This is a genomic window from Micromonospora pisi, from assembly GCF_003633685.1.
GTDB classification, from domain to species: domain Bacteria; phylum Actinomycetota; class Actinomycetes; order Mycobacteriales; family Micromonosporaceae; genus Micromonospora_G; species Micromonospora_G pisi.
Window position 1 is genome coordinate 4,083,616 of record NZ_RBKT01000001.1, and the last position, 56,863, is coordinate 4,140,478.

Genomic DNA, 56,863 nt, shown 5'->3' on the forward strand with positions numbered 1-56,863 from the left:
CTGCCCCGGCTCGCCCGGCTCGACGCCCCGCTGCTCGTGGTCGTCGGCGGCTCCACCGGGGCCGGCAAGTCGACCCTGGTCAACAGCCTGGTCCAGGCCCGGGTCAGCGCGACCGGTGTGCTCCGGCCGACCACCCGGGCACCGGTGCTGGTCTGCCACCCGAGCGACCTGGCCTGGTTCCGCCAGGGCGAACTGCTCCCCGGCCTCACCCGGACCGGTGACGCGAGCGACGACCCCGGCACCCTGCAACTGATCGCCGCCCCGGCCCTCGCACCCGGCCTGGCCTTCCTCGACGCACCGGACATCGACTCCGTGGTCGACGCGAACCGGGCACTCGCCACCCAACTTCTCGCCGCAGCCGACCTGTGGCTCTTCGTGACGACCGCCGCCCGTTACGCCGACGCCGTCCCATGGGAACTGCTCCGTACCGCCCGGCTGCGGGGCACGGTCATCGCCCTGGTCCTGGACCGGGTGCCACGCGAAGCCGCCGACGAGATCGCCGACCACCTCGCGGAGATGCTCGCCGCACAGGAGCTCGGCGCGGCGCCACTCTTCGTACTGCCGGAGACCCCGGTCGACGGGCAGGGCCTGCTGCCGGAGCGGTACACGGAGCCACTGCGCTCCTGGTTCGGACGGCTCGCCGCCGACGCCGACGCCCGGTCCGCGGTGGTCCGCCAGACCCTCGACGGCGCGCTGACCGCGCTACGGACCGCGGTCGACCGGCTGGCCGTCGCCGCCGACGACCAGGCGGCCACCGCCGAAGACCTCGGCGAACGGGCCAGCGCCGCCTACCGGGGCGGCCGGCGTACGGTCGAGCACGGGCTCCAGGACGGACGCCTGCTCCGCGGTGAGGTGCTCAACCGCTGGCAGGAGTTCGTCGGGACCGGAGAGCTGTTCCGCACCCTGGAGGCGCGGGTCGGGCAACTGCGCGACCGGATAGTCGCCGCGGTGACCGGACGCCCGGCCCCCGGCCGGCAACTGCAGAACGCCATCGAATCGCAGCTCGTCCAACTGCTGCGCGGGGTCGCCGCCGAGGCGGCCGAGGCGGCGTACCTGGGCTGGCAGACCCATCCGTCCGGGGCCGCCCTGCTCACCCCGGAGCTGGCCCGTCCCGGTGCCGACCTCACCGAACGGGCCGAACGGCTGATCCGGGACTGGCAGCGGGGCGTACTCGACCTCGTCCGCACCGAGGCCGGCGGCAAACGGTTCGTCGCCCGGACCGCCGCGTACGCGGTGAACGCGATGGGGCTCGCGGTGATGGTCGCGGTCTTCGCCTCGACCGCGTTCATCCCCACCGGCCTGGAGGTGGCGACCGCTGGCGGCACCACCGTCGCCGCCCAGAAGGTGCTCGAAGCGATCTTCGGCGACCAGGCGATCCGTACCCTCGCCACCCGCGCCCGGCAGGACCTGCTGGTCCTCGTCGACCGGCTGCTCGACGAGGAGCTGGAGCGTTACCTGGCCCAGCTCGCCACGGTCGAGGTCGGCGCCGAGCCCGGCATCCGGCTACGGGAGGCGGGCAACGCGGTCGAACAGGCCCGCGCCGCCACCGCCCTCACCACCACCGGCAACCCGACAGCCCCGGAGGGCGCGCGGTGAGCAACCTTGCCGGCAAGGTACGCGACGCGCTGCACAGCGGCCGGCTGGTCGACGCGGACCGGCTGCTGAACCGTCTGGAAGCGGTGGAACGGTTCCGGCGAGCGGTCGACGGCCTGCTGCCCGAAAGCCGTCTCGGCGCCGCGCACACGCTGGTCGAACGGGCGGAGGCCCGGCTCGCCCTCTCCCGGGACCACACCGTCGTCGCCCTCGCCGGGGCCACCGGCAGCGGCAAGTCGAGCCTCTTCAACGCGCTCGCCCGCTGGGAGATGTCCCCGGTCGGGGTCCGGCGGCCGACCACCGGCGTCACCCACGCCTGTGTCTGGGGACCACTGGCCGAGGCGTCCAAGCTGCTCGACTGGGTCGGCGTCCTGCCCCGCCACCGGTTCGTCCGGGAGAGCGCTCTGGACGGCGACGACGAACTTGCCCTGCACGGGCTGATCCTGCTCGACCTGCCCGACTTCGACTCGGTGCAGCGGACCCACCGATCGGAGGTGGACCGGCTGCTCGGCCTGGTCGACCTGGTGGTCTGGGTGGTCGACCCGCAGAAGTACGCCGACCGGGTGGTGCACGCCAGCTACCTGCGCGACTTCGACCGGCACCAGGACGTCACCGTGGTGGTGCTGAACCAGGCCGACCGGCTCCCCCCGGCCGAGGTGCCCCGGGTCGTCGCCGACCTGCGCCGGATCCTCGCCACCGACCAACTCGACCAGGTGCCGGTGCTGGCCACCTCGACCCTGAACCAGGCCGGCATCGCCGACCTGCGGGCCACGCTGGAACGTAGCGTCAGCGAGCGGCAGGCCGCGCTGAGCCGGCTCTCCGCTGACGTGGACGTGGTCGTCGGCGACCTGGCCGCGCTGGTGGGCCCACCGGCCGGGGAGAACGACATCGACCGGCGGACCACCCGGCGGCTCACCGAGACGCTCGCCGGGTCGGCCGGGGTGCCGGCGGTGGCGGAGGCGACCCGGTCGGCGTACGTGCACCGGGCGTCCACGGCGACCGGTTGGCCGGTGGTACGCGGCTGGCGGAAACTGCGTCCGGACCCGCTCCGACGGCTGCACCTGCCCGGTGCCGGCGGCACCCCACGCGACGAACAGGATCGGCCGAACCCGGTCCCGGTCACCTCACTGCCCGATCCGACCGCCGCCCAGCGGGCCGCTGTCGGCCTGGCCGTACGGGCCATCTCCGAGCAGGCCGGCTCCGCGCTCCCCGACCCGTGGACGGCGGCGGTCGCCGCTGCCGCCCGGTCCCGCCTCGGCGACCTACCGGACGCGCTCGACCGCGCGGTGGCCAGCACGGACCTCGGCCTGGACCGGCGTCCGCTCTGGTGGCGGCTGGTCGGCGGAGTGCAGTGGCTGGCCATCCTGGCCGCGCTGGGCGGTCTCGGCTGGCTGATCCTCGGCTACGCCCTGCGGGCACTCGGCCTGCCGGCGCTGGACTACCCGGCCGTCGGGTCGGCACCGGTGCCGACCCTGATGCTGCTCGGCGGGCTGCTGCTCGGTCTGGTCGTCGCGCTACTGGTCAAGCCGATCATCGGCTGGGCGGCGCGGCGGGCCGGTGGCCGGGCGGAGGAGCGGCTGCACACCGCCGTCAGCGAGGTCGGCCGGGAGCTTGTCGTCACCCCCGTACGTGAGGTGTTGCGCCGGTACGCCCAGGCCCGCGAGGCATTGGCCCTGGCCACCACCGGTCGTTGACCGGGGCCGGGCAGCGTCACGGGCCCATCCGGCCGGCGGGGCGGCTGCCGCTGACCCGCCGGGCGGTCCCGCTGGTACGGGCCGGGCTGATCCTGCTCGGTCTGCTGCACCTCTCCTGGGGTTTGCCGGCCGTACTCGCACCGCGCTGGTTCTTCGACCACTTCCCCGGCCTCGGGCAGGCATGGACCGCCGCGTACCCGCCGTACAACGCTCACCTGATGACCGACGTCGGGGCGACGTTCCTGACCCTGGGCGGGCTGCTGCTCACCGCCGCCTGGCTCGCCGACCGGCGGGTGACCCGGGTGGTGCTCGGCGGGGTCCTGTTCTTCTCCACCGTGCACCTGATCTTCCATCTGGCCCACCACGGGGCGCTGACCGGCGGCGGACTGGTCGCGAGCCTTGTTTCGCTCGCTCTGGGCGTACTCGCGCCGAGCGCGCTGCTGATGCTCACCAGGTGGCCTCGGGCGTAGGGTCGAACCCATGGCGACGCCTCAAACCCCCTACGACGCGGTGCTGCAGGCTGCCCGCGACGTAACCAAGCTGGACTGCGCGCTCGACGCCGAAATGCTCGGCACGGCACTTCTGGGCAGCATCTACGCGATCGCCGACGAGGACCGCAGCGGTGCCGTACGCGAATTCGTGGGCGGTTTCCTGGCCGCGACCTCGCGCCGCCGCACCGCCGCCGCGATCACCATCCGAAACGTCTTCGCCACCCTGGTCCCGGACGCCGAGGGCGCCGCCTCGGTCAAGCGGGGCGCCATCGCGCCGCCGTGGTCGGAGCAGTTGGGCCGGGTGCGGCTCACGGGCAGCTACGCCTACGGCGACGTGTACGGCGACCAGACCTCCTATCTGGCCACCTTCGCGTACGACGACGGCGAGGCGGGCGGGCCGGAGCACGCGGTGGTGGCCCTGGTCGACCACAACATCGGCATCGCCAAGGACGTTTTCGTCGGCGGACCGGCCGAGCGGATTCTCGGTCAGGTGCGCGAGATGTGCACCGAGGACGAACTCACCTGGTTCCGCGAGGAGGACCCACGCCGGCTGCGTCAGGAGGTGGCGCGCTATCTGGAGGTCACCGACGGACTCGGGGACCTGCCGGCGGAGGGCTCGCTCGCCACCGACCGGGCCCTGGTCGGCGCCCGGTTGGCACTGTTGCCGGCGGCTGCCCTTGCGGCGGTGCCGGACGAGCCCGAGCCGCTCTCGGCGGAGCAGCGCACCGCGCTCGTACGGGCCTTCCTCGACTCGCCGGAGGCGGCCCGGTTCGGGCTGCCGGACGTACCCGAAGCCGACCTGGCCTCCCTGCACTTCTGCCTCAGCCTGGTGCTGGACCACTCGGCGACCTTCCCGGACGCCGACCCGATGCGCTGGAGTCCGGCGGTGGCCGGTCTCTTCCTGCTCGACTGGGTGCACCGCCGCGCGGTGCTGGACATGGACGACGCGGCGATGCTTCCGCGCGCGGTACGCGCCTGGGCCGCGTACGCGTCCCGCCAGCGCGGCCTTCCGCCGTCGGCCGCGGTCCAGACCGACCAGGCGATCGAGGAGATGGTGCCGGAGTTCGTCCGGCTCTACAGCACCGGTGAGCGGCGCAGCCCGGCGACGGCCGCGGTGGCACAGTTGCTCGCCGACGGGATCGACCCGGAGGACCCGGACGCGTTGGACGCCTGGATCGAGGCGAACCGGCAGCGGTTGGGCGAGGAGCCGGCCTGACCGTCGCTCCGGTGATGGATGTGGGTACGGGGGCGGCTTACGGGCCGCCCCCGTACCAGCGCGAAGGTGTCTGACTCTCGCCGTATACCGCCGCCTCAGCCAGCTCGGGGTGGGGCGATGGCCGCCGTACGGGCGGACGGGATGGGGGCGGAGCGGGGCGCCGGAACGAGTCCCACGGTGGGGTCCGGTACCGGCGACGGGGTGGGGGTGGGCAGTGCCGGCCCCGTCGGTGGCGGCGCCACGCTCTCCGTCGGTTCGGCGGACGCGGTCGGTTCGGCCGTACCGCTGGCGGTCGGTTCCGGGGTGATGCTCTCGGTCGGTTCGGGGGCGGGGGAGACACTCGCCGTGGGGACGGGTGTCGCGGTCGGGCTGGCCGTCGGGTCGGGACCCGGAGTGGTCGTCGGGTCCGGACTCGGACTGTCGGTCGGGTCCGGGGTCGGGCCGACGGTGGGGTCGGGCGTGCCGGGCGTGGTGGGCCCGGGGGTGGTGGGCCCGGGGGTGGGGTTCGAAGCGGTCGGCTCGGGGTCGGGGCCGGGCGCGGTCGGCTCGGGGGTCGGGGTGGGGCTCGGCACCGGTGGGCGGGTCGGTGGTGGCGCAGGCTGCGGCGGGTGGCCGGGCTCGGGGCGGGCCGGTCGGTTGGGGCTGGGACCGCGCGGCCCCGGACCGGCGGGGTCCGGTGGATGCCGTTGCACCGACGGGGTGAGCCAGACCTCGGCGCCCGGTGGTACGTCCGCCGGGAGTGCGGTCGGTGGCAACGGCACGAGGACGATCGGCCCTTGCGACGGCGGGGCGATGAACGGTGTGGTGCCCGAGGGCGTGTTCCCGCCGACGGTGGCCGATCCGGCACTGATCGCGGCGATGATCGGCATGGACGAGGTGCCGGCGAGGAGTGTGACGATGAACAGGTAGCGCCGGGTGGGTCCGGCGAGTCCTTCCGCCCGGTGGGCACCGGCCCGGCGCCGGGCCGGGCTGGCGCCGGACCGCCGGTGACGTGGCGGCAGCGAAGGTACGGGATCGGTGCCGTGACGTGACACGGTCGACCTCCTCGTCCTGACTCCGGCCCTGGTGGACGGAGGCCTGACGCCGACACCGGCAACATCGAGGTCATGCGACATCGCCGGCGCCGACGTACGGCGGCGTCAACCGGGCGGGGCGGCCGGGAAAGTTCTCCCTACCGCATCGGTAGCACCGCCACATACAGTGACGTAGTAACGCTTTATTGGCTAGCCCCCTACAGCGTGTCAATTCACGATGTTTCGCGGCGACCCTCCCGATAGTCATAAATGGGACAGGGCTTCACGATCCCGGCACCTGTCGATCACTGGTCAAGGCCGACCTGTGGGCGCGCTCACCACCTCTGCAAATATGGACCTGACGGCAACGCAGCCAAGGTCTCCGCGCACCCCTGCGGCAGGCGCGGCTCGGCGCCGGCAACTCCCGAACCTGGTTCGGCCAGAATCCGGTTCACGCCGCGCGGCAACCCCCACCGGGGCTAGGCGTGGCGGCCACACCCGGACCGGCAGGAGCCGGGCGGGCGCACGAGCTGCGCGGTCGGGAAACCCCCGAGGCCGACGCACACACGACAGGGAGAGACGGATGGCGAGAGGCGACGGCGGGGCCACGACCCGCGGCAAGCGGGCCGCACCCAGGACACAGAAGCGGGGGACGACCGGTACGGGCGATCCGAACCTCGTACAGCTGCTCACCCCCGAGGGCGAGCGGATCGACTCGGCGACCGGTCCGGACGGGACCGAGTACCGGGTGGACTTCACCGACGAGGAGTACCGCGGGCTCTACCGCGACCTCGTCCTGGTACGCAAGCTGGACGCCGAGGCGACCGCGCTGCAACGACAGGGCGAACTCGGCATCTGGGCCAGCCTGCTCGGCCAGGAGGCCGCCCAGGTCGGTTCGGGCCGGGCACTGCGAACGCAGGACATGGCCTTCCCCACCTACCGTGAGCACGGCGTGCTCTACTGCCGGGGAATCGACCCGATCATGCCGCTGGGCCTGTTCCGCGGCGTGGACCAGGGCGGCTGGGACCCGAACGAGTTCAAGTTCAACATGTACACGATCGTCATCGGGGCGCAGACCCTGCACGCGACCGGCTACGCCATGGGCATCACCATGGACGGCAGGATCGGCGGCGACGAGGGCGAAGCGGTCATCGCGTACTTCGGCGACGGCGCGACCTCCCAGGGGGACGTGAACGAGGCCTTTGTCTGGGCCGGGGTGTTCAACTCGCCGATCGTCTTCTTCTGCCAGAACAACCAGTACGCGATCTCCGAGCCGCTCGAGCGCCAGACCCGGGTCCCGCTCTACCAGCGCGCCGCCGGGTTCGGGTTCCCGGGCGTACGGGTCGACGGCAACGACGTGCTGGCCTCGTACGCGGTGACCCGTCACGCGCTGGACAACGCTCGCAACGGACAGGGCCCGACGCTGATCGAGGCGTACACGTACCGGATGGGGGCGCACACCACCACCGACGACCCGACCCGTTACCGGATCGCCAGCGAGGTCGAGGCGTGGCGGGCCAAGGACCCACTGGCCCGGGTGAAGGCGTTCCTCGAGAAGCAGCAGATCGGTGACGAGTCGTTCTTCGCCGAGATCGACGAGCAGGCCAAGCAGGAGGCCCTGCACCTGCGCGAGCGGGTGCTGGCGATGCCGGACCCGCAACCGTCGACGATCTTCGACCACGTCTACGCCCACGGCTCTCCGCTGGTCGACGCGGAACGTGAGCAGGCAGCCCGGTACCTGGAGTCGTTCGAAGGGAGTGCGCACTGATGGCCACCGAAACCCTCACCCTGGGCAAGGCACTCAACCTCGGCCTGCGGCGCGCACTGGAGCAGGACCCCAAGGTCATCATCATGGGCGAGGACGTCGGCAAGCTCGGCGGCGTCTTCCGGATCACCGACGGGTTGCAGAAGGACTTCGGCGAGAACCGGATCATCGACACCCCGCTCGCCGAGTCCGGCATCATCGGCACCGCGATCGGGCTGGCCATCCGGGGCTACCGGCCGATCTGCGAAATCCAGTTCGACGGCTTCGTCTACCCGGCGTACGACCAGATCGTGTCGCAGGTGGCGAAGATGCACTACCGGTCGCAGGGCAAGGTGAAGCTGCCGATCGTGATCCGCATCCCGTTCGGCGGCGGCATCGGCGCGGTGGAGCACCACTCCGAGTCGCCGGAGGCGTACTTCTCGCACACCGCCGGTCTCAAGGTCGTCAGCTGCGCCTCCCCCCAGGACGCGTACGCGATGATCCAGCAGGCGGTGACGTCGGACGACCCGATCGTCTTCCTGGAGCCGAAGCGGCGCTACTACGAGAAGGGCCCGGTCGAGATCGACGCCCCGCTCGCCGACGCGTACCCGCTGCACGCCACCCGGCTGGTCCGGGCCGGGCGGGACGCGACCGTGCTGGCGTACGGGCCGATGGTCCGGACCGCGCTGGACGCGGCGACGGCCGCCGAGGAGGACGGGCGGGACCTGGAGGTCTTCGACCTGCGTTCGCTCTCCCCGCTGGACCTGCGCCCCGTCTACGACTCGGTACGCCGCACCGGCCGTTGCGTGGTGGTGCACGAGGCACCGGGCAACCTGGGCCTCGGCGCCGAACTGGCAGCCCGGATCACCGAGGAGTGCTTCTACTCGCTGGAAGCGCCGGTGCTGCGGGTGACCGGTTACGACACCCCGTACCCGGCTGCCCGGGTCGAGGAGGAGTACCTGCCGAACCTCGACCGGGTGCTCGACGGCGTCGACCGCACCTTCGGATGGTGAGCTAATGCCACGAATCGAACAGTTCAACCTGCCCGACCTGGGCGAGGGCCTGACCGAGGGCGAGATCCTCAAGTGGCTGGTCTCGGTCGGCGACACGATCGAACTGAACCAGCCGATCGTCGAGGTCGAGACCGCCAAGGCGGCGGTGGAGATCCCGGCGAAGTGGGGTGGCGTCGTACACGCCATCTTCGAGGCCGAGGGTGCCGTGGTCGAGGTCGGCGCCCCGATCATCCAGATCGACACCCAGCCGGGCGCTGGTCCGATCGGACCGGACGACGTGGCCAGCGGCGGCCTGCCCACCCCGTCGGCGGAGTCGCTGGCCGCGGTGCAGATCGCCCCGGCCGAGGGAGCGGTCGAGCCCGGCCTGATCGGTGGACCGGCCCCGGGTGGCCGTACCGCCGTCCTGGTCGGTTACGGACCGAAGACCACCACCGCCAAGCGCCGCCCCCGTAAGTCGACCGGCGCACCCACCGAGCCGGCAGCCCCGGCCCCGGTCGCGGCGGCCCCGGCGACCCCGGTCGTCGCGGCTGCGGCCGTGACGGCCCCGGCACAGCGGGTGCAGACGCCACCGGCGCGCCCGGCCGCGGCGCTGACCGGGGGCGGGCCGGTGCTGGCCAAGCCGCCGGTACGCAAGCTCGCCCGGGACCTGGGCGTGGACCTGCAGACCCTCACCGGCTCCGGACCGCTCGGCTCGATCACCCGGGACGACGTACAACTTGCGGCGGCCGGCGCCACGGCGACGGCCGAACCGGTCGTGACCACGGCCGGCTCCTCCGCCGCGGCCTTCGGGCCCGACCGGGAGCAGCGGATCCCGGTCAAGGGGGTGCGGAAGCTGACCGCGGCGAACATGGTCGCGTCGGCGTTCACCGCGCCGCACGTCACCGAGTTCCTGACCGTCGACGTGACCCGCTCGATGAAGGCGATCGAGCGGCTACGGACCGTGCCGGAGTGGCGGGAGGTGCGGATCTCCCCGCTGCTGCTGGTCGCGAAGGCGGTGCTGTTGGCGGTTCGCCGCCACCCGATGGTCAACTCGACCTGGGCCGGCGACGAGATCGTGGTCAAGGAGTACGTGAACCTCGGCATCGCGGCGGCGACCGAGCGCGGGCTGATCGTGCCGAACATCAAGGACGCCGGCCGACTCTCGTTGCGGGAGCTGGCGGACGCGATGACCGGGCTGGTCCAGACCGCCAAGGTGGGCCGTACGGCACCGGCGGACATGTCCGGCGGCACCTTCACGATCACCAACGTCGGGGTCTTCGGGATCGACACGGGTACGCCGATCCTGCCGCCCGGTGAGTCGGCGATCCTCGCCCTCGGGACCATCCGGGAGACGCCCTGGGTGCACAAGGGCAAGGTCAAGGTACGCCAGGTGACCACGCTGGGCCTCTCCTTCGACCACCGGATCATCGATGGTGAGCTGGGGTCGAAGTTCCTGCGGGACATCGGCGCGTTCCTGGCCGACCCGGAGGCGACCCTGCTCGCCTGGACCTGATCACCGCCTGATCTGGGCCTGGCGGGCGGCTGAGCCGACCGCCGGAGCGCGAAGTTGACTGGCCGGTGTGCTCGGGGTTAACCCCGGGTACACCGGCCACATCATTTGATCGACATGATTCGTCTGTCTAGAGCTTCCCTAGCCTTCGATTGTTCGGCCAGTGTCACAGCTCACCTAACAATCGTTGGCGGCGCGTGTTTCGGTGCGGTTAAATAGACCTCGTAAGCGGCAGTGCCGCCGAGCCTTAGGGGGGCTAACGCCATGACCATGATCGACAAATTCCGCAGTCGTCGGGACGCAGCACGCCGCGCACGCGCAATCGAGCGCGCGCTCCGTTCCGCCAACTCGCCGGCCGTCCGCGACGAGATCCTCACGATCGCGCAGCGCTACTACGGCTGACACCCACAGACCTTCTCCTCCTTCCTCAAGATCGATGACCCGCCCGTTCACCCGGGCGGGTCATCGGCGTTTCACAGCCAGTCATCGGGTCGCGCGGTACCGAGACCGGGATTCCTCCCCGAGCACGACGACCGGTACGGTTGGGCTCGGTCGTCAGCAGACCGAGCCGGACCGGGAGTTTGAGGAGATCTCGACTCGACGACCGTTCGGCGCCCGGGTCTCGACGGCTGGCGCTGCCCGGGCGTCACCGGCCCAGACCGGTTACCGTGCGGGAAGCTTGCACGGCCGATCCGGCCGGCGACGCCGGCCCCACGCCGGGACGTCCGGACGGCATCGGCACGGCCGACATGTCATGGAGGAGACGCGCGCATGACGTCCGAGGACCTGCGGCAACCCGGCCAGGAGCCGGACCAGGCTGCGCCGGGGCCAGCTGGACCAGCGCCGCAGGGCAGCCACGAAACACACCCCCCGCAGCGATACCCGGCTACCCCTGGATACGACAACAGCTGGGCACCGCCGCCCGCACCGACCGGAGCACCCTCCGCGACCGCCTCCTGGGGCACGGAACCCGGGGCGGGTCAGCCCGAACCGGGCAACCCCTGGGGCGCGCCGGGCAACCCGCCCGCCGGCCAGGCCGATTCCGGCGCCGGGTGGGGTGGGCCGGTCAGCGCGTCCGCGAGCGTACGGCCGGCGCCGACCCCGCCGCCGCTGCCGCCCGAGGTCGCCGGCGCACAGCCGTGGGGCGCCGCCGAGGCGTGGGGCGTGTCCGAGTCGGCCCCGCCGGCCGAGCAACCCGCCACCGGCGGCAACCCGAGCGGCACCTACGGCGCGCCCGCCGGGTCCGCCCCGGGTGGGCTGCCGCAGCGGGACCGTGCAGGGTTCGGCGCCGACGGTTTCCCGGGTGACGGGTTCCCGCCCGAGCAGGGCAGCGAGAACCGGCCGGGCTGGGCCGAGTCGTCCCAGCCGGCACCTCAGTCCACTTCGGCCCCGGCCGCGACGCCGATCTACCAGCCGGCACCGGGTCCCGGCATCTCACCCTCGGGGGCGGTGCCGCTGCCGCCGCAGGAGGCGCGGGTCCCCGGCGCGAGCCTGGCCGCGTCCCCGCCGTCCGACTACACCTCCCCCACCGAGTACGCCGCGTCCAGCGGCTGGGCCCCGCCCAGCAGCCGTCCGGCACCGGCTGGATTCCCCCCGGCGTCGGACTTCCCGCCGCCCACGGACTGGGCCGCCCCGTCCGGCTTCCCGCCAGCGGACGACTTCCCGGCCACGCCGGCACAGCCGTCGACCCCGGAGCCCGCCCCGTCGTCGAACCCCGGTTTCCCGGGCCAGTCGGCCAGCGGCGGCTTCCCCGGCCAGTCCGCCAGCGGCGGCTTCCCGGTCCGCACGGAGGTTCCCGACTACTCGGACGCCCCCGCGCAGATCGACTTCCCGCCGTCCCCGGGCTACCCCCGGCAGCTCAACTACGACCAGCCCGCCTACGCCAGCAGCCCGGCTCCGGCCAGCAACCCCTTCCCGACGTCGGGTGGCGGCTACGGCGGCTCGGACCTGTCCGGCGAAGCGGATCGCGGCAACGGTACGGAGCACGGCGGCCCCGACTACGGCCAGCGCCCGGATGACTCGAATGTCAGCCCGAGCCCGGCGCAGTCCTGGGGACCGGAGAGCTACGGCGCACCCGCCCCGGCCGAGTCCGTGGCCGCACAGGCAGCCGCCCCGGTGGTGCCGCAGCCGCGTACGTCGACCGAGTCGGCGGTAGCCGGCCGGGTCAGCATGCCCCGCCCCGAACAGCCGGAACAGGGCGTACCGGACGAACAGGTGGCGCAGCGGGCGAGCGCCACCGTTTCGGCCAGTGCCACCGCCAGTGCCTCCGTACCGCTCGCCAGTCGGGTCATGCCCCCGACGGACCAGGCCGTCCGGTCGTCGGCCATGCCGGTGCCGCAACCGAGGGTGTACGGCCGACCGGTCGACGTCGACGCGTCGGAGCAGTCCGAGTCGGACTCGCAGGCCCCGGCTGCCGAGCCCGCCGCTCAGCGCGGTGCCACCTACGGCACTCCCGCCGCCTACCAGGAGCAGAGCGGCTTCCCGGAACAGAGCGGCTTCCCGGAGCAGAGTGGCTTCCCGGAGCAGCAGGAGTACGCCGAACCGGCACCCCGCCGTGGCCCCACCACGTACGGCGGACCAGCGGCCCAGCCCGTCGGCGACGAGGCGGCCGACCGTCCGGTCTCCCCGGCGAGCGCCCCACCGGCCACCGGCGCCGCCCGGGTGAGCCCACCTGCGGCGTCTTCCGGCTTCGAGGGCTTCGACGCCCCGCAGACCAGCTTCGACGCCCCGCAGCAGTCCGGCTTCGCCCCACAGCAGTCCGGCTTCGCCGGGCCGTCGACCGGTTTCCCCCCGCAGCAGTCCGGCTTCGACGCCCCGCAGACGAGCTTCGACGCGCAACCATCGGCGTTCGACGCGCCGCCGTCCGGCTTCGACCCGGCACCATCCGCATACGGGGCCGCTCCTGCCGGGTTCGCTCCGGCAGCGGGTGGATTCGAGCCGCCGCCGACCAGTTACGACAACCCGACCCGGGGGTTCGACGCCCAGCCGGCCGGCTCCGGCCAGCCGTACCCCGGCACGGGCGGCGCCGCTCCCTTCGGTGACCTGCTCGGCGAGACGCCCGGCGCGATGCCGGGCAGCCCTGCCGGGCCCTCCAGCCCCGCCCCGTACGGGCAGCCGAACCAGGGCGGCGCCACCCAGTACGGCCAACCGGCCGCGTTCGGCAACTCCGGCATGGGCGGATTCGGTGGCCCGACCGGCGTGGTTCCAGCGGTTCCGGCACCGGCACTCCCCCCGATGCCCGCCACCACCAGCACCGCTTCCTGGCCCACCGCCGGGTCGTCGGGCGAGGCGTCCCAGAACCGGTTCGACGCGTTCAAGCCGGACGCCGAGCAGAAGACCGAGCAGCCACCGACGCCACAGGTACGCAACGGTCGCGTACTGATCATGGTGTTGGCGGCTGCGGTGCTCCTGCTCGCCATCCCACTGGGCACCCTCTGGGTGATCGGCCGGGGCGGGAGCGAGCCCCCGTTCAACCCGGCGATCGGGGAGTGCGTCAAGCAGTCCGGGGGTGGGGCCGTCGGTGTGGCCTGCACCGAGCCGGGAGCGTTCAGCGTGGTGTCGAAGGTGGCCACCGAGCCCGAGTGCGCTGACCAGTCCCTACCGAAGGTCATCATCCCGGCCGAGGACGGCAAGAAGCAGGTGCTCTGCCTGCGGCCCGCCAGCGGCGGCTGAGTTTCCGATCATCACGGACGAACGGGTGGCCTTCCGGAACGCGGAGGGCCACCCGTTCGCTGTCACTCTGGTGTGAGGTCCGCTACTGCGGCGGGCACACGTTGCCCCCGCCACAGATCGAGGGTCGCGGTTGGCCCGTACCGAGCGGATCCGGCCTGGGAGCGCCGCCGTTTTCGGGACCGCCGGGCTGCCGGCGCCGAGCGTTGCGGCAGGATGGTGACCATGGCTGAGATACGTACGTCCCGGGTCCGCGCCCCCGAGTTGCGGGGTCGCGGATGGCTCAACACCGGGGACAAGTCCTACTCGATCAAGGACTTCCGCGGTCGGATCGTCCTTCTCGACTTCTGGACCTTCTGCTGTATCAACTGCCTGCACGTCCTCGACGAACTGCGCCCGCTGGAGGAGAAGTACGGCGACGTACTCGTGGTCGTCGGAGTGCACTCGCCGAAGTTCGAGCACGAGCGGGACGCGGACGCCCTCGCCGCCGCCGTCGAGCGGTACGGCGTGCACCACCCGGTGCTCGACGACCCCGAACTGCACACCTGGCAGCAGTACGCGGCCAAGGCGTGGCCCACCCTCTCGGTGGTGGATCCCGAGGGTTACGTGGTCGCGATGATGGCTGGCGAGGGGCACGCCGAAGGGCTCGAACGGCTGATCGACGAGCTGATCGCCACCCACGAGGCGAAGGGCACCCTGCACCGGGGCGACGGCCCGTACGTGCCGCCAGCGGAACCCGCGACCGCGCTGCGCTTCCCCGGCAAGGCCGTGGTGCTCGAATCCGGCAATCTTCTCGTCTCCGACTCGGCCCGCCACTCGATCGTCGAGCTGGCCGCCGACGGCGAGACGCTCCTGCGCCGCATCGGCTCGGGCGACCGGGGTCGGCGCGACGGCGACCCCGCCGACGCCCGCTTCTCCGAACCGCAGGGACTCTGCGTGCTGCCACCGCACGTGGCCGAGACCGCCGGTTACGACCTGGTGGTCGCGGACACGGTCAACCACCTGCTGCGCGGCGTACGACTGGCGACCGGCGAGGTACGCACCATCGCCGGCAGTGGCCGCCAGTGGCGCTCGACCGTCGACGACCACGCGCACGACGCGCTCTCCGTCGACCTCTCCTCCCCCTGGGACCTCGCCTGGTACGACGACAAGATCGTCATCGCCATGGCCGGCATCCACCAGCTCTGGTGGTTCGACCCGATCAAGCGGACCACCGGCATGTACGCCGGCACCACCGTCGAGGCGCTCAAGGACGGGCCGATCGCCGAGGTCTGGATGGCGCAGCCCTCGGGGCTGTCGGTCTCGGCCGACGGGCGGCGGCTCTGGATCGCGGACAGCGAGACCAGCGCCCTGCGCTACATCGAGGACGGGGTGATGCACACCTCGGTCGGGCAGGGACTCTTCGACTTCGGTCACGTTGACGGTCCCGCCGACCAGGCACTGTTGCAGCACCCACTGGGAGTGTGCGCGCTACCGGACGGATCGGTGCTGATCGCCGACACGTACAACGGCGCCGTACGCCGGTTCGACCCGGCGACCGGACAGGTGAGCACGGTCGCGGACGAGTTGGCGGAACCGAGCGACCTGGTGCTCACCGCCGACGGCGACGTACTCGTGGTCGAATCGGCGGCACATCGGCTGACCCGACTGGCCCCCGGCGCGCTCTCGGCGGCGGGTGCGACCACGGTCACCGGGGAACGGCACCGGACCGAGCGCCCCCCGACCGACCTGGCCGGCGGTACGGTCACCCTGGACGTCATCTTCACGCCCGCCCCGGGGCAGAAGCTGGACGAGTCGTTCGGTCCGTCGACCCGGGTGGTGGTCTCGGCCTCCCCGCCGGAACTGCTGCTCGACGGCGCCGGGGTGAGCACCGACCTGTCCCGGGAACTCGTGCTCAACCCGGAGGTGCCGGCCGGGGTGCTCCAGATCACCGCTCAGGCGGCGACCTGCGACGCCGAGGCGGAACACGCGGCGTGTCACCTGACCCGGCAGGACTGGGGCGTACCGCTGCGGATCACCGCCGACGGCGCGACCCGCCTCCCCCTCATCCTCCGCGGCCTCGACTGACAACCGCCACCGGTGAAAGGAAGGGCCCCTTGTTAACGCCTCGGGTTCTGGGGATCGTTGCAACGCCTGAGTGTTTCAGGGGTTGCAGTGTTCGAGAGCCGTTCGGATCGTCGGTCGCAGGGTCGTAAGCAACTCCGTGCCGAACGTCAGGCATATTTGGATCTTGTGGCGCGGGGTGTGGGTACGAGTGAGGCGTGTCGCCTGGTGGGGGTCAACCGGAGGACCGGTCACCGCTGGCGGTATGGCAGGGAAAGCCAGACGAAGGCCGGGTGGCAGAGCGATCGAGGCTCCGCCGTCCGGCCTTCGTCTGGGTCGGCCCGCTACTTGTCGCAGGACGAGAGGATCGTGATCGCGGACCGGCTTCGTGAGGGTGCGTCGCAGGCGGCGATCGCGGTGGAGTTGGGGCGTCCGGCCTGCACGATCAGCCGGGAGATACGCCGTAATCGTCATCCGGGTAGTGGTGTTTACCGGCCCTACGCCGCGCAGGAGCGTGCTGACAGTCGGCGTCCACGTCCGAAGCCCGGCAAGATCGCCGCCCACCCCGAGCTACGCGCCCTGGTGCAGGGAAGGCTGGATCTCAGACACAGTCCCGAGCAGATCAGCCGTCGGCTCCGCAGGGACTTCCCCGAGCGAAGCGAGTTGCACGTGTCTCACGAGACGATTTACCAGGCGCTCTACGTCCAGGGCCGTGGCGAGTTACGCCGAGAACTCACCGCGGCCCTGCGGACCGGACGCGCCGTGCGCCGACCCCGCCGGCAGCCAGGGCAACGTCAGACCCGCTTCGTCGCACCGATGCTCATGATCAGTGACCGGCCGGCCGAGGTCGAGGACCGGGCCGTGCCCGGACACTGGGAAGGCGACCTGATCATCGGCAAGGACAGTGCCTCCGCGATCGGCACCCTCGTCGAACGCGCCACCCGCTACGTCCTGCTCGTGCACCTGGGCCACGACCGGACCGCCGACCACGTCCGCGACGGCCTACTCGCCACGATGAACACCCTGCCCACCCACCTGAAACGCTCCCTGACCTGGGACCAGGGCGGCGAGATGGCACTACACCACGAGTTCACCATGGCCACCGACATGCCGGTCTACTTCTGTGACCCGCACTCACCCTGGCAACGCGGCTCGAACGAGAACACCAACGGACTACTCCGCCAGTACTTCCCCAAAGGCACCGACCTGTCCACCCACAGCCCGGAACACCTCGCCGCCGTCGCCGCCGAACTCAACGGCCGACCACGCAAAACGCTCGGCTGGGACACCCCAGCCGAGCGTCTCGCTAAGCTCCTAGCCGTCACCGGCTAGCCATCGTGTTGCAACGACCCCTGGAATCCGCCCGCTATGCGTTAACAAGGGGCCCTTCCTTTCACGCGAACGGAGTGAGAGTGACCCCGGCGGCGAGGAGGGCGGCCCGCACCTGGCGGGCCATCGTGACCGCGCCCGGGGTGTCGCCGTGCAGGCAGATCGACTCCACCGGGCACGGTACGACGGTGCCGTCCACCGCCACCACGGCCTTTTCCACAGCCATCCGTACGGCCCGTTCGACCACCTGGGCGGCGGCGGTGACCAGGGCGCCGGAGGCGGTACGCGGAACCAGCGTCCCGTCCGCCTGGTACCCCCGGTCGGCGAAGCCCTCGGCGACCGGGCGGAGCCCGGCTTCGCGGGCCAGCTCGGCGAGCATGGAACCGGGCAGGCAGAGTACGGGCAGCGTGGCGTCGTACTCGGAGACGGCGGCGACCACAGCGGCCGCCTGGGTGTGGTCGACCGTGGCGACGTTGTAGAGCGCCCCGTGCGGTTTTACGTACCGCAGCCTGGTGCCGGCGACCCGGCAGAACGCGTCGAGCGCGCCGAGCTGGTAGATCACCTCGTCGCGGAGTTCGGCGAAGGCGTAGTCGATCCGCCGCCGGCCGAAGCCGGCGAGGTCCCGGTAGCCGACCTGGGCGCCGACGGCGACGCCCCGTTCGGCGGCGGCGAGACAGACCCGGCGCATGGTGGCGGGGTCACCGGCATGGCCGCCGCAGGCGACGTTTGCCGAGGTCACCACGTCGAGCAGGGCCTCGTCGTCGCCGAGTTGCCAGATTGCGAACCCCTCACCGAGGTCGGCGTTCAGGTCCACCGAGGAGGCTGACCGGGTGGCGGGCGCCGGGGAGGAGGTCGACCTACGGTCGGGCGATCGGTCCAGCAACGGGTCCATGGAATCGCACGATAGTCCCGGGACGGGCCTGGGCGAGTGGCAGCACGTCGTCGAGGACGGCGATCACCGGGTAGCCGCCGGTGGTCGGATGGTCGGCCAGGAAGATCAACGGCTGTCCATCGGCGGGCACCTGCACCGCGCCGAGGACCACGCCCTCGCTGGGTAGTTCGCCGGGGACCGCGCGGGGCAGGGCCGCCCCGGCGAGGCGGGCGCCGACCCGGTTGCTCATCGAACCGATCGTGTACGCCGTGCCGAGCAGTGCGCGTACCGCCTCGGGAGTGAACCAGTCCTGCCGGGGCCCGAGCCGCACCCGCAGGTCGAGTTCGGCCGGTGGCGGCACGTCGGGCAGGAAGTCCACCGGTGCCGGACCGGCGGTGACCGGTCCGACGGGCAGGGTGTCGCCGTCTGTGAGGGGCGCCGGTCCGAGCCCGGAGAGGGTGTCGGTGGCGCGGCTGCCGAGCACCGGCTCGACCGTGATCCCGCCGGCGATCGCGAGGTAGCTGCGTACGCCCTGACGGGCCGGCCCGAGTTCGACGACCGCGCCGGCCGGTACGGCAACCGGCCCGCCGGTGTCCACCGCTCGACCGCCCACCCGCAGTACGGCCGGGGCGCCGGTCACCGCGACCGTGCCGGCCCGGTGCAGCCGTACGGTGCAGCCGGTCATCGTGGTCTCCAGCGCGGCGGCGGGCTCGGGGTTGCCGACCAGTCGGTTCGCGAGTCGCAGCGCGTACGGGTCCATCGCCCCTGAGCGGGGTACGCCGAGGTGTGCCCAGCCTGGTCGGCCGAGATCCTGCACGGTCGTGAGGCCGCCCGCCCGCAGCACCTCGATCCACTGCGCCTCGTCCCGTCGCGCCGACTCGCGCGGCCCGCTCACGCTGGCACCAGCCGGACTCGGGTGCCGGGTACGAGCCGGGCGGGCGGGTCGCGGTGTACGTCGAAGAGCCGCATCCCGGTCCGGCCGACCAGCCGCCAACCGCCTGGTGACGCGCTCGGGTAGATCCCGGCGTACGGCCCGGCGAGGGCGACCGCCCCGGCCGGTACGCGGGGCCTGGGACTGGGCAGCCGGGGCACCGCCCAGCCGTCGGGGAATCCGTCCAGGTAGGCGAATCCGGGGGCGAAGCCACAGAAGGCGACCCGCAGTTCGGTGCCGCTGATCCGGGCCACCGCCGTGTCGACGTCAACCTGCCAGAGTTCCGCCACGGCGGACAGGTCCTCGCCGTCGTACACGGTGGGTACCTCCAGGTAGTCGCCGTCCCGGGAGTCGGCGGCCGGTCGCGGTGTCCAGCCGGCCACCAGTTCGGCCGCCTCGCCCGCGTCGGGTACGCCGTCGACCAGCACCGTACGGGCGGCCGGCACGATGTCGACGGCGACCAGTTCGCCGGCCTCCCGCCGCCGCCACAGTTCGGCCCGCCAGGTCTCCACCTCGGCGCTGTCCGCGCATTCGAGGAGCAGTGCGCGGGCGCCGACCGGTCGGATCCACATCCGGCTATTTTGCCCGAGGGGTACGGCCGGCGGGGACCAGCGACTCGGAAGTGACCCGATCCACTACTCATAGGTAACCTACGCTGTCGTAGCCTGGTGCGGTGACCACCTCGGCCTCGCCCCGGATCAAACCGGTCGACATCGGCAAGCCCCGAATGCGGGGTTGGCTGCACACCTACGCGTTCTTCGTCGCGCTCGCCTGCGGCGTCGTACTCTGCTGGCTCGCCGCCACCCGCCCCGGGTGGGCACCGCTGGTGAGCTGCGCCATCTACAGCGTCACCGTCTGTGGGCTCTTCGGCACCAGCGCGCTCTACCACCGTCGTGTGTGGACGGAACGCGGTTTCCAGGTCATGCGACGACTCGACCATTCGATGATCTTCGTCTTCATCGCCGGCACGTACACGCCCTTCTGCGTACTGCTGCTGCCGACCCGGAGCGCGACCATCCTGCTCTCGATCGTCTGGGCGGGTGCGCTGGCCGGGGTGGCGGTCAAGCTGGTCTGGCCGCACGCGCCACGCTGGGTCTCCGCCCCGCTCTACCTCGGCCTCGGCTGGGTCGCCGTGGCGGTGCTGCCCGACATCCTGCGGTACGGCGGAGTCACCGCGCTGGTGCTGATGCTCGCGGGCGGGGTGGCGTACAGCGTGGGTGCCGTCTTCTACGCGCTCCGCCGACCGAATCCGTGGCCCACCGTCTTCGGTCACCACGAGTTCTTCCATGCCTGCACGCTGATCGCGGCGATCTGCCACCACGTCGCGATCTACTTCGCCCTCTTCGCCTGACCGTCCCGTTCCGGGTTCGACAGGTTGCGGCGACCCGGTTCGCCGGCCCACATGAGTAACCGGCACGGACCGCGTGGGGGACGGTCCGCGCCGGCTACGAGGGGTGGCTCTGGGCCGGATCCTGCCGATCCGACCCAGGGCCCAAAACTCAGACAGGATGTCCCGGGCGCCGCACCTCGCGGTACTCCTCGACCACCTGGTCTTCGCGCACCGTCGGAACGACCCGGGTGTCCTGGACCGGGGTTGAGACAACCGTACGTCGCCGGCCGCGCCAGAGCCAGGCGGTCATGACCAGTCCGACCACGCCGGCGAGCATCAGGACCCAGCCGACAACGCTGAGATCGAGCCAACCGAGCTCGACGTCCACCGCGAACGCGAAGATTGCGCCCATCGCGATGAGGAAGATACTTCCACCGATACCCACTTTGTCGCCCTCCTTGGCTATCCGCTGCATTGGTCAGCCGCCGCGGCCACTTTGTGAGGTTGCGGCACAGAAGGACTTACCCACGCGCTTCATCGCCCAATCAGAACTTCCGCGCACTTCCGGCCCGCCTAAGGAGACGCCGGGCCGAAGGGCCGCCTGAGGAGACGCCGGGCCGAAGGGCCGCCTGAGGAGACGCCGGGCCGAAGGGCCGTGAACCAGCACAGCTATAAAGGTCATGACGACGACGAGCGGAGCGAGGAGACGCCGGGCCGAAGGGCCGTAAACCAGCACAGCTATAAAGGTCATGACGACGACGAGCGGAGCGAGGAGACGTCATGACCAAGCGTGTGGTGCTGTTGCGGCACGCCAAGGCGGAACGGCCGGCCCGGATCGCGGACTTCGAGCGTCCGCTCACCGCCCGGGGGTACGCGGACGCGGGTGCGGCGGGGGCCTGGCTCGCAAACGCGGGTCACCTGCCGTCGGCGGTGATCTGCTCCCCGGCGAAGCGGACCCGCCAGACATGGCACGGAGTGGCCCTGGGCATGGCCGAGACCCCGGTCGGTAGGGCCGGGGTCGAGGTCCAGGTGGGCGGCGGCCCGGTGGTGAGTTACGAGCCCGGGGTGTACGACGGTGACGCGTCCGAGCTGCTCGACCTGATCCGAAGGGTCGACCCGGAAATGGGCGTGGTGCTGCTGATCGGCCACAATCCGAGCATTTCCGGCCTTTCACAGCTCCTGGACCCGGTACACGCCGATCCGGACGGGCTGCGTACCAGCGGGATCGCCGTGCACCGGCTCTCGGCCGAGAGGTGGACGGAAATCGGACCGGGTCGGGCACCGCTCGACGGGGCACACACCGCCCGAAGCTGACGACCGGACGCCCCGGGGCGGGCAACCACCCTCCGAACAGGTGAGGTGGGGCGCCGGGACGGTTGCCAGGGTCAGGAGGGCGGGGCCTGCGGAGGTGGCGGATCCGGTGGCGGTGGCATCATCGCCGTCGGATGCGACAGCCGGTTCTCCTCCACGATCAGGGTACGAGCCTTCTTTTTGCTGGTTTGCCAGTACCAGAGTGTGGTCAACAGGACGGCCAGGCCGGCGAGCATGAACACCCAGCCGACCGCGCGTAGGTCCAGCCACCAGATGTTCGCCCTGATGGCGAACGTCATGATGGCTCCCAGTGCGATCAGAAATATGCCGCTACCGACGCCCATGTGCGCTGCACTCCCCCTGTGCGATGCTCCTGGGCTAACCTGACAAATCCCAACAAACTACTGGTCGTACCGCCTCCACAATAACGCGCTGGCCGACGAGCAGTCTTGCTCGTCGGCCAGCGTCCGCGCCGGTGCCACCCCTACCGGGTGAGGGCTACCACCCTGTTCAGAACGCCTCTTCCGGCAGGTCCATCACGTCAAGGTTGGTCGATTCGATGATGCGCCGGTCGGCACCGATCCGGGGCAGCACCTCGTGCGCGAAGAACCGGGCCGCGGCGACCTTGCCGGTGTAGAAGGACCTGTCCGCCTCCGACACCTCGCCGCCGAGGGCCCGCAGGGCCACTTCCGCCTGCCGCTGAAGCAGCCACCCGACGACCAGGTCGCCGACGGCCAGCAGCAACCTGCGGCTGTTGAGCCCGGCCTTGTAGAGCGCCCGGGGCTCACCCGCCTGTGCCTCACCCAGCCAACCGGTCATCGTGGCGAGGATCGTCTGCACCTCGGTGAGGGCCCGCCCCAGCGCCAGCCGCTCCTCCTTGAGCTGACCGTTGCCGCCCTCGGCGGTGATGAACTCCTGAATCTCGGAGGCCACCACCATCAGCGCCCGACCGTTGTCCCTCACGATCTTCCGGAAGAAGAGGTCGAGACTCTGGATCGCGGTGGTGCCCTCGTACAGGGTGTCGATCTTCGCGTCTCGGACGTACTGCTCCAGCGGGTAGTCCTGGAGGAAGCCCGAGCCTCCGAAGGTCTGCAGCGACTCGTGTCCGAGCAGTTCGTACGCCCGCTCCGAACCACAGCCCTTGACCAGTGGGAGCAGCAGGTCGTTGACCCGCTTCGCCTGCTTCACGCCGGCCTCGTCACCGGCGGTCTCGGCGAGCTTCACCTTGTCCTGCCAGCTGGCGGTGTAGCAGACCAGGGCGCGCAGCCCCTCCGCGTACGACTTCTGGAGCAGCAGCGAGCGACGGACGTCCGGGTGGTGGGTGATGGTGACCCGGGGGGCGTTGCGATCGGTGGCGAGCAGGTCGGCACCCTGAGCCCGGTTCTTGGCGTACTCCAGCGCGTTGAGGTAGCCGGTGGAGAGGGTGGCGATCGCCTTGGTGCCGACCATCATCCGGGCGTACTCGATGATCAGGAACATCTGCCGGATGCCGTCGTGCACGTCGCCCAGGAGCCAGCCCTTGGCCGGTACGCCGTGCTCGCCGAAGGTCAGCTCGCAGGTGTTGGAGACCTTGATCCCCATCTTGTGCTCGACGTTGGTGGCGAAGACGCCGTTACGCTCGCCGAGCTCACCGGTCTCCTCGTCGAAATGGAACTTCGGCACGACAAAGAGGGAGAGGCCCTTGGTACCCGGACCGCCGACACCCTCGACGCCGACCGGCCGGGCCAGCACATAGTGGACGATGTTGTCGGTGAGGTCGTGCTCGCCGGAGGTGATGAAGCGCTTGACCCCCTCCAGGTGCCACGAGCCGTCCGGCTGCGGGATCGCCCGGGTCCGGCCGGCGCCGACGTCGGAGCCGGCGTCGGGTTCGGTCAGCACCATCGAGGAGCCCCACTGCTTCTCGATGAAGAGCTTGGCCCAGCCGCGCTGCCGCTCGTTGCCCTCGACATAGAGGGTGTGCGCGAAGGAGGGGCCGGAGGCGTACATCCAGATCGGCGCGTTCGCACCGAGGATCAGCTCGGCCAGCGACCACCAGAGCGCCCGGGGCGCGTTGCTGCCGTCAAGCTCGGCCGGGAGGTCCATCCGCCAGAACTCGGAGTCCATCAGGGACTGGTAGGACTTCTTGAAGGCGGCGGGGAGCGGCGCCGTGTGGGTGGCCGGTTCGAAGACCGGCGGGTTGCGGTCGCCCTCGACGTAGCTCGCGGCGAGATCCTCGCGAGCCAGTCGGCCGACCTCGGCGAGGATGCTGCGGGCCGTGTCGACGTCGAAATCGGTGTACGGCTCCTGGCCGAATGCCTTATCCGCACCGAAGACCTCGAAGAGGTTGAACTCCAGATCCCGGATGTTGCTCTTGTAGTGGGTCATGTGCACGGCCCCGCTTCCGAACGTGTTACCGACCAGTAACCCCGACTGTATTACCCACGGGTAGGCCCGACAAGTTAATCGCAGAAGTGACGGCGGACACATTGCCGACAGAGCGCACCGAACCACGCCACGACCCGCCCGGCGGCCGGCGACCAGCCCGGCTCAGCCGTCGGAGGCGCCGACTTCCCAACTCGGTACGGGCACGGTGGTTACCGGACGGGGGCCGGAGTACTCCATCAGCACCAGGGCGATGTCGTCGTCCAGCCGGCCGTGCACCCACTCGACCAGCGCGGTCTCCAACGAGGCCAGCCCGTCCGCGACCGTGCCGTGCCCGAGCAACTGCCAGGCCCGGTCCTCGGTCGGGAAGAACTCGCCCTCCCGCCGCGCCTCGCCGAGCCCATCGGTGAAAAGCAGCAGCCGGTCGCCCGGTTCGAGCCGCTCGACCCGGGGCCGGACCACCGGCATGAAGCCCAGCGGCGGGGCCGGCGACGGCGGCTCCAGCGGGATCACCTCCCCCCGCCGCAGCAGCAGCGGAGCAGGGTGACCACAGTTGACGATGGTGAGGGTGCCGCCCCGCTCCTCGACCAGCGCGGCGGTGACGAAGTCCTCGTCACCGACGCTGCGGGCCACCGCCCGGTCCAGGTCGGCGACGATCGCCCGCAGGTCGGCGCGCTCGTACGCGACGTGCCGGTAGGAACCGAGCACGATGCTGGCGAGCCGGACCGCGTCCAGCCCCTTGCCGCGTACGTCACCGATCAGCATCCGTACGCCGTAGGGCGTGTCGATCACCTCGTACAGGTCACCGCCGATCTCGGCGGCGGCGGTCGAGGAGATGTAGCGGGCTGCGACGGCGAGCGAGCCGACCTGCGGCCCGAGCGGACGGAGTACGGCCTGCTGCGCCACGGCCGCCAGCTTCGACAACTCGGCGATCTGCTCGGCCTGCCGCTGACGGACCGCCGCCACCGCCGCCGCGACCCCGATGAAGAGCGCCACCCCGCCGACGTTGACCACGTTGCCCAGCTCGACGTTCTTGGCGCTCAGGGTGAACGCCGCCCCGATGCCCGTCGCCGCCGCACCCACCCCGAGCACCACCCGCCAGGAGGCGAACGCGGCGGCGAGGAACGGTGCCGCGACAAGCAGTCCGATATGGTCGGCCCGGCTACCGTCGGCCAGTTCGATCGCGGAGACGAGTGCGAGCAGCACAAGGGCCGCGCCGAGACCGGCGCGGGAACCAGAACTCAGCGGGCGGCGGCCCGTCGGCAAAAATTGCATGGGTACGCGGAACAGCATGCCTGATCGACGGGCACTGTTGAACGAAGTTGACCCCTCGTCTGAGTGGGTTCTGTCCACCTGGCCGGTGCCGCGCCGGGGTGCCAGCATTACGCACCGATCAGGGTGCTGGTCAGCACCGTGCGCGGCCGCGCCCGGCCCGCTTCCTCGCCGCCCGCTCCGGTCACCCGAGAATCTCGTACCGCACGGTGATCGCACCGAGGTCGGTGGAGGCGATCGCCGCGAACGCGGCCCGGGACAGGTCGAGGCAGCGGCCGTCGACGTACGGGCCACGGTCGTTGATCCGTACCACCACCGACTTGCCGTTGGCCGGGTTGATCACCCGTACCCGGGTGTTGAAGGCGAGCGTCAGGTGCGCGGCGGTGAGCGAGTCCGGGTCGAAGTTCTCCCCGTTCGCGGTCAACTGTCCCTGGTCGTAGAAGGAGGCTCCGCAGCTGCCGGTGCCGACCACGGGCGTCGTCGCGGGCTTCGGCTTCTTGGTCACACTCGGCTTCGGGCTGGCTGCCCGGGTGTTGCCGCGCGAGGCGCGGGCCGGGGTCCGGGTGGCCTGCGGGCTGACCGAGGGCGACGCGCTGACCGAGGGGGCCAGCGTGGGCAGCTCGGTGGCCGGGCTGCTCGGCGCCAGGGTCGGTACGGCAGCGTCGGCGACCGGGGCGGTGGACGTCGCGGGACTGCTGGCGAGGTGGATGCCCCCGATGGTGCCGCCGACGGCGAGCGCCACGCCCAGCGCGACGCTGGCGGTGAGGCCGGCCGGCGACTTGAATGTACGAACCAGGGGGTGCTTCTCCGTCACCGACCTGTCCTTCCCGTAGACGACAAGATGAAGGTCGGAAGGTAGCGAGAGGAGCACTTCGGAAGTCAACGTGATCATGCTCTTTTGCCCGCATTTGCGGTGAAACGTGTAACCGATCGGCCGACCTGCCCTGGGCCGGTCGTGCCCCTACCGCAGGATGGCGCAAATGCCCGCTGAGCTGAGCAAACGGCTGGCCGACCAGTTCCGCTGGATCGATCCCGGACCCGCCAGCACCCACCTGGTCAGCGACATGTCCGGCTGGTGGCGCGATCCGGAAATACTCGCAGAAATCGGGCCAGCGCTCGCCGCTCTGTTCCGACCCGAGCACCCCACCCTCGTGATCGCCCCCGAGGTGACCGGGCTGATGCTCGGCCCACTGGTGGCGACCGCGCTCGGCGTCGGCTTCCTACCCGCCTACAAGAACACCGGCGACCGGCGGATCGCCGAGCCGACCACCTGGGCCACCACCCCGACGGATTACCGTGGTCGGCGGCTCGCCCTCGGCGTACGCGACCGGCACCTCGGCCCGGAGGACCGGGTCCTGGTCGTCGACGACTGGGTGGCCAGCGGCGCCCAGGTACGGGCCCTCTACCAGGTGGTCACCGCCCGGGGCGGCACCCCGCTCGGCACCGCCGCCATCGTCGCCGACTGCCCCCTGGATCTCGCCCGCGAACTGCGCGTACGGAGCCTGCTCGACGGACGTGACCTCGGACCGTAACCAGCGCTTCCGGAACGTCGACCACGCACTTGACTTCAACTATGGTTGAACTTCGACTCTTGAACGCATGACGATCGACACGCTCGATGAGGCGTACCGCCGGCTGCACCGCACCGGACCGGAGTTCGAGGGCTGGCTCAGCAACCACGGCCCGATGGCCGTCGAGGCGCTCGTGCACCACGGCCACGACGCGGGAGTGCACCGCTGGCTCGACTCCTATCTGGACCGGCTCGACGAGCTACCGCGCGGCGTCAACCCGATCGACGACTGGCGGGCCGCGCTCGGCGACCCGAAACGCACCGGCGACTGGCTCGCCTACTTCGCCCGTACGGTGGCCGAGACGCCCTGGCGTACCGTGCTCGCCACCTGGTGGCCCCGGTTGCTGCCGGGCATCGCGGCCAGCGCCACCCACGGCGTCATCCGGGTCGGCCACGCGGTACGCGCGCTGCGCGACCACACCACACCGGATCGGGTCACCGAACTCGGCCAGGCGCTCGCCTACTGGGCCGCCCGCTGGCAACCCGTGCCCGGCGCCGGAGCGGCGGCGGGGACCAGTGGCGTCGCCGACGCGTCGGACCGACTGCCCCGGGTCCCGTGCCAGGACGGCGGCATCCGGGACCGGCTGACCCAACTTTCCGACGTACCGGGCTGGCCGACGGCACTCGCCGGACTGCGCCCGCCGACCGGACCGGACGACGCGCCACGACTGCTCGCCGAGGTGGTGCACCGGGCCAGCCTGGACTTCCTGCGCTTCGGCCACGCCAACCCGGTGATGCTGGTGCACACGGTGACCGCACCAACCGCGGTGCTGCGTACGCTGCCGGAACTGGCGCCGGAACTGTGGCTGCCGAGCCTGGACGCGGCCTGGTCCGCGACAGCCGCGGTCACCGCCGCGTACGCGCCGGCGGGTGGCGCGACGCCGCCACCGATCACCGTCGACTCGGCCGAGGAGGCGTTCGACCGGGCCAGCCGCAACGGCGACGAACACGTGGTCAAGCTCGCCGACGCGGTGGTCGACGTCTACGCGGGTACGGGCGACCGGAGTGCTCTCGCCGCCGCCGTCTACGCCGCCCAACTCATCTGAGTCCGGGAGCGTATCGGCGGCAGCCGGGGGAGGACCGGCCTAACGCAACTGGGGCAGCAGTTCGGTCGCCACCTCTTCGAGCACGGCCTCGTCCCCGGCGTACCAACTCGACTCACGGGGCCAGTGAGTGATCACGTCGGTGAAGCCGAGTTCCGCCGCCCGGCCGACCGCGTCGGCGAAGAACCCGGCGCTGGAGAGGGAGAAGACCGGTGCGGCGTCCAGCGACAGGTAGCGGTCCAGGGTGGACGGGTCGCGGCCGGCGGCTTCCAACGTACGGTCGAGCTGACCGCTGAGTTCGACGACCGTACGCCACCAGGCCGCCATGTCGTCCCCGCCGAGTCCGGTGGTGACCCAGCCCTGACCGAACCGCGCGACCAGCCTCATCGCACGCGGCCCGTTCGCGGCGACGACAAACGGCACCCGAGGCGTCTGTACGCAGCCCGGGTTGTTCCGCGTGTCGACCGAGGTGAACCACTCGCCCCGCCAGTCGACCCGGTCCTGGCGCAGGATCAGGTCGAGCAGTTCGGTGAACTCGCTGAACCGGTCCACCCGCTGCCGGGGCGGCAACGTCTCGCCGCCGAGCACCGCCGAGTCGAACCCGATCCCGCCGGAGCCCAGACCGAGCAGCACCCGCCCGTCGGAGATGTCGTCCAGCGCGGTCACCTCGCGGGCGAAGTGCACCGGGTGCCGGAAGTTCGGGGAGGCGACCAGGGTGCCGAGCTTGATCCGCTCGGTGACCATCGCCGCCGCGGTGAGCGTCGGAACGGAGTCGAACCACGGTCCGTCCACCAGGTCACGCCAGCCAAGATGGTCGTACGTCCAGGCGTGGTCGAAACCCCACGCCTCGGCCTGGCGCCACCGGCGCTTCGACTCGGACCACCGCTGGTCCTGGAGGATGACGATACCCACGCGCATGATCGGAAGCCTACGGCCTCGCTCCGACCAGGGCGGCCCAGCGCTGGCGACCCCCGGGGTGGCCCCCACCACCGACGGGTACCTACATCACCTCAGATCGGATGACACGGGGTGAAGCACGCGCATAGCGGGCGGATCGGTGCCCGGACCGGTAGCGTCGGTCGGGTGATCGCCCACGACCGGCGCCCGCGCCATCCGCAGCCCGCCGAGGTTCCAGTAAACGCCTCCCCGACCGGCGACCCCGCACCCCGGGACGGAGACCCGACACCCCGGCCCCGGGTACGACGGGACAACACCGAGCGGTACCAGTGGGAGAAGGACCGGGTGCTGCTCGACGAGGCGGGGCGGCGGGAAACCGGCGGCACCGAGCACGACACCGGACTGGAAACCGCCGACCTGCGCTTCCACAGCGAGTACGACCGGATCGCGGCCGACGAGGACCTGGCCGCCGCCCTCGGTCTGCGTACCGGCACGCCGCTGCTGCGCCGGATCTACTGGACCAGCTCACGCCAGCGCGGCGCCGCACTCTCGGTCTCGCACTCCTACCTGCCGTACGAACTCGCCGCGACGAATCCGGCGCTGCTCGACCCCGCCAACGAACCCTGGCCCGGCGGTACGCAACACCAGCTCTTCACCCTCGGCATCGAACTGGACCGGATCGTCGACGAGGTACGCGCCCGACCCCCGTCCCGCGACGAGGCCGACCTGCTCGACCTCGCCCCCGGTGATCCGGTCCTGGCCGTACGCAAAACCTCGATCGACACCGACGGCAGGGTGGTCGAGGTCGCCGACGTGGTCTTCGCCGGTGACCGGACGGAACTCGCCTACTCGACCCCGTTGGAAAGGTGGCAGCGGTGACCCGGGTCGTCTCGGTCATCACCCCGGTGCACTGGCCCAGCCTCGGCTACCTCGCCGGGGCGTACGAGTCTCTGGTCGGGCAGGAGATGCCGGACGGGTGGGACTGGCAGTGGCTGGTCCAGGAGGACGGGCAGGACGCGCTCCTGGTCGACCAGCTCCCCGAGATGGATCCCCGGATCAGCCCCGGTAGCGGCCGACCCGGCGGGCCGGGCGTCGCCCGTACCCTCGCCCTGTCCCGGGCCGAGGGAGAACTGATCAAGGTGCTCGACGCCGACGACCAGCTCACACCCGGCGCGCTCGCCCGGGACATCGCGGTGTTGACCGGTGAACCGGGTGTCGGCTGGACCACCGCCGGGGCGCTCGACCTGCTCCCCGACGGCTCCACCGAGCAGTGGCCGCAGAACCCGCCCGAAGGGCTGATCAACCCGGGTGACGTGCTCGCCTTCTGGCAGGCGAACGACTACGGGCTGCCGGTGCACCCGGCGACCCTCTGCATCCGTACGGAACTCCTGCTCGCCCTCGGTGGCTGGATGGCGCTACCCGCCTCCGAGGACACCGGCCTGCTGCTCGCCGCGAACACCATCAGCCCCGGTTGGTTCATCGCCGAACCCGGCCTGCTCTACCGGAAGTGGCCCGGCCAGATGACCAGCCAGGCGACCCACCGTGAACCGGCCGAGCACACCGCCCGGATGCGGGTCGTCGAGGCCCGCGCCCACGCCATCCGCGACCTGCTCACCTGACCCGCGCGCCTGCACGCGGGCTCGTCAGCGGAACTCGTGTACGACCTCGATCGGGCCGACGATGTGGCGGTTGAACTCGTCCAACTCCTCGGCGGGCACCCAGTTCGAGGATGCTCTCACCACCGACCCGCCGTACGGGATAGCGGGTCAGGAACTCCGCGTCGACGTGGAACCGGGTGACGTACCCGACGCCTGAACTCGGGACGTTCCAGTCCCGGGCGATCATGATCGCGTACTCCTCGTTCAGGACCGGGTAGAAGATCGGCTGATCCGGCAGGCGCGGTGGCCACGAGCACCAACCCGATTCCCGTACGAGATCAAGCTCTTCCGGTCCGGTCGGACGCCACAACTCCGTCGTCGTCCCGAGGGCGTCGCTCTCCACCATGGACGTTTCCTCCACCTACGGCAGTTGCACCCGAGGGACGATCAGTCGATCGGGTCGCCTCGCTTGTCACGCTTTCGCTTGGTCACGTCCTGAACCAGTCCCGCCGCACCGATCGCGAGGACGAAGGCCATCACCACCAGCCTCAGGAGCCACCAGCCTCCGGCACTGATGGCCCGGGCGCCACCGATTACCGAAGCCGCGATGAGGATCAGTGCCGGGGTGACGCCAGACGGATCACGCCGATGATGCCGGAAACCGGCTGTCAGCTACCCGCGGTGGCTCCACGCAGCGATCCTCGCAGTCGTCCCCATGGGCCTCGTCGAGGCTGACAGGGCGTGAGTCGTGGGTGAAATCCCTTTACTGTTGCGGCGTGGAAATCTTGTCGTTCGATGTCTCGGCAGGGCAACCAGCAGAGGCATACGGCAGCGTCGGCGTTACGGCTCAAGCACTGTTTCGTGGAGAGGCAGTCGCTGTCACTGTGCTGCACGTGGCAGCGGGTGGTGAGGTCGGCCGTCATCCCGCGCCGGTGGACCAGCTCCTGGTGATCACGGCAGGACATGGTGTCGTGCAGGCCGGTAGTGGTGATTGGGAAAACGTTGGTGCCGGGCAGGCGGTGGTGTGGCTCGCCGGTGAGGAGCACACCACCAGAGCGGTTGCCGACATCACTGCTGTGGTGATCGAGATGGCGGCGGCGTTGTAGCGTTCGCCTTCAACGCCGATCGCTCGTGGATGGCCCGACCAGGCCACGGGTTGGAACATTGAAGGCCCCGGTTGGGACTCATGTCCTGACCAGGGCCTTTCGCGTGGAGCGGGTGACGGGAATCGAACCCGCACTGTCAGCTTGGGAATTGGACCAAGACTGGTCCTGGTACGGCGATTCGCCTGGTCAACATGGTCCCCGGTGGCCTGGTTCGGCCTGGAGTTACACCGGCTTATGGCCCGTGGGTGGCCCGGTACGCCGCTCGCGTACGTATGCCCCGCTACCGCGACCGCTGCCCGTCGGTAGGGCCACTCTCGACCTGAACGACCTCGGACGCCGGGATCTTTGCCACCAGTATTTCCACGCGGCCGGGCTTCGGCGAGGGCCAGGACGTCACCGTCACCTCCGACAGCTCCTCCGGTGACGCGTCGACCAGAATGCCGAACAGGTAATGCCCGTCCTGCACGCTATAGGCGTCGGCCCATAGCTCCATCTGATTCCCCGTTTTCAGGTCGACAAGCCATCGCGAGGGTGGTCCGGCGGCGTACTCCACGGCGATAGACGCTACGCGCCGCGAGTTGGTCGGCTGGCCGCGGTGAGGACCCGGTGGCAAGCCAGTCCGGGGTTTGGACTGGCGCGGCAGGCGGAAGCCCGGACCACGACGACGGCCAGCCCCGCCGGCTTCCGTACCGGTCTGGCTGGGTACGGAGCTACGAGAACCTGCCTGGCCCACCGAGCTGTACATCGAGGTCGCGGAGCAAGGTACCGAGCCGGGAACTGGCTCCGGCGGGCATCGGAAGGATCGGGCGGCCGGCGGCCAAGTGCTCGCCTAGGTCGTAGAGGGCGTCACGAAGATTCTCGGCAGTTGCTCGGTCAAGCGTCAGTTCGATGGGGTCAGCCACGCTGCGACCGTAGCGGCCGAGCCAGTCGGCGGGCGCGGCCGTTCCGGCGGCTCTCGGCGGCTTACCGCCCCGGCGCCGAAGGCGTCCGGGGCGGATCTCGCCGGGCGGCACACCGTGCCCGCGCCGCGCGGAGCGCGGGCGCCTTGATTCAATACAGATCTATTCGGCAACGACTGCAACCGAACAACCGTCATTCACCACCAGGCGCATCTCGTTTCCGCCACTTGATTAGCTCAAACACTTCAGGAATACCGCACACCTCAGCATGCAACTTATTGAGAGCGTGGGCGAAATTCGGCCCGTTCACGGAAGCCCAACTGACCCCGTACTTTCCAAGCTCTTCGAGGTGCAGCTTGTACGAAGCCGACACCCTGGATATTAGATTCAAGGAGACAAGTCCGCGCAGCGTTGCCGCGTAAATTCGATTTTCTCCAACAACCAATCTGTCCAGCATTTCCCAGTAAATCATCGGATTATTTTGCGCGCCACGATGGAACGCCCGAAGGATTCGACGTAGAGCAAACAGAACTTGAAAGACCGATTTAGGGTCAAGAATATCACTAGAAGAAGGCAATACATCCGTACGCAAGTACTGCTTCCACTGATGCCAAGCACTACTCCAGTGCACCCACAGGGCTTCCGAAGCATACGCCTTCACAACGATCTTAGGATCATGCTTAGCCTCGTTTGCAACCAAAATGACGCTGGCGACCCCTTGGCGGCTATCAGGGGAAACAGCCAACCGTTTCCCTCCGAATTCTATAGTCTCCGCCACCACAAACACGCGCGGACCGACTTCGACCTCGTCACCTCTTGCCGCAAGAACAACTCCATGGTGGGAAATGATTACACAACGAGAGACAGGTGAGAAGATTTCCAGAACACCACTGATATTGGTCAACTTGAAAGCAAGAGTCGAGTTGGCTAGCCCCGTTTCAGGGTCCTCTTCCACGAGAGTCAGCGAAGTTAGATCCCCAACACAAGAAATATATGCCATGGGATCCCCGGTCGCACCTGCAACGTGGGACTTCATCGCGTCATTGACATGTTCCTCGGCTATCCAAGCGATCGGATCCCCGACATTTTCGCGGGCACGATCTAACGGAATCTCGCGAGATAGGGCATGAACGAAATGCGCGAAAAATGGCCCCGGCGGAGGGCATGCCGCTAGTAGTTCCGGTCGAGCCATCCCTTGTATCTCACGCAAGGGAGCAGTCGCAATAAACGCTCGAACGTAATCACTAAATACGGTATTGGCGAACATACGATGACGCAGGAAGGGGTGATCAGGAAGAAACGTCAGAATGCGTTCATCATACTTTTCCCGATCGGCCGACGATAGGCCAGCTGGAGGTATGATGTCTACTTCACTCGCGGTAACATACTCGAGTAGCCTAATGATTTGCTCATCCCTCTTGTAGAGAGATACCAGATAACCACTTGGCCCTACCAATAGCTCGGCTAGTTGCGCCTGCGCCTTCCGTGTCTCCCGATCAAGAATCCCTTCGACCACTTCGCGCAAAAGCGCACCCCGCTGCGACTTCTCTGCCGAGGCCGAGAGGCCGAATCCCTTGACGATAGGAGCGTTGCTCGGGTTGTCTACAAGCAAATGTTCCGCCAAGACCAGCAGTACGGGCGGATAACCAAGGAAGTCCGCCACAAAGGGCCAAATACTGGCAACCGTTTCGAAGGACTGTGCTCCGATCGCGGTCGCGATACCACCGAGGACCTCATCCCGCATTTTCCCGAAGGGGATAGGATGAGTCCTGTGTACTCGAAATGGAGCATCCGCCAACCGCTTATTATCCAGTTCTAGGTCAATAAGCTCAACGCTTTGACGGTAGGTTAGCGGTGCAATGCTGACAACCGTAGACTTGAGGTTCAGATCGTCCAAGGCTAGATATGCAGTCTCCACTGTATCACGGCGACCAAAAACGACTACCTGGCCGGCAGGAGCATGCCCTCCTAATAGGTTGGCGATATTTGCCAGGAATGCAAGGAAGTGTTCTCGCCCAGCCGCCAACTGCGCCTCATCCAGCGCATCCAGCACCAAGGCACCTTTTCCCGTGCGTAGCGAGTTGACAAATAAGGGCGCCTGTTCCCAGCCCAAAACACGCGCGAGAAGGCCCGTCAGGCTATCGCTACCCACTGGCAAGCGGCTCAGATCCACTATCGGCGCCGATAGTTCATGCGCCAATGCCCGAGCCGCCATCGACTTTCCCATCGCACCCGGCGCCGTCACCAGAATAACGTGGTATTTTGTCAGATCGTGATCGGACATCATATCCGGCCACACATAATTCTCTGGCTGCCCAGAACGAAGCTCGAAACTTCTATCGACGCCCGTCTGAACCAATTCGAGCGTCGACATGGGTAGCTGACGAACCAAGTCAACGAGGGGTGTGTTTTCACTCACCCCAGGACTGTATTACATCTTAAAGATCAAATGTGACATCCGAGATGATCGTCGACATAATCCAGAACATATGTAGCGTATGGAAAAATGGTTGCCAAAACGGCTATACCTGACATTCTCTGACTAGCGAGCCCCCGGCAAGGTTATCGACGTGGCCAGGTCTCTCAAATTAGCCCTAGACCAGATAAACGCATTTTTCGGAACCATCCGCCGATACAACTTTAAAATGACCATCTGGAGCTAACTTCTGAATCATGGAAGCCATTCGTACTGCGCGATTTAGCGCTTCAGTCCGGGTGCCACCCTGGCCTGCGGCTAGCCGAGTCAGAGCCTCGTTGGTGACGAAAGTGAGATTGAAGGTGACCTTAACAAGCCGAGGTCTTGGCTCACTCATCGGCGCGAGCATATTTCTCGACTCCTCGATTCTGGGTGGCGCACAGTGAAGCTCACGAGAGCCTAGCCCCTAAGTGGTGCTACATGGATCGGTGTGACCGTAAAGGTAGAGGCATCGCCCCTGAGTGGGAATGATGGTGCCGCAATAGACGGGGTGCTGATTGAGTTGATCGTCTTCGAGACTAACGGCGGTGTCGGTCGAATCGAATTCCGGAATGAAGGTGAGGAAATCTGCGAGCCTTTCGGCCACTCCGAGCGCGGTCCCGAGCGTGGGGGCCTTGAAAGGGATGTGGATGACGAATCGCGAGTCGGGCTGTGACAGGTCCACGAGCGGTAGTGGGCGCTGGGTCGCGGTTGGCGTGATTGAGTTCCTTGGTGGCGGACCGCTTGCATAGCGTGCATCAGTCACGTTCTGGCTCCTTGGCGTCGTTGCGGTCGGGGTGCGGGTGCCGGCGGGGGACCTGACCCGCACCCCGACTGGTGCTGTCGTACGCACCTGCCCTCGCGGCCCTTGCGGCGAGCACGAGAGCAGGGCCGTTGTCGTACGACGTTGGGTAGTCAACCGGCGACGGCTCGTACGTCGCGCCTGCCCTGGCAGACCCCTCGCGAACGTCTAGGGCCTTCGCGAAACGTCCTGTGACGGCCTTGCGACGTCCCGTCGGGGGAACGTCCAATAGAGATATGAATGAACGTCTGCGGACGGTAATGGTGCGACGGGGCGTCGCGGTTGAGGACTTGGCCGGTGAGTGCGGCGTCGATCCGAAGACAGTCGAGCGGTGGATCAGCCTGGGCCGAGTGCCACACCGACGGCATCGGTGGACGACGGCGCGGCGACTGGGTGCGGAAGAGGCGTACCTCTGGCCTGACGTGCTCGCTTCGGTTGCTGCCAAGCGGGGCGAGGCGAGCAGGGCAGAGCTGATCGAGGTGTTTCCGGATCGGGCGTCGGTTCCGCGTGAGACGTGGCTACGGCTGTTGACCGAGGCGCAGGAACGGGTGGACGTGCTGGTCTTCTCCGGGACCTTCTTCGCGCAGATACAGCCGCGCGTCGCCCGGATGCTCGCTGATCGTCTGTCGGCCGGTGTGCAGGTGCGGCTCTGCTTCGGCGACCCGAACAGCGATGCGGTGACGGTCCGGGACCGGGAGGAGTGCCTAGGCGGCACGCTCGCTGCGAAGATCCGGGCGTCGCTGACGTACTACCGGGACATCGCGGGGATGGACGGCTGCGAAATCCGGTTGCACCCGACCACCCTCTACAACAGCCTGTTCCGGTACGACGACGAGATCCTGACGAACCCGCACGCGTACGGTGAGGCGGCCAGCGCCAATCCGACGTTCCATCTCCGTAAGGTCGATGGTGGCAGCCTGTTTGATCACTACGTGAGTAGCTTCGAGCGGGTGTGGGCTACCGCGATGCCGTGGCTGGGTACGGAGGTCTGAGCGTGGGACGTGTCGAGTACTGGAACGACCCGAACGCACCGAAGGCAAATACGCTCGTACCGGCGTGTGGGGTCCTGGCGGTCGACGACCAGGGCGCGATCCTGCTTCAACGGCGCCGCGACACCGGTCAATGGGCGTTGCCGATGGGCAAGATGGAGATCGGCGAAACTCCGACCCAGTGCGCGGTCCGGGAGACCCGGGAGGAGACTGGTGTTGACGTTGAGGTGATCGGCATCCTTGGCGTCTACTCCGACCCCGGTCACATCGTGGCCTACACCGACGGCGAGGTCCGCCAGGAGTACGAAGTGACTCTGTTGGCGCGCCCAATCGGCGGCGTCCCGGCCGCAAACGACGAGGCAAGCGAGGTGGGCTGGTTCCCGCCGGACGAGCTGGCGGCGCTGGACATCCACCCGACAATGCGGCGGCAGATCGTGGACTACCTCGACGGCCGGCTGCCACATGTCGATTAAATTCGGCGACTTGCCGGAAGTGGTGATTTTGTGACCCTGAAGAGGCCGCGCTGGAAGTTTTCGCCCGATTCCGATGGCTGGTGGGAAGCGCGGCGTTACCCCGCAGCGAGCGAAGCGTTAATTGCGGCGACGGAGTTCCTTGCTGATGACCTTCATAGCTCGAAATGGCTTGCAAGGTTCACGGAAGCTTGGGTAGAGGGTGCGGCAATAGATCCGGACTTCGCCGGAGGATGCGAAGGGCTTGATTTCGATCTCGTCGACTCAAGCGTTGTGCGGGTCAGCTGGCATTTCAACAATTATGCAGACACGACGCTCAGCCTCACCGACTTCAAAGCGATGTTAGAGGCCATGCATCAAGCCATGCTCAAGCGTGAAGATCCATAAGTCGTCGTATGACTCGTGCAGCGTGTTGACCGGAGACAGTTGAACGCCCCGGCTCCTGCGATCGGACCGGGGCGCCTGTGAACGTGAGGTACGCGCGCTATAGCTCCTCGCCAGCAAGAGCAGTGGCGAGTTCGGCCATGCTGCCGATGATGGCTTCGGCTTTGGCGAGGCGGGTGCGTTTGCCGCGCTTGTTGGCGTAACCGATGGCGGTGACCCGGGCGGCCTGGGCGGCTTCGATGTCGCTCTCGGAGTCGCCGACGAGGACGCATTGCTCGGAGTCGGCGTGCAGGTCGCGGACGGCGGTGAGGACCGGTGCCGGGTTGGGCTTCATCTGGTCGGGCTGGCCGTGGGTTCGGCCGATGATCGGGTGAATGTAGTCGGTGAGGCGTCGGGCGCTGAGATAGGCGCGTACGGCTTCGGCCGAGTTGTTGGAGACGACGGCGACGCGTCGGCCGGTCTGATGGGCGGTCACGATGACTTCGCGTGCGTACGGGGTGGGTTCGGCGGTGGCAGCCGCGGTGACTTCTGCGGTTCGGAGTGCGTCGTCGATGCGGCGGGTGATGGTCGGCTGGTTCAGGGTGGCGGTGAACCGGAGCAGGGCCAACGGGTCCGCCTCGGTCTGGATGTGCTCGGGGAGGGTCACGCCCTGGTCGACGAGGAGGCGTCGCAGCTCGGTCGCGACGGTGGGGGCGGGGTAGTTGGCGAAGATGCTGCACACGGGGCCGTCGAAGTCGAGCAGCACGTAGCGGGTGCGGTCGGCGATGGTGCGCAGGTTGGGGCGGGTCACGACGTGTACTCGCGGGCGATGGTGCGCCACATGCTGTCGAACCAGGCGCGGGCCTGCTCGACGTAGAGGGCGTCGTTGGAGGAGTCCTCGTCGCTGGGGGTGAACGGGAAGAGGATGGCGTCCTTGCCCATGGCGTCGTAGATGGCCATCGGCTTGCCGTCGATGGTGACGGTGTGTTCGACGACGGGGTAGAAGCCGAAGAACGCTTCTTCCTCGTTGATGACGAACAGCTTGAACAACGGGGCGGCCTTGTGGACGCGTACCTCGGTTGACGCGCTCTTGACCAGGTCCAGGTCGGCGAGTTCCTGGACGGCGTCGATGACGGCGTGGATCGACCGGTCGGTGATGCGCTGGGCGCGGGCGCGGATGGCGGGGTCGTCGGCCTGGTCCTCGGCGCGGCACGGGATCGCCATCGGGGCGGTCATGTCGGAGATGAGAACGCGCAGCCGGATCGACTCCGGGGTGAGCCGGCCGATGCGTACCTTGTCCAGGGTTTCCTGGATCGCGTTGTAGAGCGTCTCACCCGAGAAGCCGGCGAAGTCGATCGTGACGTGGGTGGCCTCGAAGGCACGCTCGACGTGCGGGCGTAGGCCGACGGGGCGTTCGGTGTTGGCTCGTACGAAGGTACCGCTGCCCTGGCGGGTGACGATCAGCCGTTCCTCCTGGAGCTTGCGGAGGGCGGCTTTGATCGTTTCGCGGGCGACGCTGAACCGCTCGACCAAGTCGTGTTGCGAGGGCAGCTTCTCGCCGGGGGCGAACTTGCCGGTCTTGATCTCGGCGCGCAGGGCTGCCGCGATCTGCTGTGACGGTGTCCGGGGGTCGTCGGGGTCAAGACTCATGCGCGGACGATACCGCTGACTAGCCAAGCTAGGAAAGTTTTCGATCTATCTGTTGACATGACTAGCCAAGCCGACCTACCTTTGATCCACACCGCTTGGCTAGTCAGGATAGCCAGGCAGATAGTGGAGGTCTGAGCAGATGGCTCTCAGGGGCGGAACGAGGTTTTCGGTCCGGTGTGAGGACGTGTTCCCGGCGGGGTGCGCGTTGGTGCCCGAGTCGATGGGCGAGGTGGAGGACTTCGATGAGAAGACGGGCCGTCGGTCCCCGGCGAAGGACAAGGTGACTGGTCAGCGGGTGTGGCAGGTGCGGGTGATGGACCTGGACCCGGAGTTGGGAAAGCGGTCGCGGGAGACGACGGTGAAGATCTCGGCTGACTACCAGCCGGTGCCGCCGACGGGTACGCCGTTCGAGGCGGTGGAGTTCGACGGGATGACGGTCACGCCGTACGTGGCGAGCAACGGTCGGATGGCGTACTCGCTGCGGGCGACCGGGATGCGCGCTCCGGCGGGCGTGACGAGCAAGGCGGCGGCGTAGCCGCATCAGGTACGGGCGGGGCTGTCTGGTCTTGGCGGACGGCAGCCCCGCCCTCCGTTTTCCCCTTCCCCCATCTCTGAGGAGAGGTTCCAACGTGTCCAAGCGTAGGCGCCAGCCTGCCCAAAAGCGGGTGCGGTGCGGCGTGTGCCAGGCAAATTACGACCCGACCAACGGCGGCACGGATGGCCGTTGCCCGCTCTGCGTCGACCAGCTTGTTCTTCCGCTGCCTCCGGTGGGGGATGCCTCGGGCCGGTTCGTGTCCCTGCGGGGTGGCCGATGATCGGGCGGCGGCCTCGGGGCCAGGTGGTGATGACCACGGGCGGGGACTTCGTGGTGTTTCGGCCAAAGCGGTTCGAGCTGCCGGTCTGGGCGGTGATCCTCGGCCTGCTCGCCCGGTGGGTCGGTAAGGCGGTGTGGTGGTGCCTGCGGCACCCGATCGCCACCACCTCGACCTGCTTCGTCATCGCGGTCTACGTCGACTACGGCTGGTCGGGGTTGCTGGTGCCGCTGGTCCTGGCCGGCGCGGGCTCGGCGGTATGGCGGTGGAAGCACGAACCGTCCTGGTGGACGTGGCTGGCGGGTCCGTTGCTCGGCCGGTTCCGGCAGGCGTTCGTCTACCGGCGGGTCTGGCGGGAGGCCATGACGCTGTGCGGGTTGGCCAGCACGTACGACCATCAGACCGTCCTGCCCGAGCTGCTGTCGGTGCGGTCGGATCAAGCCCTCGATGTGCTGACGATTCGGATGGTGCGCGGTCAGACCCCGACCGACTTCCAACGGGTGACCGCGAACCTGGCGTACGCGTTCGGCCGGCGGTACGCACGGGTGTACTCCGAACGGCCCGACGATGCCCCGACCCGTACCGGCCGGTGGGCGTGGCTGCTGCGGCTGGTCGACCGGGTGCGGTTCCGGGACCGCCCGACGGTGGTCTACCTGGTCCTGGTGCGTACGGATGCGCTGCGGACGATCGTGCCGCCGTTCCCCGTACCGACGGTGCCGGACTTCACCGCTCTGCCGCTGGCCCGGCGAGAAGACCTGCGTACCTGGTGCCTGCACCTGCTCGCCACTCACGTCCTGATCGGCGGCGCCACCCGACGCGGTAAGGGCTCGGTGCTCTGGTCCCTCGTCCGGTCCCTCGCCGGCGGGGTCGCCTCCGGGCTGGTCCGGCTGTGGGTGATCGACCCGAAGGGCGGGATGGAGTTCGCGCTCGGGCGGCCGATGTTCGCCCGGTTCGCCTGCAAGTCCTTCGAAGCGATGGCGGACCTGCTGGACGAAGCCGTAGTCGTGATGCGCGAGCGACAGACCCGGCTGGCGGGCAACGTCCGGGTGCACACACCGACCGTGGATGACCCCCTGGTGGTGGTCGTCATCGACGAAATGGCGGCGCTGACCGCGTACCTGCAAGACGGGGAGCTGCGTAAGCGCATCGCGGCCTCGCTGGGGATGCTCCTGTCGCAGGGTGCCGGCGTCGGGGTCCTGGTCGTGGCCGCGTTGCAGGACCCGCGCAAAGAGGTGCTGCCGTTCCGGGACCTGTTCCCGACCCGGATCGCGCTCGGCCTCACCGAGGAATCCCATGTGGACATGATCCTCGGCGACGGCGCACGCGACCGGGGAGCACTGGCCGACCAGATGCCGCGCTGGGCGAAAGGTGTCGGCTACGTCATCCTCGACGGCACCCCGGAACCGATGCGGGTCCGCTTTTCCTACCTGACCGACGAGCAGATCCGGGACATGGCACGGGAGTACCCGGCCCCCGCCGATGCGGCGGACATCCTCGCCCAGGTCGGCCGCGAAACCGCCACCGAACCTGTCCGCGTCCCGCTGCCCCGGCGACCGGTGGCCGGGCCGCTGATCCCGGACACGTTGCTGAAGCTCCTCAACCGCGACACCGACAAGCGGGGAGGTGAGCCGCGGTGACCACCACCCCGAACGCCCGGCGTTTCTACCGGCTCCGAGCACCCAACGGCACCGACTCGGACACCGCTGTCTCCGTACGCGTCGACCCCGACCGGCCCGACCCGTACCCCGTCTACCTCGCCGTCGGCGGCGGCCGGCGACGCATGTACCTCACCGCCGACGAAGCGTGGACCCTCTGGCGCTGCCTCTCCGAAGCCGTCGTGACCCTCGGCGACCCACCCGAGCACATCCACACCACCATCCGACCGGCCGGGAGGTACCAGCCATGACACCCCTCAACCGAGTCAAGTTCCTGGTCAACCTGATGCGCCGGCCGCTGCGCATCCGACTCGTCGGCCCACCCGACCAAGCCGCCGCCGCGCTCCAGGGCATCGCCCACATGGTCCTCCGACGCCGGGACATGAACGGCCGACGTATCCGTATCCACATCACCATCCGCACCCGTCCCGCCGGGGGTGACCGATGATCCGCCAACGCGCTGAGAACGCGGTCAAGGTGCTCATCCTGCTCGCCATCGGCGGGATGGCCGGGGCTGCTGCCTTCACCCACGTACATGATCTGACCGTCGCGCACGGGCAGCCGAACTGGATCGGCTGGGCCAACGCCGTAGCCGTCGAACTGATGGCCATCTACCTCGGCCTGGAGATCCGCTCCCGGCGGCGTGCTGGTCGGCCGGTCGGGTTCGTCGGCGTCCTCCTCGTCGCCTTCTCCCTGCTCTCCCTCGCCGCCCAGGTCGCCGAAGCCGAACCCACCGTCTGGGGCTGGATCGTCGCCGCCGTCCCCTCCCTCGCCTTCCTCGCCCTGGTCAAGGTCGTCCTGTCCAGCGCTCCCGCTGCTCCCGCCGTCGCCACCGATGAGGGCCTGGAGGCCGTCGACGAACCCAACCCGGAACCCGTCACGGTCGACCCCGAACCAGTACGGGAACCCGTCATCTACGCGCCCGTCGCTCCACCGGCACGCCCAGCGGCCTCGGCGGTCCTGCCTCCCCTGGGCGTGGTCCACCCCACCCGGCCCGGCGTCGTCGGGGTGATCCGATGACCGCCCCCACCCTGCCCGGCCTCGAACCGGCAACCTCCGAACCACCCCGACCCGGATCACGGGCGGCCCGGATGGCGCTCCCTCGCTCCATCGACGTACTCCGGGACATCGCCACCGAGTACGGCGTCTGCATCCGACCACTTCCCATGCGCCGAACCGACCTCGACACGGGCCTGACCGAGGTCATCGACCTGCCGTGCGGGGCGACCCGTGAGGACAAGTGCCCGCCGTGCGCGAAGAAGAACCGGAGACTGCGGCAGGCGCAGATCCGGGAAGGCTGGCACCGGTCCGACGAGCCTTCACCTCCACCGGAACCTGCGACGGAGGAACAGAAAGCGCTGATCGTGCTGCGGGCACACTTCGAGTTTGCCCGGGACGAAGCCGTCCGCTCGTCGCAGTGGGACCAGGTCGCCGACCTCGACGAGGCCATCCAAGAGGTGGAAGAGGCCATCGCGGCGGAAGGACTACGCGGCCGAGTCGGCCCACCGCACCACGTCGACGGTGACGACCAGGCCGACGACGACAACGGCCCCCGGCGGAAGCGTTCAACCAGGCGGCGGCAGGACGCACCCGACCTACCCCGTCGCAAGGTCGAAGCCCGCACGGTCGGCAAGACGTACAAGGCACCGGACGGCAGCACCTACCAGCCGTCGATGTGGCTGACCCTCACCCTCGACTCCTACGGCCCGGTCCTCTCCGACGGCACACCCGTAAACCCCGACCGGTACGACTACCGCCGCGCGGCCTGGGACGCGGTCCACTTCCCCCGACTCCTCGACCGGTTCTGGCAGAACCTCCGCCGCTGCGAAGGCTGGAACGTCCAGTACGCCGGCTGCGTCGAGCCCCAACGACGCCTCGCCCCACACGCCCACTTCGCCATCCGGGGCACCATCCCGCGCGACACCCTCCGCACCGTGGCGGCGGCCACGTACCACCAGGTGTGGTGGCCGAGCGTGGGCGTACAGCTCTACAACCGCAACCGGCTACCAATCTGGGACGAGCAAGCCTCGGCCTGGATCGACCCGGACACCCTGCAACCGCTGACCACCTGGACCGAAGCCCTCGACGCGCTCGACCAGGACGAAGAAGCCGAACCCGTACACGTCGTCCGGTTCGGCGCCCAGGTCGACGCACGCGGCGTCATGCCCGGCACCGCCGACGCCGAACGAACCATCCGGTACGTCACGAAGTACATCACCAAAGCCACCGGCGACTGCCACAAGATCACCACCGACCGGCAGCAACGCCACCTCGACCGGCTCTGGCACCAACTCCAGATCACACCCTGTACCGACCGGTGCCCCAACTGGCTCCTCTACGGCATCCAGCCGAAGAAGGCACACGCCAAGCTCAAGCCCGGCCGCTGCAAAGGCAAGGTCCACCAACGGGAAACCCTCGGCATCGGCGGCCGGCGCATCCTCGTCTCCCGCGACTGGTCCGGCAAAACCCTCGCCGACCACAAACACGACGCACGCGCCTGGGTGAAAGCACTCCTCGGCGCCACCACCGACCTCGCTGGGGTCGAGCACGCCCAGGGCGCCACCGTCGAACGGATGCGGCACGCGTGGGAACTCGCCAGACCACACGACCCGGACGTGACACCCCTCGCCCACCGGCTCATGCGCTCCATCTCCGAACGCGCCCGGTGGCGCTCGGAACTCCTCGCGGCCAAGGACCGGGCCGCCCAGGGACAACCCTCCGATCTTTCGGCAACTGGCAACGGCACCATCGGGGAGGGAGAGGCACAGTGGACGAGGTCTTGACGATCGAGCAGGCAGCGGCGCGGATCCAGATGAGTGAGCGCTACATCCGCCGGCTGGTCGCTGAGCGGCGTATCCCGTTCCACAAGCTCGGGCGCAGCGTACGGATCAAGGCGGTTGACCTCGCGGCGCACGTCGAGTCCGGCCGGGTGGAGTCGATCACGGTCACCGACGTGTGGCGTGGCCTGCGGAGTGTGGCCTGATGGCGGCGGGGCGCCGGAGGTTCGGCAGCGTACGGAAGCGAGAATCGGGCCGCTACCAGGTGCGCTACCCCGGCCCCGACGGGCGCCAGCGGTCCGCCCCGGACACGTTCGCGCGCAAGACGGACGCGGACCGGTACCTGACGATGATCGAAGCCCAGATGATGCGCGGTGAGTGGATCGATCCCGAGCGGGCGAAGGTCACGCTCGGCGACTACGCGGACCGTTGGATCACCCAACGGCCGGGCCTGCGTCCCCGGACGGTGGCGCTGTACCGCTGGACTCTCGGCAAGCACATCGCCCCGTACCTCGGCGGGGTCGACCTCGGCCGGCTGGACACTGCGCTGATCCGTGAGTGGCGGGCGAATCTGCTCGGCAACGGTGTCTCGGTGAGCATGGCGGCGAAGGCGTACCGGCTGCTGCGGGCGGTACTGACGACGGCGGTCAACGAAGACGAGTTGCTGCGCAAGAACCCGTGCCGGATTCCGGGGGCCGACCAGGAGAAGCCGGCGGAACGGCCCACCCTGAGCATGGGCCAGGCGCTAAAGCTCGCCGAGTTGATGGAGGACCGGTACCGGGCGCTCGTGCTGGTGACCACCTTCGCCTGCCTGCGCTGGGGCGAGGTGTCCGCGCTGCAACGGCAGGATGTTGACGCAGACTCGGGGCTGATCCGCGTTCGCCAGACCTACACCGAAATCCGTGGTGCGGGTCTGGTGCTCGGCCCGCCAAAGTCGCGGGCAGGTCTACGTACGGTGTCGGTGCCGGCAGCGATCCTTCCCGCGCTCCGCACGCACCTGGCCGCGTACGTCGACGACGACCCGACGGCGTTGGTCTTCACGGGGCCGAATGGGCGGCCGATCTGGCGGGGCAACCTGAACCAGTTGATCGGCTGGTCGGCGGCGGTCGGCAAGCTCGGTGTGCCGGGGCTGCACTTCCACGATCTGCGGCACACCGGCAACACGCTCGCGGCGCGGACTGGGGCGAGCACTCGGGAGCTGATGGCGCGTATGGGCCACGACTCGCCACAGGCGGCGATGATCTACCAGCACGCGACGGCCGAAGCTGACCGGGCCATCGCCCAGGCGGTGAGCGACGCGGTCAAGGCCGAGCGCAGGAAGGCTAAGAAGGCGGCGGCTAGCAAACCGGAGAAGAAGGCCAAGGACAAAGAGGCGGGCAAGAACCGTGCGTAGGTCATGTCTCGAAGGTGTCTCGTTCGCTGGGAAGATCGCGGGCATGACTCCCCTGCCCCAACCCAGGGACCTGACGTCGCTGGTTCTACGCAGCGACTTCCGCGACGAAGCAGCCTGGACCGCCCTTATGGCGGCCATCGACGACTTGGACCCGTACCCGAACGCGACGTACGTCAGCGACCCCGCCTATGCCGGTGTGACTGTCCAAGCGCTGGTTGACGTGGATGCCGCCGCGAGCGACGACGACAAGCTGACCTACCTGTTCCTCGCGGACGCGACCACGATGGCCGACGACGAACACCCGCTGTTAGCCGTCGACTTGTACGACGAGCCCGGCCGCACGTTCCGGGTGCCGACCCGGTGGTACGCCGATGTATCTGCAAACCTGACCATCGCGAACATGGATTTCGCTGACTTCGCCGATGTCACCGACGGATCTGGCACTTATCGTGGCTTCGACGACGAGTCACCCGGTGCCAGCGGATAGGGATGTCGCATCCGGTGGTGAGCAATAACCGGGCCGGTATTACGCGGGCTAGTGGCCCGTGGATGGCCCGGCGCATGATCGCCGCCGACAGAACATCGAAGGCCCTGGTTGGGACTCGCGTCCTGACCAGGGCCTTTGCATTGGAGCGGGTGACGGGAATCGAACCCGCACTGTCAGCTTGGGAAGCTGATGTTCTGCCATTGAACTACACCCGCGAGCGGAGCCCACTGTACCTGGTCCGCCTCCCGAGCGCATCAACGTACCCCCGGCGGCGGCGCCGGACGCGTCCGTGCGGTTGAGGCAGATTGATGGGGACCACGCCGATCTGCGTCGTTTGCCTGAACTGTCCCAGCAGGTAACGTCCGCCACATCCGCAACTTGCGGCGCGTGAACGAAGCGTCGCGTTCCGTGGCGAAGAGGTGGGGTCATGGGTTTGCACCGCATCCGGAAGTCGTTGCGCTCGGTTGGCGTGGCGTCCACTGCTGTCGTACTGCTGCTCGGGTCCATGGTGTTGGTGGCGAACCCGGCACTGGCAAGCCCGGCTACGGCGAGCACGACGGGGCCATCGGCAGGATGCGTCCAGCTGGCGGTGGCAGACTCGGCCGCCAGGGCGAGACCCGGGGCGCCCGGTGGGCACGACCCCAACGAACTGGACGCGCCCGAGGCGGCGCAGCGCAATCGAGACCTGGACGCCGCGTACGCGAAGCGGGTCGGAGTGGCGCCGTTCAGCGCCGCCCCGAGGAAGATCACGATCCCGGTGGTGGTGCACGTGATCAGCCGGGACCGTACCCGGGAGGGTGGAAACATTCCGCGCGCGATGATCGATGCCCAGTTCAAGGTGCTGAACGCGGCGTTCGACGGAGTGGATGGTGGCGCGGTCACGCCCTTCAAGTTCAAGCTCAAGAAGCTCAACCGGGTGATCAACCCGGCCTGGTATCCGATCGTGGCGGAGAGCCCGGCGGAGACGCAGATGAAGAGGTCGCTGCGGACCGGCGGCCCGGAGACGCTCAACCTCTACCTGGGGGCACTCAGCGACGACCTGCTCGGCTGGGCGACGTTTCCGCAGAAGCAGTTGACCACGTACGACGGGGTGGTGGTGCTTTCGGAGTCACTGCCCGGCGGCAACGAGAAGCCCTACAACGAGGGCGACACCGGCACCCACGAGGTCGGCCACTGGCTGAACCTCTTCCACACGTTCCAGGGCGGGTGCGCGGGTGAAGGCGACGCGGTGGCGGACACCCCGGCGGAGGCGGAGCCGGCGTTCGGCTGCCCGACCGGGCGGGACTCGTGTGTGAGCAGGTCGGGGCTCGACCCGATCCACAACTTCATGAACTACACGGTCGACGCCTGCATGGACCGGTTCACGGCCGGACAGGTGAACCGCATGGTCAAAGCGTGGCAGGCGTACCGGGCCTGATGCACTGCCAGCACGACGAGGGCCGGCCGCTTCCCGAGGAGCCGGCCCTCGTCGTGTGTCTGGGGCCCCTCGTCGAGGGGTCCGTTCACTCAGGAGGCCCAGATCACCGGGTCCGGGGCGACGGCCACCACTCGGGGCTCCCGGGTGAAGCGCTGGTCGACCGCGTTCGCCGTTGACGCGGACCGCAACTCGGTGGGATTGACGTGCCGGCGGGCTCGACGTCCGCGACGGCCGGCGGGCGCTCGCGCCGCAGTCGGGTCGAGCCACACCTGAACTCCCGGCCGGTCATCGCCCCGCCCGCCGTACGCGAGTGGGATCGCACCGGCCCGGCCGTGCTCAGCGAGCATCGCCGCCTCGACGGTGAACTCGAAGAGTCGCCAGTCCACCCGGGGCTCGGCGCGCACGGTGTCGGCGAGCCGGGCGATCGTCGCCGGGTCGGTGACCAGCTTGGCGCGACCGGCCACGTACGCCTCGTCGTCGCTCTCCTCGGGCGGGAACGAGTGCAGCGCGTAGCGGCCGTCACGTTCCAGGTCGCGCCGCTTGGGAGAGTCGACGACGAAGCAGAACAGCCCCTCGTCGTTGATCACCGGCGACACCGGGTGCACACGGGGACCGCCGTCGGCGCGGACGGTGGCGAGGTAGCCGAGACCCGGCCCGTACTGCTGCAGGAGGGTGCGGATCGCTTCGGCGAGACGCGGGGCGTCGGCGGCGAATTCGGACCAGGATGCCATGGGGAGATTCTATCGAACATGTGTTCGAGACGGGTAGTCCGACACGCGTTCGCCACGCCGAACCATCGCCGACCCCGTTGCCCATGACGACGCGCCGCGTCACTCCAGGTCCGGGCGCGACCGGGTTGATCTCGCCCGGTCGCTAAGGTGGCTGGATGCTGCTCTCCGACCGTGACCTGGTCACCGAGATCAAGGCGGGCACTCTGGGGCTTGAGCCCTTCGAGCCGGCACTGGTGCAACCGTCGAGCATCGACGTACGACTGGACCGGCTCTTCCGGGTGTTCAACAACCATCTCTACACCCACATCGACCCGGCCAGCCAACAGGATGACCTGACCTCGGTCGTGGACGTGCCCGACGGCGAGCCGTTCGTGCTGCACCCGGGCGAGTTCGTACTCGCCTCCACGCTCGAAGTGATCTCACTCGGCGACCAGCTCGCCGGACGGCTGGAGGGCAAGTCGAGCCTGGGTCGGCTGGGCCTGCTCACCCACTCGACCGCCGGCTTCATCGACCCCGGCTTCTCCGGCCACGTCACGCTGGAACTCTCCAACGTGGCCAACCTGCCGATCACCCTCTGGCCCGGCATGAAGATCGGCCAGCTCTGCATCTTCCGGCTCTCGTCGCCGGCCGAGCACCCCTACGGCTCCGCCGTGTACGGCTCCCGCTACCAGGGCCAACGCGGCCCTACCCCCAGCCGTTCCTGGCAACGTTGGCAGACCTGGCCCACCCGCTGACCCTCCCTTCGCCCTAGGGCAGGTCCGCGCTGACGGAGATCCATCAGCGCGGACCTGCCCTGGATCGGCGGCGCAGGGGAGCGGGGGGGGAGGGGGTCAGGTGGGGCGGCCGAAGCTGTGGACGGTTGCGGTGTCGAGGCGCTTCATCTTGACCGGCTCACCGGCCTGGGAGGCGTGCACCACCCAGCCGTCGCCGACGTACATCCCGACATGGTGCAGGTCGGCGTAGTAGAACACCAGGTCGCCGGGGCGCAGTTCGGCCTGCTTGACGTACGCGGTGACCCGACGCTGGGCAGCCGCGTTGTGCGGCAGGGTCACGCCCGCCTTCGCCCAGGCGGCGAGCATCAGCCCGGAGCAGTCGTAGGTGTTCGGACCCGCGGCGCCCCAGACGTACATCTTGCCGATCTGCGCACAGGCGAACTTGACCGCGACGCCGGACGGACCGCCGGGATAACTCGACGGGCAGGGGGCTGGGCGGAGCGGGCCGCCGCCACCGTTGCCGTAGACCTTCAGCCGCAGCTTCTGCAACCGGTCGATCTCGGTGTCGATCTGCTTCTTCTTCGCGGCCAGGTCCGCCTCGGTCCGGGTGAGCTGCGCGACCAGGGTGTCCAGTGGTGCCTTCTGGGCCGCGAGCTGCTCCTTGAGGTCGACCACCGCCTGGACATCGTGCTGCTGACGGCGGGCGAACTGGTCGAGGATGGTGAGCTGGTCGGCGAGCATGGTCGGCGAGTCCGTGGTCAGGATCGCGTTGATCGCGGAGGCGTTGTCCCCCTTGTACGCCCGGACGGCCATGTTGCTGACCTTGCCCATGGCCTGGTCGATCTGGAGTTGCAGCGGTTGGATCCGCTTGGCCAGCGCGTCTGCCTGCTTCTTCTTGACGGCCAGGTCCTGGCGGGTCGCGTTGGCCTTCTCGATGGTCGGCTCTAGCTGGTTCCACGCCACGTCGATCTGCTTCTCGATCTCGGTGACCGACGGTTCGGCGTGAGCTGCGGTGGCACCGAGCAGAACAGCGGCGACACCGGCTATCGCGGCGAGTACGGAGGTACGGATGGGCCAACGGGTACGCGACCGGGTCATGTCCGGGTCGACCAGAGTCGACCGGAGGGACCTCGGCCGCGGGGCATGGCTAGCCACCGGGGTGGGCGCTCCTTCTTCCGGAACCGCCTACCGGGTTAGCTGACGGGTTCGGGCGGGAAGAGTGCGCCCTACCGCGAATATTCGCGGATTCACCCCGAGGTGTTGGTTCCCCGGTTCGTCGAAAACGATTCGGCGGGCCGAGCCGGTGCCACCCGGGCTGGGTGATCTGGTGCCGTCTCGGCGATCTCCCACAGTAGGAACGCTGTTATGGCTGTGCAACCCGTGACTGGAGTTGAACCGTTCCGTATATCAGACAATTACTTAGGGTGTGTCACCGTCGACAAAGGAGAGGCCCCTTGCTAACGGCGCCACCGCCAGCAAGGGGCCTGTCCTGACAAACTCGGGCAATTGCTGTTACTCAGCCAGGCCGACGGAACCCGGCGACCGGCATCACGTCAATCTTTGTCATCTTCACCGGCTGACCGGATTGCGGTGCGTGCACCATTAATCCGTTACCGACGTACATGCCGACGTGGTGCAGATCACCGTAGAAGAAGACGAGGTCGCCGGCGCGGGCGTTGGCCCGGCTGATCACCTGGCCCTCGTTCCACTGGGCACCCGTGTAGTGGGTGAGCTTCACGCCGGCCTTGCCCCAGGCGTACTGGGTGAGTCCGGAACAGTCGAAGTTGCTCGGCCCGGTCGCGCCCCAGACGTACATCTTGCCGATCTGCGCGCAGGCGGTCTTGACGGCGGTGCCGGCGGGGCCACCGGGGTACACCGCCGGACACGGCCCGATCCGCAACGCACCACCGGAGCTGCTCGACCCGTACGCGGTGAGCCGCAGCTTCTCCAGCCGGTTGATCTCGGCGTCGATCGACTTCTGCTTCGCGGAAAGCTCGGCGTCCTGCTTCTTCTGCTGCGCGACCAGCTCGTCCAGCTTGCGCTTCTCGACGTCGTACTTTTCCTTCGCGGCGGTGACGTCGGCGATCTGCTCCTGCTGCTCCCGGGCCAGGTGGTCCAGGATCGTCAGCTGATCCGCGAGCTCCGTCGGCGTGCCGCTGGTGAGCAGCGCGTTCAGGTCAGAAGACGGGCCGCTCTTGTAGTAGCGCGAGGCGAGATCGCCAACCCGGTCCAGCGCCAGGTCGGCATGGAGAGCCAACGGCTGGATCTTCTTCTGCAGCTCGGACGACTTCTTCTGGTTCGACAACAGCTGGCTGTGCACCTTGTTGTACTGCTCGATGGTCGGCTCGAGCTGAACCCACTGGGCGTCGATCTGCTTCTCGATCTCCTCGACCGAGGGGGCAGCCTGCGCCTGCGTCGTCGGCAGCAACCCACCCAGGATCACTGCCGCAAGGGCGAGCATTTGGTAGGCCCGGCGGCGGTTACCGCCGCGCGGATGCTCATGCATCATCGAATGGCGATGGGAGGGCACGCGTGCCACCGGCACCGACTCCTTCGATACCGACCACCGGGTGCCGCCCGAGGGGATTTGGGCGCCGACGTCCCACAGCGGTCGGTGCCCCACATTAGGGAAGGATCGGGCGCGAATCAAGGGCGGCGGAAGAATACTCCTCGCTGTATTCAGACCGGCGCAATCGGTTGCGACACAACGGCATCGAAAGACCTACCAACGACCGCAGTCAATACATCATCGAGGGTCACCACACCGAGCGGGATACGGCCGTCACCCACCAGCACCATATGACGACGCTCACGACGCATCGACAACAATAGGTCGGCAAGCGTACGGTCCGGCGGCACCACCGCGAGCGGCCGGAGCACCTCGGCCGGGACAGGCGCCCGACGCGCCGCCCCGGCGTACCCGAGCACGTCCTTGACGTGCACAAAACCGAGCACCCGACGGCTGCTCCGCTGCACCACCGGGAAACGCGACCGCCCGGTCCGCGTCGCCAGCACCTCCAGCGACGCCGGGGACACGTCCTCGGCCACCGTGGTCACCGTCGACCACGGTCGCAGCGCGTCGGCGGCGGTACGCCGGCTCAGCGCGAGCGCACCGGTGATTCGGGCGTGCTCCACCGGATCCAACAACCCCTCGGTCCGGGCCTGCGCCACCAGCCCGGCCAACTCCTCCGCGGTGAACACCGTCTTCACCGCGTCCGCGGCCTCGATCCCCCACAACCGCAGCACCAGCCGGGACGCCCACTTCATCGCCAGCAGCAACGGCTTCGTCGCCACACAGAAGGCAAGCATCGCCGGGCCGAGCCAGAGCGCCGCCCGCTCCGGACCGGCGAGGGTGATGTTCTTCGGCACCATCTCGCCGACCACCGTGTGCAGGAAGACCACCACGCCGAGGGCGAGGACGAACGCCAGCGGATGTACGGCCGCCGCCGGCACCCCCACCGCGTGGAACGGGCCCTCCACCAGATGCGCCAGGGCCGGCTCGGCGATCGCACCGAGGCCCAACGAGCAGATGGTGATGCCGAGTTGCGCCCCCGCGATCATCAGGGGGATCTGGTTCATCGCCGAGAGCGCGAAGCGGGCCCGTTTCGTCACCGCCGCCATCGGCTCGATCACCGTACGCCGGGACGCGATCAGCGCGAACTCGCTGCCCACGAAGAAGCCGTTGCCGAGCAGGAGTACGAGCGCGACGAGCAGTTCGGTCACCCCGACCACCCCGTACGACAGCGGCTCACGGCACCTCACCCGGCTCTGGCGGGCGGAGCACCCGGACCTGCTCGATCCGGTGCCGGTCCACCTCGACCACGGTGAACTCGTACCCCTGCTCGAGCACCGTCTCGCCGGCGACCGGGATGTGCCCCAGTCGAGCCAGCAGGAAACCCGCCAGGGTCTCGTACGGGCCGTCGGGCAACCGGAAGCCGATCTGCTCGACCAGTTCGTCGGCGCGGAGCACCCCGTCGGTCAGGACGGTGCGCTCACCCTCGGGCACGGTCAGTTCGAATCGTGCGTCCTCCAGCGCGACCGCCGGGTCGAACTCGTCGGCGATCTCCCCGACCAGTTCCTCCACCAGGTCCTCGACGGTCACCACACCGTCGGTCCCGCCGTACTCGTCGACCACGATGGCCAGGTCGGCGTCGGCCGCCCGCAACGCGGCGAGCACGTTGTCCAGATCGAGGCTCTCCGGTACGTACACCGGCTCGCGGGCCACCGACGCAACGGTCGTCCCGGCCCTGCGGTCCAGCGGTACGCCGAGCGCGTCCGGCACCCCGGCCACCCCGGTGACCAGGTCGAGCGTCTCCTCGTACACCGGGAAGCGGGTCCGCCCGGTGCGTTGGGCAAGGGCGAGCAGTTCGGCCACGGAGTCACCGGCCCGCAGTGCGACCACATCAACCCGGGGGGTCATCGCCTCGGCGGCCCGTTTGCCGCCGAACCGGATGGTCCGGCGCAGCAGCATCGCCGTCTCCGGCGACAGTGCCCCGGCCCGTGCCGAGATGACGGCGAGCAGCCCCAGTTCCTCGGCCGATCGGGCGCTGGCGAGTTCCTCCTGCGGCTCCACACCGAGCCTGCGGACCAGCCAGTTGGCGGAGTTGTTCAGCCCCCGGATCAGCCACTTGAAGACGATGCTGAACGTACGCATCGGACCGGCCGTGGCCAGCGCCGCCGGCAGCGGCCGGGCCAGGGCGGCGTTCTTCGGCACCAGTTCGCCGAAGAGCATCGACAGGAGGGTGGCCAGCACCAGCGCCAGCAGCGGGGTGACCAGCCCGGTGGATGGCCCGATGACCGGTCGGAGCAGCGGACCGAAGAGCTTTGCCAACGCCGGCTCAGCGAGGTAACCGGTCAGCAGAGCGGTGATGGTGATGCCGAGTTGCGCGCCGGAAAGCTGGAAGGAGAGTTCCCGCAGCGCCTTGCGGACCGTACCGGCGCGGCGGTCACCGGCGGCGGCACGCTGGTCGATCTCCGGCCGGTCGACCGTCACGAGGGCGAATTCAGCCACCACGAAGAAGGCGTTGCCGGCGGTCAGCAGCACGAAGGCGACCAGCGGCAGGAGGGTGGTCAACAGTGCGCTCTCGATGATCGGCTCACCTCGGCGCCGATTGTTCCACGACTATGCGCGTCGGCACGAGTACCGATTCACCGTACGGATTTGTTTTGTCAACCGCCGATTCACCTGACCGACGGACGGTCAGCGCTGCGGCGGTCAGCGCGGCGGCTCAGCTGCCGAGGTAGCGGAGCACGGCCAGCACCCGCCGGCTGTAACCGGTGGTCTGTGACAACCCCAGCTTGTCGAAGATCGCGTTCACGTGTTTCTCCACCGCGCTCTGCGACACGTGCAGGTGGCCGGCGATGGTGGCGTTGGTCTGTCCCTGCGCCATCTGGTCGAGCACCGTGCGCTCCCGCTCGGTGAGCCGCCCCAACGAGTCGGTGTGGGACGTACGCGCCAGCAACTGCCGTACCACCTCCGGGTCGAAGGCGGTGCCGCCGGAGCCGACCCGGGACAGCGCGTCGAGGAACTCCCCCACCTCCACCACGCGGTCCTTCAACAGGTAACCCACCCCGTCGGTACGGCCACCGAGCAACTCGACCGCGTACCGCTTCTCCACGTACTGCGACAGGACCAGTACGCCGACGTCCGGCCAGCGGCGGCGGATCTCCAGCGCCCCGCGCAGCCCCTCGTCGGTGTGGGTGGGCGGCATCCGTACGTCCGCGACCACCACGTCCGGTGGCTCGGCCTCGACCGCCGCCACCAGCGCAACCGCGTCCCCGACCGCGGCCACCACCTCGTGCCCCTCGTCGACCAGGAGCCGGACCAGGCCCTCGCGCAGCAGGGTCGAATCCTCGGCCAGGATCACCCGCACGGGAACTCCGCGACGATCGTCGTCGGTCCGCCGACTGGGCTGTCGACCCGGAACGTCCCGTCCAACGCCGCCACCCGGCGGGCCAGCCCGGCAAGGCCGCTGCCGGCCGGATCCGCCCCGCCGATCCCGTCATCGTCGATCGCCACCACGACCGCATTCTGCCCCGGTGCGACGTCGACCACGACCCGGCCTGCCCGGGCGTGCTTCGCCGCGTTCGTCACCGCCTCCGAGACCACAAAGTAGGCGGCGGTCCGCACCCGGGCCGGTGGCTGCTCGACCAGGCGGTAATGGACGGTGACCGGCATCCCGGCCCGGTCGGCGACCCGGGCCAACGCCTCGTCCAGGCCGAGGTTGTCCAAGGCGGTCGGATAGACCCGCCAGGCGACCTCACGGAGGTCGTCCAGGGCCGACCTGGACTCCTCGTGGGCCTGGCGGAGCAGCTCGCCGGCACGTTCGGGGTCGGCGCTGCGCCGCGCCCGGCCGAGCAACATGCCGAGTGCGACCAGCCGTTGTTGCAGGCCGTCGTGCAGGTCCCGCTCGATCCGGCGGCGTTCGGCGTCGACCGCCTCGACGATCCCGGCCCTGCTCACCGCCAGCTCGCTGATCCGCCGCTCCAGCAACTCCCGGTCGCTCGGCCCGAAGAAGAGCCGCCCCAGCCGGCGGTCGAGCGCGGCCATCCCGAGCAGGCCCTGTGCGACCAGGAAGAGACCGATCAGGCCGAGGACGAGTTGCCCGGCGAAGAGCAGGGGACCGCTCTGACCGGCGACCCATTCGGCGAGCCAGACCAGCCCGGCCACCGCGCCGTACGCGAAGATCAGGAGTACGGCGCCACCGAGCAGGCCGACCGCCCAGCGCAGGCAGAGGTACTCCACCGCCCGCCGGCCGGTGTAGTCGGCGGAGTTGACGCTGTTGAGGAAAGCAGCCAACCGCCACCGCTCCACCTCGGCGAGATGCCGGGCACCGGCCTGGATCTCACGGATCGCCGAACGCCGAGCCCCCGGGTGCGGCCAGACCGGCACCAGGATCAGCCCGGACCAGAGCAGGTACGTCAGGTCCACCACCGCGGTCACCGTGCCGAGCAGGACCCCGACAACCAGCCGTACGGCCCGCCCGAGCAGACGTACGCCCACACCGGCCGCGCCGTGTGCCGTCCTGACCTGCTCCACGTCGACGACGCTACCGTTGCGGTCCACCACAGTCCGTACGCTGTGGCGCGCCCCAGCGCCGGGCCGGGGCGCGCTCCGGCCGGGTCAGCCTGCGGTGCCGGCCGGTTCCGGCTGCCCCTGCGTGGTCGGCTTGACCGAGCGGAGCAGGACCGTGGCGACGTCGATGACCTCGACCTGGTCGGCCACGCCCTTGCCGTTCACGCCATCGCTGATCATCGTGGTGCAGAACGGGCAGCCGACCGCGATGGTCTTCGCCCCGGTCGAGATCGCCTCTTCGACCCGCTCCACGTTGATCCGCTTACCGATCCGCTCCTCCATCCACATCCGGGCACCACCGGCGCCGCAGCAGAAGGAGCGCTCGCTGTTACGCGGCATCTCGGTCAGACCGTCGGCCGCCGCAGCACCGAGCACCTCGCGCGGCGGCGTGAAGACCCGGTTGTGCCGACCGAGGTAACACGGGTCGTGGTAGGTGATGCCGCCGTCGATCGGCGTGACCGGGGTGAGCTTGCCGGTGGCGACCAGATGCGCCAGCAGTTGGGTGTGGTGCACCACCTCGAACTGACCACCGAGTTCGCCGTACTCGTTGCCGAGGGTGTTGAAGCAGTGCGGGCAGCTCGCCACAATCTT

The 56,863-nt window shown here is 69.2% G+C and carries 54 protein-coding genes, 1 tRNA gene, 2 pseudogenes and 1 riboswitch (2 of these 58 running past the window's edge); of the genes and pseudogenes, 32 read left to right on the forward strand and 25 right to left on the reverse strand.

What is annotated here, in order from left to right; genetic code table 11:
- The 4 genes in view from BDK92_RS17260 to BDK92_RS17275 are tightly spaced (at most 10 nt apart) and all read left to right on the forward strand, a layout consistent with a single transcriptional unit that may run on beyond the window.
- Positions 1-1,596, forward strand: partial view of a GTPase domain-containing protein gene (locus BDK92_RS17260; RefSeq protein ID WP_121157637.1) — the 3' portion only. 270 nt of this gene lie to the left of the window's left edge; the window shows 1,596 of its 1,866 coding nt (coding positions 271-1,866); its start codon lies off the left edge, out of view; it ends in the stop codon at positions 1,594-1,596.
- Positions 1,593-3,287, forward strand: a complete 1,695-nt coding sequence (locus BDK92_RS17265; RefSeq protein WP_121157638.1) for a GTPase — start codon at positions 1,593-1,595, stop codon at positions 3,285-3,287. Before BDK92_RS17260 ends, BDK92_RS17265 begins: the two co-directional genes overlap by 4 nt.
- Positions 3,284-3,757, forward strand: coding sequence for a hypothetical protein (locus tag BDK92_RS17270; protein WP_121157639.1), 474 nt, complete (start codon positions 3,284-3,286; stop codon positions 3,755-3,757). Before BDK92_RS17265 ends, BDK92_RS17270 begins: the two co-directional genes overlap by 4 nt.
- A 10-nt stretch (positions 3,758-3,767) precedes the next feature.
- Complete coding sequence (locus tag BDK92_RS17275; RefSeq protein ID WP_121157640.1) at positions 3,768-4,994, forward strand: hypothetical protein; 1,227 nt, start codon at positions 3,768-3,770, stop codon at positions 4,992-4,994.
- Positions 4,995-5,089: 95 nt separating this feature from the next.
- Here BDK92_RS17275 and BDK92_RS40825 read toward each other — a convergent pair whose 3' ends face one another.
- Complete coding sequence (locus BDK92_RS40825; protein ID WP_147457029.1) at positions 5,090-6,028, reverse strand: hypothetical protein; 939 nt, start codon at positions 6,026-6,028, stop codon at positions 5,090-5,092.
- 562 nt (positions 6,029-6,590) lie between these two features.
- Here BDK92_RS40825 and pdhA point away from each other — a divergent pair.
- The 7 genes from pdhA to BDK92_RS17315 all read left to right on the forward strand — a co-directional run bounded on the left by pdhA (position 6,591) and on the right by BDK92_RS17315 (position 17,297).
- Positions 6,591-7,775 carry a pyruvate dehydrogenase (acetyl-transferring) E1 component subunit alpha gene (pdhA, locus tag BDK92_RS17285; RefSeq protein ID WP_121157642.1) on the forward strand — a complete coding sequence of 395 codons (1,185 nt, stop codon included), beginning with the start codon at positions 6,591-6,593 and terminating at the stop codon, positions 7,773-7,775.
- Complete coding sequence (locus BDK92_RS17290) at positions 7,775-8,764, forward strand: alpha-ketoacid dehydrogenase subunit beta (RefSeq protein WP_121157643.1); 990 nt, start codon at positions 7,775-7,777, stop codon at positions 8,762-8,764. The genes pdhA and BDK92_RS17290 overlap by 1 nt, the downstream gene beginning before the upstream one ends.
- A gap of 4 nt (positions 8,765-8,768) precedes the next feature.
- Positions 8,769-10,256, forward strand: coding sequence for a dihydrolipoamide acetyltransferase family protein (locus BDK92_RS17295; RefSeq protein ID WP_121157644.1), 1,488 nt, complete (start codon positions 8,769-8,771; stop codon positions 10,254-10,256).
- A gap of 261 nt (positions 10,257-10,517) precedes the next feature.
- The gene (locus BDK92_RS39050; RefSeq protein ID WP_170208606.1) at positions 10,518-10,655 is read left to right on the forward strand and encodes a hypothetical protein; all 138 of its coding nucleotides are present in this window, start codon (positions 10,518-10,520) and stop codon (positions 10,653-10,655) included.
- A 369-nt stretch (positions 10,656-11,024) separates the two neighbouring features.
- The gene (locus BDK92_RS17305; RefSeq protein WP_147457030.1) at positions 11,025-13,925 is read left to right on the forward strand and encodes a hypothetical protein; all 2,901 of its coding nucleotides are present in this window, start codon (positions 11,025-11,027) and stop codon (positions 13,923-13,925) included.
- A 222-nt stretch (positions 13,926-14,147) separates the two neighbouring features.
- Positions 14,148-15,989 (forward strand): NHL domain-containing thioredoxin family protein, encoded by a 1,842-nt coding sequence (locus BDK92_RS17310; protein ID WP_121162313.1) that lies wholly within the window; start codon positions 14,148-14,150, stop codon positions 15,987-15,989.
- Between the two features lie 156 nt (positions 15,990-16,145).
- Positions 16,146-17,297, forward strand: coding sequence for an IS30 family transposase (locus BDK92_RS17315; RefSeq protein ID WP_425462297.1), 1,152 nt, complete (start codon positions 16,146-16,148; stop codon positions 17,295-17,297).
- A 61-nt stretch (positions 17,298-17,358) separates the two neighbouring features.
- Here the strand turns inward: BDK92_RS17315 and BDK92_RS17320 are convergent, their stop codons facing one another.
- From BDK92_RS17320 to BDK92_RS17330, 3 genes are read right to left on the reverse strand one after another with little or no spacing between them, the layout of a single operon-like run.
- On the reverse strand, positions 17,359-18,108 hold the full coding sequence (locus tag BDK92_RS17320; RefSeq protein WP_121157647.1) for a LamB/YcsF family protein: 750 nt from the start codon (positions 18,106-18,108) through the stop codon (positions 17,359-17,361).
- A 43-nt stretch (positions 18,109-18,151) separates the two neighbouring features.
- Positions 18,152-19,060: a 5-oxoprolinase subunit C family protein gene (locus tag BDK92_RS17325; protein WP_121157648.1), complete on the reverse strand. Its 909-nt coding sequence runs from the start codon at positions 19,058-19,060 to the stop codon at positions 18,152-18,154.
- Entirely contained in the window at positions 19,057-19,668 is a 612-nt protein-coding gene (locus tag BDK92_RS17330; RefSeq protein WP_121157649.1) for a 5-oxoprolinase subunit B family protein, read from the reverse strand. Before BDK92_RS17330 ends, BDK92_RS17325 begins: the two co-directional genes overlap by 4 nt.
- A 101-nt stretch (positions 19,669-19,769) precedes the next feature.
- Here BDK92_RS17330 and trhA point away from each other — a divergent pair, with 101 nt between their 5' ends.
- Positions 19,770-20,447: a PAQR family membrane homeostasis protein TrhA gene (trhA, locus tag BDK92_RS17335; RefSeq protein WP_121157650.1), complete on the forward strand. Its 678-nt coding sequence runs from the start codon at positions 19,770-19,772 to the stop codon at positions 20,445-20,447.
- A 148-nt stretch (positions 20,448-20,595) separates the two neighbouring features.
- On the opposite strand, the gene BDK92_RS17340 is transcribed toward trhA, so the two are convergent.
- Positions 20,596-20,871, reverse strand: coding sequence for a DUF6458 family protein (locus tag BDK92_RS17340; protein WP_121157651.1), 276 nt, complete (start codon positions 20,869-20,871; stop codon positions 20,596-20,598).
- 335 nt (positions 20,872-21,206) lie between these two features.
- Here BDK92_RS17340 and BDK92_RS17345 point away from each other — a divergent pair, with 335 nt between their 5' ends.
- Positions 21,207-21,740, forward strand: coding sequence for a SixA phosphatase family protein (locus tag BDK92_RS17345; RefSeq protein ID WP_121157652.1), 534 nt, complete (start codon positions 21,207-21,209; stop codon positions 21,738-21,740).
- A 71-nt stretch (positions 21,741-21,811) separates the two neighbouring features.
- Here BDK92_RS17345 and BDK92_RS17350 read toward each other — a convergent pair whose 3' ends face one another.
- The 4 genes from BDK92_RS17350 to BDK92_RS17365 all read right to left on the reverse strand — a co-directional run bounded on the left by BDK92_RS17350 (position 21,812) and on the right by BDK92_RS17365 (position 26,184).
- Positions 21,812-22,081 (reverse strand): DUF6458 family protein, encoded by a 270-nt coding sequence (locus BDK92_RS17350; protein ID WP_121157653.1) that lies wholly within the window; start codon positions 22,079-22,081, stop codon positions 21,812-21,814.
- A gap of 166 nt (positions 22,082-22,247) precedes the next feature.
- Positions 22,248-24,101 carry an acyl-CoA dehydrogenase gene (locus BDK92_RS17355; protein ID WP_121157654.1) on the reverse strand — a complete coding sequence of 618 codons (1,854 nt, stop codon included), beginning with the start codon at positions 24,099-24,101 and terminating at the stop codon, positions 22,248-22,250.
- A 162-nt stretch (positions 24,102-24,263) separates the two neighbouring features.
- On the reverse strand, positions 24,264-25,391 hold the full coding sequence (locus tag BDK92_RS17360) for a PP2C family protein-serine/threonine phosphatase (protein ID WP_121157655.1): 1,128 nt from the start codon (positions 25,389-25,391) through the stop codon (positions 24,264-24,266).
- A gap of 163 nt (positions 25,392-25,554) precedes the next feature.
- The gene (locus BDK92_RS17365; RefSeq protein WP_246017091.1) at positions 25,555-26,184 is read right to left on the reverse strand and encodes a septal ring lytic transglycosylase RlpA family protein; all 630 of its coding nucleotides are present in this window, start codon (positions 26,182-26,184) and stop codon (positions 25,555-25,557) included.
- A gap of 166 nt (positions 26,185-26,350) precedes the next feature.
- Here BDK92_RS17365 and BDK92_RS17370 point away from each other — a divergent pair, with 166 nt between their 5' ends.
- A complete protein-coding gene (locus tag BDK92_RS17370; RefSeq protein WP_121157657.1) occupies positions 26,351-26,902 on the forward strand; it encodes a phosphoribosyltransferase family protein in 552 nt (183 codons plus the stop codon).
- 73 nt (positions 26,903-26,975) lie between these two features.
- Positions 26,976-27,986, forward strand: coding sequence for a questin oxidase family protein (locus BDK92_RS17375; protein ID WP_170208871.1), 1,011 nt, complete (start codon positions 26,976-26,978; stop codon positions 27,984-27,986).
- Between the two features lie 39 nt (positions 27,987-28,025).
- Here BDK92_RS17375 and BDK92_RS17380 read toward each other — a convergent pair whose 3' ends face one another.
- Positions 28,026-28,901, reverse strand: a complete 876-nt coding sequence (locus BDK92_RS17380) for an LLM class flavin-dependent oxidoreductase (RefSeq protein ID WP_121157659.1) — start codon at positions 28,899-28,901, stop codon at positions 28,026-28,028.
- Between the two features lie 165 nt (positions 28,902-29,066).
- On the opposite strand from BDK92_RS17380, the gene BDK92_RS17385 reads away from it, so the two are divergent.
- Positions 29,067-29,759: a UTRA domain-containing protein gene (locus BDK92_RS17385; RefSeq protein WP_246017092.1), complete on the forward strand. Its 693-nt coding sequence runs from the start codon at positions 29,067-29,069 to the stop codon at positions 29,757-29,759.
- Positions 29,756-30,499 (forward strand): glycosyltransferase, encoded by a 744-nt coding sequence (locus BDK92_RS17390; RefSeq protein WP_121162315.1) that lies wholly within the window; start codon positions 29,756-29,758, stop codon positions 30,497-30,499. The genes BDK92_RS17385 and BDK92_RS17390 overlap by 4 nt, the downstream gene beginning before the upstream one ends.
- A gap of 24 nt (positions 30,500-30,523) precedes the next feature.
- Here BDK92_RS17390 and BDK92_RS17395 read toward each other — a convergent pair.
- Positions 30,524-30,884, reverse strand: a pseudogene (locus BDK92_RS17395) (hypothetical protein).
- Positions 30,885-31,254: 370 nt separating this feature from the next.
- Here BDK92_RS17395 and BDK92_RS17400 point away from each other — a divergent pair.
- Positions 31,255-31,584 (forward strand): cupin domain-containing protein, encoded by a 330-nt coding sequence (locus BDK92_RS17400; protein WP_147457031.1) that lies wholly within the window; start codon positions 31,255-31,257, stop codon positions 31,582-31,584.
- A gap of 280 nt (positions 31,585-31,864) precedes the next feature.
- Here the strand turns inward: BDK92_RS17400 and BDK92_RS17405 are convergent, their stop codons facing one another.
- The 3 genes from BDK92_RS17405 to BDK92_RS38435 form a co-directional block, all read right to left on the reverse strand.
- Positions 31,865-32,137 (reverse strand): hypothetical protein, encoded by a 273-nt coding sequence (locus tag BDK92_RS17405; protein ID WP_147457032.1) that lies wholly within the window; start codon positions 32,135-32,137, stop codon positions 31,865-31,867.
- Positions 32,138-32,676: 539 nt separating this feature from the next.
- Positions 32,677-34,902 (reverse strand): hypothetical protein, encoded by a 2,226-nt coding sequence (locus BDK92_RS38430; RefSeq protein WP_147457033.1) that lies wholly within the window; start codon positions 34,900-34,902, stop codon positions 32,677-32,679.
- A 463-nt stretch (positions 34,903-35,365) separates the two neighbouring features.
- Positions 35,366-35,704, reverse strand: a complete 339-nt coding sequence (locus tag BDK92_RS38435) for a hypothetical protein (protein ID WP_147457034.1) — start codon at positions 35,702-35,704, stop codon at positions 35,366-35,368.
- Between the two features lie 386 nt (positions 35,705-36,090).
- Here BDK92_RS38435 and BDK92_RS17415 point away from each other — a divergent pair, with 386 nt between their 5' ends.
- From BDK92_RS17415 to BDK92_RS38440, 3 genes are read left to right on the forward strand one after another with little or no spacing between them, the layout of a single operon-like run.
- Positions 36,091-36,732: an XRE family transcriptional regulator gene (locus BDK92_RS17415; protein WP_246017093.1), complete on the forward strand. Its 642-nt coding sequence runs from the start codon at positions 36,091-36,093 to the stop codon at positions 36,730-36,732.
- Between the two features lie 2 nt (positions 36,733-36,734).
- Positions 36,735-37,202 carry an NUDIX hydrolase gene (locus BDK92_RS17420; protein ID WP_121157665.1) on the forward strand — a complete coding sequence of 156 codons (468 nt, stop codon included), beginning with the start codon at positions 36,735-36,737 and terminating at the stop codon, positions 37,200-37,202.
- A 30-nt stretch (positions 37,203-37,232) separates the two neighbouring features.
- Positions 37,233-37,586 carry a hypothetical protein gene (locus tag BDK92_RS38440; protein WP_147457035.1) on the forward strand — a complete coding sequence of 118 codons (354 nt, stop codon included), beginning with the start codon at positions 37,233-37,235 and terminating at the stop codon, positions 37,584-37,586.
- Positions 37,587-37,683: 97 nt separating this feature from the next.
- Here BDK92_RS38440 and BDK92_RS17425 read toward each other — a convergent pair whose 3' ends face one another.
- Both BDK92_RS17425 and BDK92_RS17430 read right to left on the reverse strand, forming a co-directional pair.
- Complete coding sequence (locus BDK92_RS17425) at positions 37,684-38,373, reverse strand: HAD family hydrolase (protein ID WP_121157666.1); 690 nt, start codon at positions 38,371-38,373, stop codon at positions 37,684-37,686.
- Positions 38,370-39,212, reverse strand: coding sequence for a GntR family transcriptional regulator (locus BDK92_RS17430; protein ID WP_121157667.1), 843 nt, complete (start codon positions 39,210-39,212; stop codon positions 38,370-38,372). The genes BDK92_RS17425 and BDK92_RS17430 overlap by 4 nt, the downstream gene beginning before the upstream one ends.
- A 139-nt stretch (positions 39,213-39,351) precedes the next feature.
- On the opposite strand from BDK92_RS17430, the gene BDK92_RS17435 reads away from it, so the two are divergent.
- The 9 genes from BDK92_RS17435 (at position 39,352) to BDK92_RS17475 (ending at position 46,336) form a co-directional block, all read left to right on the forward strand.
- Positions 39,352-39,747: a transcriptional regulator gene (locus tag BDK92_RS17435; RefSeq protein WP_121157668.1), complete on the forward strand. Its 396-nt coding sequence runs from the start codon at positions 39,352-39,354 to the stop codon at positions 39,745-39,747.
- Positions 39,748-40,056: 309 nt separating this feature from the next.
- Positions 40,057-41,661 carry an FtsK/SpoIIIE domain-containing protein gene (locus tag BDK92_RS17440; protein ID WP_121162317.1) on the forward strand — a complete coding sequence of 535 codons (1,605 nt, stop codon included), beginning with the start codon at positions 40,057-40,059 and terminating at the stop codon, positions 41,659-41,661.
- Entirely contained in the window at positions 41,658-41,930 is a 273-nt protein-coding gene (locus tag BDK92_RS17445) for a hypothetical protein (protein WP_121157669.1), read from the forward strand. Before BDK92_RS17440 ends, BDK92_RS17445 begins: the two co-directional genes overlap by 4 nt.
- The gene (locus tag BDK92_RS17450; protein WP_121157670.1) at positions 41,927-42,127 is read left to right on the forward strand and encodes a hypothetical protein; all 201 of its coding nucleotides are present in this window, start codon (positions 41,927-41,929) and stop codon (positions 42,125-42,127) included. Before BDK92_RS17445 ends, BDK92_RS17450 begins: the two co-directional genes overlap by 4 nt.
- On the forward strand, positions 42,124-42,699 hold the full coding sequence (locus tag BDK92_RS17455; protein ID WP_121157671.1) for a DUF2637 domain-containing protein: 576 nt from the start codon (positions 42,124-42,126) through the stop codon (positions 42,697-42,699). The genes BDK92_RS17450 and BDK92_RS17455 overlap by 4 nt, the downstream gene beginning before the upstream one ends.
- Positions 42,696-44,462, forward strand: coding sequence for a replication initiator (locus tag BDK92_RS17460; RefSeq protein ID WP_121157672.1), 1,767 nt, complete (start codon positions 42,696-42,698; stop codon positions 44,460-44,462). The genes BDK92_RS17455 and BDK92_RS17460 overlap by 4 nt, the downstream gene beginning before the upstream one ends.
- 29 nt (positions 44,463-44,491) lie before the next feature.
- Complete coding sequence (locus tag BDK92_RS17465) at positions 44,492-44,662, forward strand: excisionase family DNA-binding protein (protein ID WP_342775894.1); 171 nt, start codon at positions 44,492-44,494, stop codon at positions 44,660-44,662.
- Positions 44,662-45,849 (forward strand): tyrosine-type recombinase/integrase, encoded by a 1,188-nt coding sequence (locus BDK92_RS17470; protein WP_121157673.1) that lies wholly within the window; start codon positions 44,662-44,664, stop codon positions 45,847-45,849. Before BDK92_RS17465 ends, BDK92_RS17470 begins: the two co-directional genes overlap by 1 nt.
- A 43-nt stretch (positions 45,850-45,892) precedes the next feature.
- Positions 45,893-46,336 carry a DUF6924 domain-containing protein gene (locus BDK92_RS17475; RefSeq protein ID WP_147457036.1) on the forward strand — a complete coding sequence of 148 codons (444 nt, stop codon included), beginning with the start codon at positions 45,893-45,895 and terminating at the stop codon, positions 46,334-46,336.
- A 141-nt stretch (positions 46,337-46,477) separates the two neighbouring features.
- On the opposite strand, the gene BDK92_RS17480 is transcribed toward BDK92_RS17475, so the two are convergent.
- A tRNA-Gly gene (locus BDK92_RS17480) sits at positions 46,478-46,551 on the reverse strand.
- 212 nt (positions 46,552-46,763) lie between these two features.
- Here BDK92_RS17480 and BDK92_RS17485 point away from each other — a divergent pair.
- Positions 46,764-47,753, forward strand: a complete 990-nt coding sequence (locus tag BDK92_RS17485) for a zinc metalloprotease (protein ID WP_121157675.1) — start codon at positions 46,764-46,766, stop codon at positions 47,751-47,753.
- Positions 47,754-47,962: 209 nt separating this feature from the next.
- Here BDK92_RS17485 and BDK92_RS17490 read toward each other — a convergent pair.
- A pseudogene (locus BDK92_RS17490) lies at positions 47,963-48,484 on the reverse strand (pyridoxamine 5'-phosphate oxidase family protein); the annotation flags it as partial.
- Positions 48,485-48,639: 155 nt separating this feature from the next.
- Between BDK92_RS17490 and dcd the strand changes: the two are divergent.
- Positions 48,640-49,218, forward strand: a complete 579-nt coding sequence (gene dcd, locus BDK92_RS17495; protein ID WP_121157677.1) for a dCTP deaminase — start codon at positions 48,640-48,642, stop codon at positions 49,216-49,218.
- A 96-nt stretch (positions 49,219-49,314) separates the two neighbouring features.
- Here dcd and BDK92_RS17500 read toward each other — a convergent pair whose 3' ends face one another.
- From BDK92_RS17500 to BDK92_RS17530, 7 genes are all read right to left on the reverse strand, one after another.
- Positions 49,315-50,295 carry a C40 family peptidase gene (locus tag BDK92_RS17500; protein WP_246017094.1) on the reverse strand — a complete coding sequence of 327 codons (981 nt, stop codon included), beginning with the start codon at positions 50,293-50,295 and terminating at the stop codon, positions 49,315-49,317.
- 69 nt (positions 50,296-50,364) lie between these two features.
- Positions 50,365-50,500, reverse strand: a riboswitch (cyclic di-AMP (ydaO/yuaA leader).
- A 213-nt stretch (positions 50,501-50,713) separates the two neighbouring features.
- Positions 50,714-51,706: a C40 family peptidase gene (locus BDK92_RS17505; RefSeq protein ID WP_121157679.1), complete on the reverse strand. Its 993-nt coding sequence runs from the start codon at positions 51,704-51,706 to the stop codon at positions 50,714-50,716.
- Between the two features lie 170 nt (positions 51,707-51,876).
- On the reverse strand, positions 51,877-52,920 hold the full coding sequence (locus tag BDK92_RS17510; protein WP_121162321.1) for a hemolysin family protein: 1,044 nt from the start codon (positions 52,918-52,920) through the stop codon (positions 51,877-51,879).
- A 25-nt stretch (positions 52,921-52,945) separates the two neighbouring features.
- On the reverse strand, positions 52,946-54,271 hold the full coding sequence (locus BDK92_RS17515) for a hemolysin family protein (RefSeq protein WP_246017095.1): 1,326 nt from the start codon (positions 54,269-54,271) through the stop codon (positions 52,946-52,948).
- Between the two features lie 154 nt (positions 54,272-54,425).
- Positions 54,426-55,070, reverse strand: coding sequence for a response regulator transcription factor (locus BDK92_RS17520; RefSeq protein ID WP_170208607.1), 645 nt, complete (start codon positions 55,068-55,070; stop codon positions 54,426-54,428).
- Complete coding sequence (locus tag BDK92_RS17525) at positions 55,061-56,236, reverse strand: sensor histidine kinase (protein ID WP_246017096.1); 1,176 nt, start codon at positions 56,234-56,236, stop codon at positions 55,061-55,063. Before BDK92_RS17525 ends, BDK92_RS17520 begins: the two co-directional genes overlap by 10 nt.
- An 84-nt stretch (positions 56,237-56,320) precedes the next feature.
- Positions 56,321-56,863, reverse strand: partial view of a heterodisulfide reductase-related iron-sulfur binding cluster gene (locus tag BDK92_RS17530; RefSeq protein ID WP_121157680.1) — the final stretch only. 1,650 nt of this gene lie beyond the right edge of the window; 543 of the gene's 2,193 nt are visible here — the last part of the coding sequence; its start codon lies off the right edge, out of view; the stop codon is at positions 56,321-56,323.

What these genes read in the sequence shown, in the direction of transcription:
- BDK92_RS17275 (WP_121157640.1), top strand. Translation starts at nt 3,768, where the DNA reads ATGGCGACGCCTCAAACCCCCTACGACGCGGTGCTGCAGGCTGCCCGC.
- pdhA (WP_121157642.1), top strand. Translation starts at nt 6,591, where the DNA reads ATGGCGAGAGGCGACGGCGGGGCCACGACCCGCGGCAAGCGGGCCGCA.
- BDK92_RS17290 (WP_121157643.1), top strand. Translation starts at nt 7,775, where the DNA reads ATGGCCACCGAAACCCTCACCCTGGGCAAGGCACTCAACCTCGGCCTG.
- BDK92_RS17295 (WP_121157644.1), top strand. Translation starts at nt 8,769, where the DNA reads ATGCCACGAATCGAACAGTTCAACCTGCCCGACCTGGGCGAGGGCCTG.
- BDK92_RS39050 (WP_170208606.1), top strand. Translation starts at nt 10,518, where the DNA reads ATGACCATGATCGACAAATTCCGCAGTCGTCGGGACGCAGCACGCCGC.
- BDK92_RS17305 (WP_147457030.1), top strand. Translation starts at nt 11,025, where the DNA reads ATGACGTCCGAGGACCTGCGGCAACCCGGCCAGGAGCCGGACCAGGCT.
- BDK92_RS17310 (WP_121162313.1), top strand. Translation starts at nt 14,148, where the DNA reads ATGGCTGAGATACGTACGTCCCGGGTCCGCGCCCCCGAGTTGCGGGGT.
- BDK92_RS17330 (WP_121157649.1), bottom strand. Translation starts at nt 19,668, where the DNA reads ATGTGGATCCGACCGGTCGGCGCCCGCGCACTGCTCCTCGAATGCGCG.
- BDK92_RS17345 (WP_121157652.1), top strand. Translation starts at nt 21,207, where the DNA reads ATGACCAAGCGTGTGGTGCTGTTGCGGCACGCCAAGGCGGAACGGCCG.
- BDK92_RS17350 (WP_121157653.1), bottom strand. Translation starts at nt 22,081, where the DNA reads ATGGGCGTCGGTAGCGGCATATTTCTGATCGCACTGGGAGCCATCATG.
- BDK92_RS17355 (WP_121157654.1), bottom strand. Translation starts at nt 24,101, where the DNA reads ATGACCCACTACAAGAGCAACATCCGGGATCTGGAGTTCAACCTCTTC.
- BDK92_RS17360 (WP_121157655.1), bottom strand. Translation starts at nt 25,391, where the DNA reads ATGCTGTTCCGCGTACCCATGCAATTTTTGCCGACGGGCCGCCGCCCG.
- BDK92_RS17370 (WP_121157657.1), top strand. Translation starts at nt 26,351, where the DNA reads ATGCCCGCTGAGCTGAGCAAACGGCTGGCCGACCAGTTCCGCTGGATC.
- BDK92_RS17380 (WP_121157659.1), bottom strand. Translation starts at nt 28,901, where the DNA reads ATGCGCGTGGGTATCGTCATCCTCCAGGACCAGCGGTGGTCCGAGTCG.
- BDK92_RS17430 (WP_121157667.1), bottom strand. Translation starts at nt 39,212, where the DNA reads ATGAGTCTTGACCCCGACGACCCCCGGACACCGTCACAGCAGATCGCG.
- BDK92_RS17435 (WP_121157668.1), top strand. Translation starts at nt 39,352, where the DNA reads ATGGCTCTCAGGGGCGGAACGAGGTTTTCGGTCCGGTGTGAGGACGTG.
- BDK92_RS17440 (WP_121162317.1), top strand. Translation starts at nt 40,057, where the DNA reads ATGACCACGGGCGGGGACTTCGTGGTGTTTCGGCCAAAGCGGTTCGAG.
- BDK92_RS17450 (WP_121157670.1), top strand. Translation starts at nt 41,927, where the DNA reads ATGACACCCCTCAACCGAGTCAAGTTCCTGGTCAACCTGATGCGCCGG.
- BDK92_RS17455 (WP_121157671.1), top strand. Translation starts at nt 42,124, where the DNA reads ATGATCCGCCAACGCGCTGAGAACGCGGTCAAGGTGCTCATCCTGCTC.
- BDK92_RS17460 (WP_121157672.1), top strand. Translation starts at nt 42,696, where the DNA reads ATGACCGCCCCCACCCTGCCCGGCCTCGAACCGGCAACCTCCGAACCA.
- BDK92_RS17465 (WP_342775894.1), top strand. Translation starts at nt 44,492, where the DNA reads ATGAGTGAGCGCTACATCCGCCGGCTGGTCGCTGAGCGGCGTATCCCG.
- BDK92_RS17470 (WP_121157673.1), top strand. Translation starts at nt 44,662, where the DNA reads ATGGCGGCGGGGCGCCGGAGGTTCGGCAGCGTACGGAAGCGAGAATCG.
- BDK92_RS17475 (WP_147457036.1), top strand. Translation starts at nt 45,893, where the DNA reads ATGACTCCCCTGCCCCAACCCAGGGACCTGACGTCGCTGGTTCTACGC.
- BDK92_RS17485 (WP_121157675.1), top strand. Translation starts at nt 46,764, where the DNA reads ATGGGTTTGCACCGCATCCGGAAGTCGTTGCGCTCGGTTGGCGTGGCG.
- dcd (WP_121157677.1), top strand. Translation starts at nt 48,640, where the DNA reads ATGCTGCTCTCCGACCGTGACCTGGTCACCGAGATCAAGGCGGGCACT.
- BDK92_RS17500 (WP_246017094.1), bottom strand. Translation starts at nt 50,295, where the DNA reads ATGACCCGGTCGCGTACCCGTTGGCCCATCCGTACCTCCGTACTCGCC.
- BDK92_RS17505 (WP_121157679.1), bottom strand. Translation starts at nt 51,706, where the DNA reads ATGATGCATGAGCATCCGCGCGGCGGTAACCGCCGCCGGGCCTACCAA.